Genomic DNA, 57,671 nt, shown 5'->3' with positions numbered 1-57,671 from the left:
CCCAAATCCAGCGCAGGTCGCCATCCGGTTGCCTGATCCGATATTCGAGATCGAAGGTATTAGAGGATTGGAGTACGGTGGTTACCCTGGGGCGATCGCTCGGATGAATGGACTCAATAAAGGATTTCGGCTGCTGATAGAGACTCTCTTGGGTGCGTCCCCAAATTTTTTCATAGGCGGGACTCACATAGAGCATTTGGTCTTGGTTGGCAGTCGTCATCCAGAACACATCCTCGATGTTTTCGGCCAGTTGGCGAAATTTCTCTTCACTCTCGGCATGGGCGTGATGGGTTCTCAGAGCCATCACCCCATAGGTGATATCGGCACTCAATTCAGACAAAAGCCGAATTTCAGAGTCATCAAAGGCATCTGGTTGACTGGAGTAGAGGTTAAGGACGGCAAATACCCCTTGGTCAGTTTTCAGGGGGAGGGCAATGGAGGAGCGATAACCCCGTTGTTCGGCTTGCCGTCGCCAAGGGGCATAGTTGGGGTGGGTAAGGATGTCTTGAAAGGCACAGGGTTGGCCTCTGCGAGCAGCGATTCCGGTGGGGCCTCGGCCGAGTTCTGTATCGGCCCAGGTGAGGTGTAGTCGTTCAAGATAGCCGTTTTCATACCCGGCTTTGGCGATGGGGGTAATGCTTTTCTGGGGGTCTTGTTCAACGTAGCCGATCCAAGCGAGGCGATAACCGCCTAGGTTGACGAGGATATCACAGATGTTATGGAGCAGGTCGATTTCGGAGGTGGAACGGACGATCGCCTGGTTGCAGTGGCTGAGGGTATGCAGGGCGCGGTTGAGGCGATGCAGTTCGGCTTCATGGAGAATGCGATCGCTGATATCGGTGTAGTGTTCAATGCGTCCACCCGCATATAAGCCGGATTGGATGGGTTGACTCAGGTGTTCTAACCATCGGTCTTGACGGGTTTGAGCGGGGAGAATATGGCATTCAAAGTGTTCGGTATAGGTGTTATGGTCGTAGGTGGCCAGCACCGTATCATGAAACTGTTGCGGATCGGCAAATAGGTATTGAATGCGATCGCGAATGAGCGATCGTTTATCGCGACCGATAATCTCTTCTCGCTTTACGCCAAAGAATTTCTCTAGGGTTTGATTCACCCACACGACCTTAAATTCGGCATCGAGGATAAAAATCCCGACGGCGGATTTATCCAGCACATCGTTGGTGAGAGAACTGTAGCGGGCTTCGCTCTCTCGCAGGGCAGCTTCGGCTTGTTTGCGATCGCTAATATCGGTGTGAGACCCCACCATCCTTAGCACATTTCCCCCATCATCCCAGAGGGCTTGTCCCCGGTCTAAAATCCATTTATAACTGCCATCTTTGCACCGTAATCGATGCTCATTAATATAAAAGGGAGTTTCCTGGTTAAAATGTTTGCGAATGGCTCGCATCGCCCAAGGTAAATCATCGGGATGGACTCGTTTTGTCCATTCTTCTATGGTATTGCTCAGTTCCTCATGGCTGTAGCCTAACATTTCTTTCCAGCGCGGAGAAAAAAATACCTCATTGGTTTGTACATTCCAATCCCAAATCCCATCATGATTGCCTTGAATCGCCAGTTGCCAACGTTCTTCACTCTGTTGAAGGGATTCTTCTACTTGTTTGCGATCGCTAATATCTATGACTTGGGAAATAATATGCAAGGGATGACCATCACGATCGTAAATTAAGGCAACCTTAAAGAGGGTATATACAATTTGTTTGCGTTTGTCGATCAAACGTTTTTCTATGGTATAATGATCGATATTGTGATTAACCAATTGCTGATAAAGGTCTCGATCAATATGCAGATCATCCGGATGAATAAAGTAGCGAGTGGGCAAGTCTTTCAACTCTTCAAAGCGATACCCTAACAAATTCAAATACGCTTGATTGAGTTGCACAATTGTGCCATCCAAATTATTTAAGCTCATGCCAATGGGAGACTGTTCAAAAGTGATGCGAAAATGGGCTTCACTTTGGCGCAGAGCCGTTTCAGCTTGGTGGCGATCGCTCACATCTTGAACGAGAGAAAGAATCGATAATACATTCCCTTCTTGATCCCGTAGAACTGAGTGATACCATTCACAATAAATCAGGTTGCCCGCTTGATTTAAATTGCGATAGCTACAAATTTGCCGATCCTGAGTGCCATCAATCAGGCTAAAAACAGATTCCTTGAATTCTTCTAAATCTGGCTCAAAAATAAAGGGAAATTGAGACCAATGTTTGCCTTCCACTTCGGCAAAACTCCACCCTAAGATATGCTCGGCTTGAGGAGACCATTGGCGAATCCGGAATTCCTGATTCCATTCAATCACAGCCAAGGGCGAATTTTCAAAATGAAAGGCAAGTTTCTGAGCAACGAGGCGCATTTGTTTCAGGATCGCAGATTGGGCAATGGCAATGCCCACTTGATTGCCCAATTGTTGCAGAAAATCAATTTCCCAAGATTTCCATTGTCGGGAATGAGAACATTGATGAACAATTAGAAACCCCCAGAGTTCCTCTTGACTAATTAGGGGAATAACTAAATTGGATTGAACTTGGAAATAGGTCAAAAATTCTCGATAGCAGGAATCTGTATTCAGGTCTTCGATGCGGTTGAGTTGACCCACACGACCTTGAAGATAGTAGGATTCATAGGCTTGGAAACAGGGGTCATAAATTTTATGTCCGAGTAAGGGAATCCATCCCGGAATAACTGATTCTTCAATCACCAGGGCCGAGCCATCTTTTTGCAGTTGTAAAATCAAGGCGCGGTCAGTTTGCAGTAAGCTACAAATTTCAGTGGTAGTAACTCTTAAAATCTTGTCTAAATCTAAAGATTGGCGAATTTTTAGAGTGATTTCGGCCAGCAGGGAAGGGATACTCTCAGGAGGAGAGAGGGAAATATGGGGAGTGGCAACCCAAAGAACTGTATTTTCGGCGTAAGGGTAAATTTGAGCTTGAAAAGAGCGCGTCCGTTGGTTAGCGTGGGTTAGCTGGTATTGAATAGATTGGGGGGTTTGAGTGGCGATCGCCTCCATCATGAGATCCCAGAAGCCATCTGTAGAGAACTCTTGTATCGTCAGTTGCACCCAATCCGCTTGTATATCGGTAGGAATGACCTTAATTTGATGGCGATCGAGATCAATAATCAGCATCAGGTGTTCCATCAAAGACAACGCGCGATGAATGTCGGTATGGGTTGCCAGTTCAGTGCTAAACTGCTGTGATGCTCGATCGCCCCAGTGAGGGTTACCGAGCAGTGTTGAGGCCTGCGAAGCAGGATCGCAGTTCTCCTCTTCTAAGGAACTGCATCGATCATTTTGAAACACCATATCCGATCGCATCATAGGGTAATCTAATCTCTGTTCGATTCCATCACTTGGGATGACTCTATTGTATCTGGAGGGCACTAGGGACTGACTCCCATCCATTATGTTTGCAAATACAGCGCTTCGCGCTGTTATGGTGTACAGCATTAAAGGCTCAAAGCCATGTACCACAACCCTATTCCCTAGCGCGAAGCGCTATATCGCTGCACTAGAGAAGGTTTGGAGCGACGCTCTAAACGGTTAAGAATGCGAGCAATTAATTCTGGTTCTACAATCGGTTTTTGGATATAATCATCAGCTCCAGCTAAAAAAACTTGCTGAATGGTTTGGGAATCCCGATGACTGGAGAGGAACAACACCGGCAGCCCCATCCATTGGGGGTCATTCCGCAGCACTTGACACAGTTCAATACCGGTTACTTCCGGCATTTCAATATCTAGCAGAACTAAATCCGGTTGGATCTCTTGTAGGGTTTGCCAAAACTCTTGGGGATGGTTGAGCAGGGTAATTGCAAATCCCCAAGGGGTAAGGATTTGTTTTAAGTAGGCTAAGAGTTGGCTGTCATCATCAACAATCAGCAGTTGGGGGGATTGGGTTTGATCCCCTTTGAGGAAGGGACGCAGGGAGGCGATCGCCTCTTGGGCCGAAATCGGTTTTTGCAAAAATCCTTGTCCTCCTGCTCTCGCCACAGCCAACCGATCCTCTAAGGTGTTTTGCTCGGCCAAAACCACCACCGGTATGGGGGGTTCGGCCGTGGCGATCGAGGCGATCCATTCTAAGATCTGAGTCTGGCCAGTTTTGGGAAGGGATAACTCTAGGACAATCAGATCCGGGGGGCACTTCTTCACCTTCTGCTTCCCCTCTGATAGGGTAGAAACTACCACCGGATTCAGATGAGCGCGGGTCGCTTGTTCTTGCAAGGAGTTGGCAAAAATGGGATCGGCTTCGATAATTAGAATCTGGGGTAAGACTATCGGTTGGGGAGGAAGAGGAGCCATCTTTTTAGTTGTATTCTGGGTTAGACCTTCATGTAATTGGTTGATTTGAGGGGCTAAGGTTTCTAAGAGTGTGGTTCGATCTTGGGGCGTTTTCAAGATCTGTTCAATCTCCCTAGCGACTTCAGAAAGATCCTTGAGGCCAAAGCTACCCAGGGAACCAGCCAGGGTATGGGCTTCACGAATGGCATCTTGGAGGGAGTCGGGATCGAGGAAATCGGTGGGGAGATGGTCGAGGGTGGTTTGGATGACTTTCAGGCGATCGCAATATTGATCCTGATAGCGTTCCCAAATGGATAAAAAGGCTGGAGGAATATTAGAATTGTGGCGGCTTGCGGTCTCTTGAAGCCCTCCATTGAGGCGATACCCTAAACCATAGACTGTCTCAATAAAACTGCTGGAGCTGCCTGCTTTTTTCAGTTTTTGACGCAAGCTTTTGATATGGGTGCGTACCGCATTTTCTGAAGGGGGGTCATCAAAAGACCATAAATGATCGAGAATGGCACTTTGACTAAAAATCCGTTGCGGATGACGCAGAAACAATTCCAGCAATTCGTATTCTTTGGCGGTGAGCTTGAGTAGGGTTTTTTCATAGGTGACTTGACATTGACTGGGATCGAGACGTAACTTCCCCCAAGTTAAGGTCGGCAGTCGGCTATCATTGCCTCGACGCAACAGAGCGCGAATTCTAGCCAGCAGTTCCGGTAAGTCAATGGGTTTGGTCAGGTAATCATCGGCTCCTGCATCTAACCCCGTCACCTTTTGGGTGCTAGAGTCTTGGGCAGTCATCAGCAGAATGGGGGTGCGATCGCCCTTTTTGCGTCGCTGCTGACAAAATTCAATCCCATTGAGTTGGGGTAATTCCACATCTAGCACAATTAAGTCGTAGATAATCCCTTCTGCCAGTTGCCATCCTAAATTGCCCTCAAACGCCACATCAACCAAATAATGGTGAGCGGTGAGTTCGTTTTTTAACAGTTCAGCTAAGGCGCGATCGTCTTCGACCAATAGAATTTTCATCGCCTCCGATTCCTGATGATCGTCTATTATGGCTGTTGTAACGTGCAAGCTGTTTCTTGGCAATAGGGATCGATACAAAAATCACCCTTGAATTGGGAATTAAAGATTAAATTTTGGAAGTCTTGAAGCCATGAATTAATATTAAGCCTTTATTCTATAAAAACTTAGGCGATCCAGATTCTTTAAGTATATGCCCATGAGTCCTGTTTTAAACCCTGAATTAAACATGTATCAAAAAAGACATTGGTGTTATCCATCTTTACAAACCATTTTTATTCTTCCCTTTCTACTCGAAATTTTGATCGCCGTTGGGTTAGTGAGTTATTTTTCTTTCCGCAATGGACGAAAATCAGTAGAAAAGATTGCTTATGAGTTACTCGATGAAACCAGCGATCGCGTCCAAGAGAAAATTACTCATTTTTTATCCATCCCCGAAAAGATCCTATACCATCATCAAGAGTTGGTGAATCAGAACTTTCTGGATTTGCAAAACCTAGATGCATGGGTTCCTTATTTGTGGAGTCAATCTCAATATTATCAATCTGAATTTATCAGTTCGATTCAGGTAACTAATCTAGACGGGGAATATCGAGCCGCAGGAGCCAGTCATGATGCTCAAGGCACAGTTCAGTCCGGGATTGCTGTTGTCAAAAAACAAAATAATTTTCAGATGAATATTTATTATGATTTAGACTCTTTCTTTTCTAGAAACAATCCAGATGAAGTCCGAGGCTATTTTGCAGTCAAGAATCGTCCTTGGTTTAAGGCAGCTATAGACAATCAAGGCATGGTGTGGACAGATGTTTATGCTCGCTTTATTCACAACCAAAACTTAACCATTAGTTTATCCAGTCTACTATTCAGACCCGGAACCGATCAAATTGAAGGCGTTACCTCAGTTTTAGTCGATATCCAGTATCTTAAAAACTTTTTGCAGTCTCTTAACCTGAGTCAAACCGGCCAAGCCTTTATTGTCGATCAATCTGGTCAACTGGTTGCCACCTCATTAGAGGAAACATTAGTTGTAGAAAACAATGGAGAAATTGCTCTAGTCAACGCCATCAATAGTCAAGATCCCATCACTCGAACTATTTCTAAATACATAGAAATACACAGTCATGATTTCACTAAATTCGAGCCATTAGAACTCTCTAGTCTCAAGATAAATCAACAAAAATATTTCATTAAAACCATATTATTTTCCAATAAAAAAATGAATTGGTGGATTGTTCTGGCCATTCCGGAATCCGATTTTATGGCAGAAATTAATCAGAATACTCGCAACACTATCAAACTCTGTATTTTAGCTTTATGTGGAACGATTGTGATTGGCATCTTGACTGCTCGTTGGGTGACCCAACCCCTGACTCATTTAAATCAGTATGCTCAAAAGGTAGCTCAAGGTGATTGGTCAAGTTCTCTAGAGTTGAATCGCCAAGATGAAATTGGAGAACTGGCCCACTCTTTCAATCATATGATTAAAGAATTGAAAACATCGTTCTCAACAATTCAAGACAATGAACAGCGCGTGCAGCAATTTTTGGAGTCAATTCCATTAGGCGTTGCGATTCATAACTTAGATGGAACAATTCATTATATTAATGAAAAAGGTCGTCAACTTTTGCAAATTAAGTCCGATAAATCCATGGAGTGTTCGCTTCTCGAAATGAATCAATACTACCAAATTTATAAAGCGGAAACGGATCGACTCTATCCCCCAGAAGAATTACCTGTCTCTAAGTCTCTTTTGGGAGAAAAAGTGTACTCAGATAACTTAATTTTTAAGCAAGAGAATCAGACGATCGAGGCCGAAGTATGGACGACTCCGATTTATAATCAGCAAGGAGAAATTATTTATGCGATCGCTGTTTTTCAGGATATTACCCAGCGCAAACAAACCGATCGCATTCTGCGGGACTATAATCACACTTTAGAAACCAAGGTTCAACAGAGAACGGAACAACTTTATTATGCCAAAGAAGTTGCTGAAGTTGCCAACAGAACAAAGAGTCTTTTTTTAGCGAATATGAGTCATGAATTGCGCTCTCCTCTGAATTCAATTTTAGGCTTTTCCCAGCTCATGGTGCGTTCAGAAAATCTGAGTACCGAACAAGAAGAGAATCTGCAAATTATTCATCAAAGTGGTACATATCTCCTCAGCCTGATTAATAATGTTCTCGATTTATCTAAGATAGAAGCGGGAAAAGTGAGCTTGAATTTGAATGATTTTAATTTGTATACTTTACTGAAAGAGATTGAACAAAGCTTTCAAGATAAAATCATTTGTAAACAATTACAATTTAAGATTCATTGTAACCCTGGAGTTTCTGAATATATTTGCACAGACAAAGTTAAATTACGTCAAATTTTAACGAATCTTCTGAGTAATGCTTTTAAGTTTACTGAAACGGGGAGTATAGAGGTAAGAGTCGAGCAATACACTTCTTCTGAATCAACCCAACTGGAGTTTACTGTATCGGATACTGGACAAGGGATTGCGGCTGAAGAATTCCCTAATTTGTTCCAACCCTTTGGGCAAACTCAATCGGGAAAAAATCATAAGGAAGGTACCGGTTTAGGACTATCAATTAGTCAAAAATTTATTCAATTGATGGGGGGAGACATTAGGGTAGAGAGTGAAGTGGGTCAGGGGACTAGGTTTGTCTTTATGATTAAAGTTACGCCCAGTTCTACTGATCAAATGATCGATTTGAAGGTGACACCAAGAGTGATTAAATTACAAGCAGGCCAACCCAATTATCAGATTTTAGTGGTTGACGATCAACCGAACAATTGTAAATTGTTAACTAAGTTTTTGCAACCGGTGGGATTTTATGTGAAAATGGCTCACACTGGGGAAGAGGCGATTAAAATTTGGCGGCAATGGCAACCGGATTTAATTTGGATGGATATGAGAATGCCGGTTATGGATGGCTACGAAGCGGTTCGTCAGATTCGAGCGCAAGAGGGGGAGCGAAAAACGATTATTATTGCTCTGACTGCAAGTATTGTGGAGGAGGAAAAAGCCTTAAGTTTATTGGCTGGATGTGATGATGTGGTGTCTAAGCCTTTTGAAGAAGATCTGATTTTCCAGATGATGGCACAATATTTGGGGGTACGTTATGTTTATGAGCAAGAGAGGCAGGATCGGCGATCGCCCAACTCCGATGTTGACCACCCACTCACCCCAGAGGATTTACAACGTCTGCCAGTACAATGGCGACAAGAAATGGCACAAGCCACCCTTGAACTGAACGATCGCCAGGTGCTGCACCTGGTTGAACAGATCCAATCCACCAATCCAGACCTTGCCGAAACCCTGATGCAGTTAATGAACGACTTTCGCTTCGATCAAATCAGTGAGTGGGTTTCAACTCATTCTTAATCATTAATTCTCTGATTGGGTGGGGGAGCCAGCACCGTTAAGCTCTTGGGAACACATTCGACTTCAATCGGAGTTGTACCAATAATTTCTCCATCTAAGACCACTTTTTGATCGGGATGAGTGGCAACTTTGACCTTGCGGGTGCGGACTCCCAGGGTATCTTCCCGTTGAATGGGGGTTTTTGTCAGTCCAGAACCGAATAAGTCAATCATGGCATTCACGGTGGCCAATTTGGTCTCAGCCGTAATAATCACTACTTCTAATAAGCCATCATCGGGAATCACTTGACCCATCCCTTGGGCCATCACGGAGGTGGGAGGAGCCGCATTAGCAATGGTGATCGCTCCCGCTTGGAAGGTTTTCAACACGCCATCGATTTCCATTTCCACCTCGAAGAGTTCATGCTCTCGCACTTGCTTCCATCCGGCCATGATATAGGCCAGGGGGCCCCAACGGGTTTTGGCTTCCCGGTCTGCTTTTTCAATCGCTCCAGCTTCATAACCGACACCGGCTAAGAGGATCATGGGTTTGCCGTTACATCGCCCCACATCAACGACGCGAGTCATCCCAGTCACAATCACATCGCAGGCGGTGCGAATGGGGGTTAAGTTAGAAATAATACCCAAAGCATTGGCAAAGGCGTTAGCGGTTCCTCTGGGAATCACGCCTAGGGGGATGTCTGTGCCCATTAAGGCTCCAGCGACGGCTGATACGGTTCCGTCCCCTCCAGAGGCAATAATCATATCGACTTTTTGGGCGATCGCCGTTTTTGCCAAGTCTTCTGGACTGCGATCGGGGGTTGTCATCGATACCGTAAGCTGGAAATAGGGTTCCAACAACTGCCGAATCAATAACAGGTCTTGTCGAGAGTTCCCTTGACCGGAAACCGGATTAAAAATTAAGTGAGCGGTACGGGTGCGTCGCAGACTGGTAATGACCGCTTCTGCTGTCGATAAGTTAGTCGCAAGCGCCACATTATGCACTTCACAAATCCGCAGCAGCGCATGAATATCCGGTTCGTGGGGTTGGGCGTAAAGGGGGTCAATCAGGAAAATCACCGCTCTTACTTCGCCTGTGGCCACTTGCGAGGCAATTTGGGCATCCCCCCCCAAGGGCCCGGATAACATCCGCTCTACGGTTAATCCGGTGGCGGAGGCGATACGTTCTCCGGTGGTTCCGGTGGCAATCAGGGGATAGCAAGAGAGCAACTTGGCGTGTTTTTGGGCAAACTCAACGATATCGTCTTTCTTGCTATCGTGGGCAATGAGGGCAATTTTTTGAGACATGGGGAATGGGTAATCGTAATCGGTAGGGGCAGGTTAGTTCAACTCTCTAAATTCTCACCCATAACTTCTGTAAACCTGCCCCCAATCGGGAGGAATCAGGTTAAGAAATTGGGGAGGTGGGATTAAGTTCTTGGTGGATATTTTGGATCAGAGGGTTCAGGGTTTGTCGATAGCCTAACCAAGCGGCGATCGCTTGGGCATCATTAGCAGCATTTTGCCGCAGCAGGGCAACTCCATCTTCAAATCTGAGAATACCATAACTGCGCTGTTGTACTAGAGTATCAATCAGGACTACATTATAGTAAAGTAAGTGTCGTTGTTGGGGAAAAGCCCCTTGATAGCGTTGCAGCCGCCACAGATCCGCCACTAAATACTCTACTGGTTGGCGATCGCCCGGTTCATAGCTAAAGTCAATCCCCGGTAGGCCAATAATCTCCTGCCTTGCCGAAAGATGGGGAAGAATTTCCTGGGTTGCTGACACACTCGCATCCAGTGGAATTTCATCAATAATCGAGCGAATCTTTCCCCCATGTTCCCATTGTTCGGGTAAAGAAACAAACACCCAGGGATCAATCGAATCGGGAATGAGAAAATAAAACGTCTGACTCGGATTAGCCGTAATCGTCAGCAGAATAGACACCACCATACAAGCTGACCAAATCTTCTGAAATCGAGGGGTTAACGGCTGAGGATAAAGCCGATGGCGATGGCGAGTCCCATGATTTAATCCTTGTCCAGCCCACCAGAGAATCGCCCCATAACATAAACCCGGAACCATCCCCATAGCAGAGGGCATCGTCATCCCTAGTACCGATAATTCTTGACTTAGGAGTAAGAGCAACACAGGAAACCCAGAAATACACCAAGCCGCCGGAGCAACAGCCGGAATAAATGCCAAGGGTAATCCCTGATGCAGTAAATAGATTAGGGTTTTTCCTGGAGGATAAATCACATCCCAAACCAATAACCATGGCTGGGAAATTATTCCCAAAATCACTTGTAAGACTGAGGTTTTAGGGGTATTGACATATTGCCCAAATTGATCGATCAGTGACTTCTGATTGAGATGATCAGAAATTTGAGGCATAATGAAATGAGTCACCGTTAAAATATAGGCAATACTGGCAACACATAATCCAATTCCTAAGCGAGGATAGCGTTGGCTAACTCTTAAATAAACGCCGACTCCAAACACAATCAAACCCGCATCTTCGCGCACCCCTAAGATCCACAAAACCAGAAGTACAAACAGCCACCACCACCGTTTTTCTAAGGCAAGTAAGGCACTAAAAACCAACAGGGGCAGTTGAGCGATCGGGTGAAAATTGCCTAGGGTTGGCCCCCATACAGCCGTGGCACTATAAAAACTACAGGCAATCATCCCAGAGACTGGAGGATTCAGGTACTCTCTAGCTAACGCATACAGGACTAACCCCGCCGCCGTCACCCAGGAAACTTGAATCACAATCAACGTCACGCCATGGGGAAAGAGAGCATACAGGGGCAACCAGAGGAGCGTTGCCGGTGTAAAGTGCTGCCCCAGATAGTTGTAGGTTACCGTAGGAACTCCGCCCCCATCGATCGCCTCTGCGGAGAGCATGGAAGCCAGAGAAGTCTGGAAAAACCGACCCTGGAGACTGTTCCAGAACATCTGATTGAATAATCCCTGATCGGTAGTGGAGTAAAAGGTGTAATGGCGGTTTAACGTCAGGGTGAGGCTAAACAGGAAAAAGGCGATCGCCATCCACAAAACCCGTCTCAGACTTGAAGACTTTGGTTTCAGCACTTCAGACATGGGGGGATTTGAGTTTAACTCCCTGACACGATACAAGAATAGACCCCATTGTATAGCACTGCCCCAAGAGATGAACGCGCTTTAGGCGATCGCCATGGGGATTATTAGGTTAATATAATAGCTAAAATTATAATTTAGCCAAAAGACCATAGACCCTAATGCCACTAAAGCTACACGGTTATCAAATCAAGGAAAAAATTTATCAAGGAGAGCGAACCTTAGTCTATCGGGGACTTCGGACTTCTGACTCCATGAGAGTAGCGATCAAATTTCTCCGCAATGAATACCCCGGCTTTAGCGAATTACTACAATTTCACAATCAATATACCATTGCTAAAAACCTGAACTCAAGTGCCATTGTCACCCCCTTAAGCCTAGAACGCTATGGCAATGGCTATGCCTTAGTCATGGAAGACTTGGGCGCTATTTCTCTCGACAAAGCCATACAAAACTATGGCTCATTCACTTTAGAAAACTGTTTACAGATTGCCATTCAACTCGCCGACATCTTACAAGAATTAGACCGCAACCGAGTCATTCACAAAGACATCAAACCTGCCAACATCCTCATTCAGCCCGAAACCCAAGAGGTTAAACTGATTGATTTTAGTATTGCCTCCCTACTGCCCAGGGAAGCCCAAGAAATTAAAAATTTTAACGTCTTAGAAGGAACCCTCGCCTACATTTCTCCCGAACAAACCGGGCGCATGAATCGAGGCATCGACTACCGCAGCGACTTCTATTCCCTAGGCGTAACCTTATATCAATTACTAACCGGAATTCTACCCTTTAGTAGCGATGACCCCATGGAATTAGTACATGGTCACATTTCCCAACAGCCCATACCTCCTGCTGAAATAAGAAACAAAAAGTCCAATATCGAAATCCCGCCCATCGTTTCCGATATCGTCATGAAACTGATGGCCAAAAATGCCGAAGACCGCTATCAGAGTGCCTTGGGATTAAAATTCGATCTTGAAGCTTGCTTGCAGCAATGGCAAGAAACCGGAACAATAGAACCCTTTGAGTTAGCCACACGGGACATTACCGGGCGCTTTCTGATTCCTGAAAAACTCTACGGCAGAGAAGCAGAAATCCAAACCTTACTCACCGCCTTCGAGCGAGTAGCAGAGGGCAACACCGAAATGATGCTAGTCGCCGGATTTTCCGGAATTGGCAAAACCGCCGTTATTAACGAAGTTCACAAGCCTATTGTGCGGCAGCGCGGCTATTTTATTAAAGGAAAATTTGACCAGTTTCAACGCAATATTCCCTTTAGCGCTTTCGTCATTGCCTTTCGGGATTTGATGCAACAGTTATTAGGAGAATCAGACGCTCAGTTAGACCAGTGGAAAGAGAAAATTCTGGCCGCCTTGGGGGAAAATGGGCAAGTGATTATTGATGTGATTCCAGAGTTAGAGTCCATTATTGGCCAACAGCCCCCAGTTCCCGAACTCTCTGGCAATGCAGCGCAAAATCGTTTTAACCTATTATTTCAGAAATTTATTCGAGTTTTTACTACTCCTGAGCATCCCCTTGTCATTTTTCTCGATGATCTACAATGGGCAGATTCAGCTTCTTTGAAGTTGATGCGACTGCTCATGAGTGAGAACAAGATGGGTTATTTACTTTTGCTAGGAGCCTATCGAGATAATGAGGTCTCTCCCGCTCACCCGTTCATGTTGAGTCTAGATGAGATGGGCAAATTGGGAGCGAAGATGAAGACCATAACACTTGCGCCCTTAAGTGAAACCGATCTAAATTTATGGGTCGCCGATACCCTCAGTTGCACCCCAGAACTGGCCTGGTCTTTAAGTGAATTAATTTATCAAAAAACTAAGGGAAATCCCTTTTTTACAACCCAATTTCTCAAGGGATTGCATCAAGAAGGTTCGATTGCCTTCGATCGCGATTTGGGCTATTGGCACTGCGACCTAACCACCGTGCAACAGTTGGCCTTAACGGACGATGTGGTGGAGTTTATGGCCACTCGGCTGCACAAGCTACCCAAAGACACCCAGGAGAGTTTGAAGTTAGCCGCTTGTATTGGCAATCAGTTTGACTTGCAGACGTTGGCGATTGTCAGCCAACGGCCTCAGACGGAAGTCGCTACAGCTTTGTGGAAGGCTCTGCAAGAGGGCTTAGTGTTGCCCCTGGGCCAGACCTATAAGTTTTTCCAAGATCCCCCTCAATCACCTTGGGAAGGGGGGACTAAGGGAACGGAAAAAGCTGATGATATCTCAGTAGGATATAAGTTTGTACACGATCGCGTCCAACAAGCCGCCTATGCTCTGATTCCCGAAGATCAACGGCAAGTTACCCATTACCACATCGGACAACTCCTACTGCAACAGATCCCCCCAGCAGTCAGGGAAGACCGTATTTTTGAATTAATTAATCAATTAAACTATGGGACGGCTTTAATTACCAAGCAACCCGAACGGGATGAACTCGCCCAACTCAATCTAGTTGCCTGTCGCAAAGCCAGAGCCGCAACTGCCTATCAAGCGGGTCAGGACTATGCCCGGACGGGATTATTTCTATTGGGAGAACACCCCTGGCAGGGGCAATATGAAATGAGTCTAGAGTTTCACGAACTCGCCGCCGAATTGGCCTCCCTATGCGGTGACTTTGAGGAAATGGAACAGTGGGTCGAGACGGTCATCAAACAGACCCGATCGCTACTGGAAAAGGTTAATGTTTACCGGATTAGAATTCAAGCCAAGATTTCCCAGAATCAACTGACCGAAGCTATTGCGATCGCCCTACAAGTGCTGCAACAGTTTGACACTCCCCTTCCGGCCAAACCGACGGATGATGATATTCAACAAGCCATTGCCGAGATCGGACAACTGCTGGGAGACCGGGAAATTGAAGACTTGATTCACTTACCAGAAATGAGAGATCGGGAAAAAATGGCGATCGTACAAATTGCCAACAGTATCATACCGGTCGCGTATATTGCTGCGCCTCCCTTCTTCCCCATCCTGATTTGCTTATCGGTGAAACTCTCCATCCAATACGGCAATACATTAGCGTCAGGCTTTGGTTATGTTTGCTATGGAACTATTGCTTGTAACCTGTTGAAAGATGTGAGCGCTGGAGTCAAATTTGGCCATTTAGCTCTAGAACTGGTGTCTCAACTCGATGCCAAAGCAATTAAACCAGAAGTGACCAACGCGGCCGGTTTGTTCCTCTTGCACCGTCAATCTCATCTTAAAAATGTGCTTGCACTGCTACAAGAGAGCTATAGAAGTGCCCTTGAAGTAGGTAATCAGGAGTTAGCCGGATATTGCGCCCAAAATGTATGTCTCAATTCCTTTTGGTGCAGCCAGTCCCTGGCCGATTTAGAACAGCAAACTCGTGTGTATTGCCAGGGTTTGATGCAATTAAATCAAGTGACAACAGCCAATTACTGTCGCATCTATTGGCAATCTATCTTAAATTTTCAGGGTCTAGAAGAGTATCCTAGTATTTTGTCTGGGCAAGTGTTGGTTGAAGCAGAATTTATGCCGGTGCTGACTGCTGCCCATGACTGGTTTGGGTTGTATTTATTTCATTTATATAAGTTGATGCTTTCCTATGTCTTTGGCCAAATAGAATCGGCTCAAGAACAGGCAGTTACGACCCGCCAATATTTAATCGCTGGCGTGGGGATGGTCAGCGAACCGGCATTTTATTTTTATGATGCTTTGACCGCTCTGGCCAATTGGACAGGGGAACCGGAGCCATTAGAGCGGGTGGAAGAAAACCAAACCCAACTGCAAGATCAATGGGCCCGTCATGCCCCCATGAATCACCAACATAAAGTGGATTTGATCGCAGCCGAAAAAGCGCGAGTTTTAGGCAATAGGGCAGAGGCGATCGAACTTTACGATCGCGCCATAGCCGGAGCCAAAGAAAACCAATTCTTACAAGAAGAGGCTCTAGCCAACGAACTAGCGGCTAAATTTTACCTCGATTGGGGTAAAGAAAAAGTCGCCCAAGTCTATATGACGGATGCCTACTATGCCTACGCTCGCTGGGGTGCGAAAGCCAAAACCGATCAACTCGAACAACAATATCCCCAACTGCTCTCTGCTATTGTGCAACCCCCCCGCTTACAACTGATGAAGGGTCAAACGGTTGCTTCTACCTTAACGCGAACCGCGAGTTCGAGTAGCAGCAGCACCGGTTTCATGCTGGACTGGGCAACAGCGATGAAAGCGGCTCAATCTTTATCGAGCGAAATCCACCTAGATAAACTGATTTCGAGCTTAATGAAAGCGGCGATGGAAAATGCGGGAGCCGATCGCGCCATTCTGCTTTTAAACCAACAAGACACTTGGCAAGTCGTCGCCCGATATACGCTCCAGATGAGCCAGTTGCATTCAATGCCAATAGAGGACGATATGGCCCTCCCAACGAGTGTGATGAATAAGGTCAAACGCACTCAAAAACCGACGATTGTTAACGATGTTTCTCGCGAACCTCAGTTGGCGGGCGACTCCTATTTGTTGCAAGACCCACCAAAAAGTCTCCTGTGCGCCCCGATCCTGAATCAAGGTAACGCGATCGGCATTCTCTATCTGGAAAATCATGTGGCGGTGGGAGCGTTTACCGGCGATCGCATCGAACTGCTGAATCTGCTCTGTTCCCAAGCAGCGATTTCCCTAGAAAATGCCCGTCTCTACGAACAGTCCCAAGACTATGCCCAGAAACTGGAAGAATCTTTAGCAGATCTGCAACAAGCCCAACTGCAACTGGTGCAAAGCGAGAAAATGTCGGCTTTGGGCAACTTGGTGGCTGGAGTTGCCCACGAAATCAATAATCCTGTGGCATTTATTGCGGGAAATATCAACCCAGCCCAAGAATATTTAGAAGACTTGTTCAGATTGATTGACCTGTATCAGGAAGAATATCCAGAGCCGAGCGAAGCCATAGAAGAAGAAATCGAAGCGATCGATTTAGAGTTTATCAGGGAAGACTTACCCCACCTGATTGCCTCCATGCGAGAAGGAACCAATCGCATCGGCCATATTAGCGATTCTCTACGGATATTTTCCCGTGTGGACAAAGATTATAAAGTCCCGTTTGACCTGCATGAAGGGATCGACAGTACATTGCTGATTCTCAAACATCGCCTGAAAGCCAATGAAGTGCGACCCGCGATTGAAATTGTCAGAGACTATGGAGAACTGCCAGAGGTGCAATGTTTTCCCGGACAGCTCAACCAGGTGTTTATGAATCTGATTGCTAATGCGATCGATGCCCTAGAAGAAACCAATCAGGGGCGCAGTTTTGACGAGATTGCCGCTAATCCCAATCAGATTACCCTTAAAACCTCAGCCACGGCCAAGGAGGTGACCGTCCGCATTACTGATAATGGGATCGGAATGCCTCCAGAGGTAAAAGAGCGCATCTTCGAGCAGGGGTTTACCACCAAAGCGGTGGGCAAAGGCACAGGGTTAGGCATGGCGATCGCCCGTCAAATTATCGTAGAAAAACATGGTGGTACAATTATCTGTAACTCTGAATTGGGCCAAGGCACGGAGTTTATAATTCACCTGCCTGTATAATATCAAATCTATTTATTTGCGCTACAGAGATCTGTAGGGGCGGGTTATACCCAAATCTTGTAGACTGACAACTATTTTTGTATTCATGTCTGCTTGCGGAAACCCGCCCTCCCCCACTGCTCTTAGAACAACGTATAGATAAACGGTGCAATCACCGAAGCTTGGCTAAGGATAATCAAAGCACCCACCATCACCAAACTAATAATCAACGGCAACAACCAATACTTTTTCCGCTCCCCTAAAAAAGCCCAAAGATCCTCAAAAAATTCCATATACAAAACTCCAATTGGTTTAACTTAAAACTTAACTAAAATGGATATTCTAGACTCTTCGCCGGTCTAGGATGGGACGGAATTCGATAACTTTCCACCGGTTTACGCCATTCCCGACGCATAGGGTCACCTCCAAACTTTTTCCGTAGAAACCCCATCGGCGCAATCATCCCATAAAAAATAATCCCCAAAATTACGCGGGTATTAATCCAACCCATCATCATCCCAAAGCGGGCAAAAACCTGATAAAACGGGTCGAGGGTTTTGGGGGCAATTAACGCCCAAGCCCAGAAAATACCCAGCACAATCCAGGGCCAGGTTGCACTACTATGACCGAGTATCAAGGGCCAGATAATACCGAAAACTAAACCCACCATTATCCCAAACAGGAGACCAAATTGGCGCAGTTCTTTTGTATTGAGTTTTTTGATTGGATGCATAGTGATTAATGATGATTTTTACTTGCTTTTCTGAGGGGTTAAGATCCCCCTACTTATTAAGGGGAGATATAGCTAGTCTAAATGAATTGTGCAACTGGAAATGCCCTCTCCCTATATCCCTCTCCCACGGGAGAGGGACTTCTGCTCCCCTTCTCCTGCGGGAGAAGGGGCCAGGGGATGAGGCGCAGTCGTTATATAACTCATTTAGGTTTGCTATAAACCCCTAATCTAACTCAAACTCCGTCTTCCAAGACTCATCTTTCTCCCAAGCGGGTTGGTCAGTCTTAGCCAACAAGAAGTTTTCCAGAACCAGATAATCCATCTCAGTCCGCATGAAGCAGCGATAAGCATCTTCTGGAGTACAAACAATGGGTTCTCCGCGCACATTAAACGACGTATTTACAATCAGACCGCAACCCGTAAGCTTATCAAAATGATTAATTAAGCTGTGATAGCGGGGGTTGGTTTCCTTGTGAACCGTTTGGATACGCGCCGAATAGTCTACGTGGGTAATGGCGGGAATTTCAGAGCGAGGAATATTGAGCTTTTCAATGCCAAACAGTTGCTTTTGCTCCTCTGTCATCGGAATACGCAACGATTCCTTCACTGGAGCCACCATCAGCATATAGGGACTGGGGCTATATTGCTCGAAATAGTCCGATACGCGCTCGGCCAACACGGAAGGAGCAAAGGGACGGAACGATTCCCGATACTTAATTTTCAGGTTCATCACCGATTGCATTTTCGGCGACCTGGGGTCACCAATAATGGAGCGTCCACCCAAGGCACGGGGGCCGAATTCCATCCGCCCTTGGAACCATCCCACCACATTGTCAGTAGCTAGAATTTCCGCTAACCGAGGCATGAGTTCGGCATCATCCAGGCGCACATAGGAGGCTTTCACCAAGTCCAGATAGTCCAGAATTTCCGCATCGGAGAATTTTGGCCCTAAGTACGACCCGCGCATCTGGTCTTGTACGGGAGCGGCTATTTTTTCTTGGCTCAAGGTTCCCACGGTGGCGGTGGCTGTTTCTTTAGCACTGCTGACCATCACCGGTACTTTCTCGGCTGTTACGGTGCGGGGCATACTGTGGTATTCATACCAAGCAGAAAGAGCCGCTCCCAAGGCTCCACCCGCATCGCCAGCGGCCGGTTGTACCCAAACTTCCTTAAAGCCACATTCGCGCAAAATGCGACCATTGGCCACACAGTTGAGAGCCACACCACCGGCTAAACAGAGGTTTTCGACTTGGAGTTCTGTTTTCACCGTATTGGCTAGACGGAGAACCACATCTTCGGTCACCCATTGGATGGAGCTGGCGATATCCATTTCGCGCTGACTGATGGGGGTTTCCGGTTTCCGAGGAGGGCCGCCAAATAGGTCATCAAACTTGCTGTTGGTCATGGTGAGACCGGTGGCATAGTTGAAGTAATCCATGTTTAACCGGAATGTGCCATCTTCTTTGACATCAATCAGGTTGCTGAGGATGGTGTCAATATATTTGGGTTCCCCATAGGGCGCGAGTCCCATGAGTTTGTATTCCCCAGAGTTGACTTTGAAGCCGGTGTAGTAGGTGAAGGCAGAATAGAGTAAACCCAAGGAGTGGGGGAAGTCGATTTGCCATTGGGGAATGAGCTGGTTTCCTTCTCCGAGCCAGGCGGTAGTGGTGGCCCATTCGCCGACCCCATCGAGACAGAGAACGGCAGCCCGTTCAAAGGGACTGGGGAAGAAGGCAGAGGCTGCGTGGGACTGGTGATGCTCGGTGAACATCAGTTTGGGCAGCTCGGTTTTCTTGCACTGGCCGATTTCTGAGAGTTCGGTTCTTAATACGGTTTTCAGATAGAGCTTTTCTTTTAACCAGACGGGCATGGCGGCCAGGAATGACCGGAACCCTCTGGGGGCATAGGCTAGGTAGGTTTCTAGGAGCCGCTCAAATTTGAGTAGGGGTTTGTCGTAGAAGACGATATGATCTAGGTCACAGATCGTGGTTTGGGCCATTTCCAGGCAATAGGCGATCGCATGTTTCGGAAACCGTGGATCGTGTTTTTTGCGCGAAAATCGCTCTTCTTGGGCTGCGGCTACGATTTCACCATCGCAGATGATCGCCGCCGCGCTATCGTGATAAAACGCTGAAATTCCTAGGATCTTCATATTAGTTCACCCCTACGCCAGTTAATTTAAGCCAATTTTGGGATTTTTTTGGGATCATGAATAGAGATTGTAACTTAGGGTTTACTCTATAAGCACTGCGATCGCTTGTTTCTGGGAAGACGAACATGGGTTCGCTCCTATCTTGTCTGGGACTACCTTAATGATTACGATCGCTGGGCAGACCCTTCAGGTGTGTTTATTTTGTAAACTTTCTTAATGATTAAACCCACAAAACCTCTCAAAGTCAATAAAATCTCTCAAATTGCCCTCCTCTTGCTCTGCTGGATTGGCATTCCCTGGATTACCGTTGAGATAGCCATGATCCTACTCGATCCCGTTCTCTTCAAGGGTTTCTACCAGTATGACCCGGATATGGGATTTCGGGTGAGACCCAATATGTTAGGCTCCAACCGGTTTGGATTTAACGACCAAGACTATCCCCTCGAACGTATCCCTGGCACAGCCAGAATGGTCATTGTTGGCGATTCCTTCAACTGGGCGGGGGGTTTAGAGGGGAACTATACTGCTTTACTCGAAAATCAGTTCGCTCAAACCCCAGATTTACCCCCCGTAGAAGTCATTAACGCGGGTTATCCCATGACCCATGCCGGGGAACAGTTAATCATGTTGCAAAAGTTCGGTTTGCAATATCAGCCCGATTTGGTGGTTTTGGGTGTCTTTGTCGGCAATGATTTCATTGATGCTGACCCCTACCGCAAGCGAATTGTGGTTAATGATACGCAAATTGACATTGATAAGCGTAAGGAAATCCAGATCTTAGGCTATCCGATTATTTTCAAGTCTCGCCTCTGGATGTTTATTGAGCAAAAATATAAGGTTTTTCGAGAAACAGCCACCCTTGAACAGCCAGCATGGGCTAACCCACCAGAGGAGCAGGGAACATTTACAGAAGAAACCTTCTTAAAAATTCAACGCGCTCGATTAGAGTTTTGTAACCTCAAGGCCCACGCAGAAGGGAAATATGATGATAGAATCGAATATCTGTTTGAGAGCATTGCCCAAATCAAGCAACTTTTGGCCGAGCGCCAAATCGATTTTAAGGTAGCGATTTATCCCGATGAATTTCAAGTCAATCAAGCCTTAGCCGATCAACTCTTTGAAACCTATGGACTCAATCGCGAAGAGTACGACCTAGAGTTGATGCAAAAGTTGCTGATTGACTTTCTGGATAGAGAAGGAATCCCCTATATTGATATGCTCGATCGCTTCCGTCAAGTTGGAGAAACCGAAACCTTATATTTGCTCAGAGATACCCATTGGAATCTCGCCGGTAATCAATTGGCATCAGATATTTTATATCAAAATCTATTAGACTATGTTAAAAATTAATAAAAAAGACCATAAAATCAAAGGGTCATCAAAACTCAATATTCGTAAATTCATCAATTGGGGATTTTTAGGGCTTCTGTGCATCGGTGTGCCTTTGCTAACGGCAGAATTGTTTATGATTGTAGCAGAACCCTATCTGTTTAAGGGCTTTTTTCAGTACGATCCAGACCTGGGATTTCGAGTGAATCCAGATACTCCTGGAACCAACGAATATGGGTTTAACGATCGCGACTACCCCCTAGAGAAAGCACCGGGGAATTACCGCATTGTGGTGATTGGAGATTCCTATAGCTGGGCAGGGAATTTAGACGGAAACTATACGGCAATCCTCGAAAAACAGTTTGAAGACTATTATGGAGCGCCTAAAGTCGAGGTGATTAATGTGGGATTTCCCATGGCTGATCCACCCATGTATTTAGGGATGCTGAAAAAATATGGGCTAAAGTTTAGTCCCGATTTAGTCGTGTTGGGCTTTTTTGTGGGCAATGATTTACATACCCCGGTGAATCAAAAACGGATTGTTCTTAATGATACGTTTATTGATATCGATCGCACCAAAGAAGTGAAGCTCTTCGGATATCCCTTAATCGGCAAATCGAGAGTTGGATTATTTTTACAGCAGCGCTACCGTATATTTCAGGAGCAACTGAAACTGCAACAAGCACAACAGCAAACTCAAGGGAAGTTTGAACTGATAGAAAGCGCGATCGCCCAAGACACTCCCGATCCTAATCCTAGTCCAGACCCTCCAGCTCTGTACTCAGAACAAACATTTTTAGAGATTGAACGGTGGAAACTAGAAATAAATAACATTCCTGACTATGAAGCGGGAAAATTTACCCCTCAGTTTGAATATTCCTTGCAAGCCGTGGTAGAAATGGCAGAAATCTTAAAAGCAAAAAATATTCCTTTTTTGGTCGCGATTTATCCTTCAGAATACCAAATCGATCAAACGTTGGCGAATAAAATTTTTACTGAGTATGAACTCAATCCTGAAGATTATGATTTAGAGCTGCCGCAAAAAGTAGTGATTGAGACTTTGGAAGCTCATGGTATTGACTATTTGGATATGTTAGAGCCATTTCAAGAAGCGGGAAAAGAACAAGTTTTGTATATTTTGCGCGATACCCATTGGAATTTAACGGGCAATCAATTGGCGGCGAATCTGTTATTTCAGAGGTTACAGCCAGAAGTGACAATTAACAATTAACAGTTTTTCTGGGAAGGTGCTTGGCAAAGGAGTGATACCCCTCTTCTGTCACTCTTGGAAATTCTGACGAATTTCCGTCATTACAGCCCGCGATCGCGAAGCGAAACGGAGTTTTATCTCTAAAGAATGAATTTCCTGCTTCGTGGTGGGAAGCAGCCCAACGACATCAGTTGTTATATTCGGACAGTTTCAGAAATTTGCAATACTAAACGAGACAATCTTTAATCGTTCCATGGGGTAAATATGCGCTTTGCTGTTTGTGTGGTTGTCGCGATCGCGATCTCCGTTGCCACCGTCCTGCTGCTCGTCCATCCTGCCGCTGCCAATGGCTTTCCGCCGATGGCCTTATTGTTCCCATTGCCGCTCTTTGCCTCGTTGGTGAGCTTTGGGGCAGGGTTTCTCCTCATCCTCGTTTGCGAAGCCTTGACTTTGCATAAGCGAGAAACAATTGTTGCTTGGTATGCCTTTCGTTTGGTGACAGAAGCCAATTTGTTGTCAACCCTAGCAGGCGCTGCCGTGTTATTTTTCTTTTTCATCGGATTCTTTGATATTTCTATATCTTTATGGACTAACCCGATCTTGTTCCTGAGCATTGGCTTCAGCACTGCTTGCTTTCTCAAACGCTTTACCTACCTGAAACACAGATCTCCTCTCTTCTGGAGTGGAGTTTGGATAGTCTTGCTGTACGTTGATGGGCTGTTGCTGGTGGTGTTGGGTGTTAATACCGAGGGACTGTTCCTTACCTTATTGAAATTCTTAGGTGTCGCGGTCTACTTTGCCATTGGTTTCTTCCTCAGCTTGATCGTCGAAGGTGCATGGTTAGGGTGGCGTTTGCCGCCAGGGAAAACTTTAGGCAAAACCCTGCTGATTATGAACCTCCGCTCCTACGCCTACATTGTGATCCCCATTACAGTGGTCATGCTAATCATGTAGAGGTAAATCACATTCAGCAGTTGGTCAGTAGCTAGATTATCCTTCTTAACCTGGTTCACAAATTTTTCGATACTCTCTGTTACTTCTGCTTGCGCTGCCTCCCAATTGTTTGGGCGATCTTGCTGAAAATGAGCCTCAACAATCTGCTTAAGCGATTCTTTGGTCAGAACGGGCATTCGCAAGCGCAAACACCGCCGCAAAAAGGCTGGAGGAAAATCGCGCTCGCCATTACTGGTCATCACGACTAAGGGAAATTCATAGCATTGAACTTTACCATTGATAATGCCTGCCTTAATTCCCTCATCATTATATCTGGGCATTGGCACGGTTATTGTCTTACAGATCATGATTGTAGGCGCTGCTATTCGCTCTCGCAAACGTCATTAGGGAAATTAGCTTTAATTGATATCAAATCCCCCGATCTTACTGGAGTGGGAGCATCTTGCTCCCTAAATTTTTAATTTCGGATTGCGTCCAACCTGAAGATCGTTAATTGAGATCGCGTCAGTAACAATTATTCATTTTTGTCCGGTCTAGAATCCAGTAAAATGAAGCCAGTCCATTCGGATTACATCAATATTATTGCCATCTAAGATTCAAGGTGAGTATGGCCCATGAAGTTGGAATCCCACCCGTTTATTAGTTATTTTGAACCCGATCAAGTGGCTCAACTGTGCGATCTAGCCAATATCATCGAGTTTGACCGACCGACTGTCATCTTTGAAGAAGGTGAAATTCCAGATGGACTCTATCTGGTTTTAGCCGGTCAAGTAGAATTTAGCAAGATGATCGATACCGAGAAACACCAAACGATCGCCTTGGCTAAGGAAAATGATTTTTTTGGAGAATTTGGAGTCTTAGATGGCAAACCGAGGAGCGCCAGAGCAATGGCCGCTGAAGAAACAATATTAGCGAAAATTCCCCAAGATAAGCTGATGGAAATTTTACAAAATAGTAAAGGGGAAGTGGTTTTAGCTGTCTTCCGGCATATTATTCACCATATTCGCATCACTACGACCCAATATGTGAATCAAATTGTCCATAAACAAAAAATGGTGTTGGTGGGAGAAATGGTGAATACTATTATTCATGATTTCAAAAGTCCTTTCAATGGGATTCAGCTCTCCAGCTCCATGCTCAAAGAAATGCACGACGATGAAGACACCCAAGAATGGTGCGATCTGATTCAAGCGCAAATTACTCGCATGTTGGGGATGGCCGAAGAGGTTCTAGAGTTTTCTAAGGGTCATTCGACTCTCTATCGGCAACCGATGCAAGTCTCGGAGTTATTTAAGCAGTTTGAAAAGCTCAATCGAGTTTACTTGCAGTCGGCTAATGTGGAGTGGGTGACGGAGATTGAGCCAGTGGAAATTTATGCCGATCTCAATAAGCTGTTGCGGGTGCTGCAAAATATCGTGACCAATGCGATAGAAGCGTTTGAAGGCAAGGGGGGACGCATTGAAGTGACGGCGAAAAGCCAGGCGGAATGGGCGGTGATCCAGATTCGGGATAATGGCCCAGGAATTCCCAAATCGATTCAAGAACACTTCTTTGAGGCTTTTGTCACCCATGGGAAACGGGGGGGAACTGGGTTAGGAACGGCGATCGCCAAATCTATTATCGATGCACACCAGGGCGAGATTAGCTTTGAATCTCAAGATGGACAAGGCACAACCTTCACCATTCGTCTCCCTCGATAATCCACCAAGTCAGCTTCTCATAATGGTTCTAGTCGTTTCCATAAAAAATTCTGATGAAAAAATATAGGGGTGGGGGGTGACACCCCTCATTTGTGTGTTATATTGAATTTGATGCACCCTGATGGACGCCCACTCGTGGGGCGTTTTTTTATTTTAAAAGCGCTACGAGCTACGCGCTGGTGATAGATAGAGCGCGTAGGACTAGGGAAAAGTTTGTTCTTACAGCACTTTCCGCTATCGCGGACATGAATGCGCCCTCTGTGGAGAATGGGGGAATGGGGGAATGGGGGAATGGAGAATCTAAAACCTAGCAATCTTTTCTAGATTTGATGTAATACAGAACTTTGCGTGCAAAGTTACGGTTTAAATAAGTTAACCATAGTACCGTAATTTCGAGATATATTTGAAAAATACACAAAAAATCAAGATTTATCCTCGATTTATATCAACCCATTCATGTGGAGGGGGGACATCCGTGGTAGCACAAGTCGAAAAACCAACCTACGAGAGCCAAACCCAGGCGATCGCCAAAGAACTGCTCGCAGCGCAAGGGGAAAAGCGCTCCATCTTTGCCCAGATGCGCGATCAAATGCGGTGGGACGATAAGCTCTTAGACTGGGCGATGAATAACCCAGGGTTGCGGGTGCAGTTGTTTCACTTCATTGATTGTTTGCCTGCTCTGCGCTCTAAGGCGGAAGTCGCCCGGCATTTGCAAGAATATATGACAACTGAGGCGGTAGAATTACCCAGTGCCTTGAAGGGGATTCTTAATTTTACCCAAGCTGACTCCATGCCTGGACAAGTCGCAGCAACGACGGTTTCTACAGCAGTGGAAACTTTGGCACGGAAATACATTGCTGGGGAAACCGTGCAGCAAGTGCTGAAAACTGTGGAAAATCTCCGCAAGGAGCAAATGGCGTTTACCCTGGATTTACTGGGGGAAGCGGTGATTACGGAAACGGAAGCAAAAGCTTATCTACAAGGCTATATTGACTTAATCGATCGCCTCACGGAAGCCGCGAAACAGTGGAAAACCATCCCCGAAATCGATCAAGCCGATGGCGAACCCTTGCCCAAGGTGCAAGTTTCCGTTAAGCTGACAGCCTTTTATTCCCAGTTCGATCCCCTGGATGCTGAGGGATCGAAGCAACGGGTGATCGAGCGCCTTCGCACCCTCCTGCGCCATGCCAAGGAAAAGGGCGCTGCCATCCATTTTGACATGGAGCAGTATGTCTATAAAGATATTACGTTTGCCATTCTCAAAGAATTGTTACTCGAAGACGAGTTTAAAACCCGTACTGATATTGGGGTGACGCTGCAAGCTTATCTGCGCGACTCCGAAGCAGACTTAAAAGATCTGATTGCTTGGGCAAAAGAGCGGGGAAATCCGATTACCATTCGCTTAGTCAAAGGAGCCTATTGGGATCAGGAAACGATTAAAGCGGTGCAACACAACTGGCCGCAACCGGTGTTTGATGATAAAGTTGCCACGGATGCCAACTTTGAACTGCTGACCCAGTTATTGCTGGAAAACCACGAAGTTCTGAATGCTGCCATTGGTTCCCATAATGTGCGATCGCAGGCTAAGGCGATCGCGATCGCCGAAGCCCTGAACATTCCCCGCCGTCATATTGAATACCAAGTGCTGTATGGTATGGGCGATCGCCTCGCCAAAGCCATGGTAAACCGAGGGTTGCGGGTGCGGATGTATGCTCCCTACGGCAGTCTCCTCCCCGGTATGGCGTACTTGATTCGCCGTTTGCTGGAAAATACTGCGAACAGTTCCTTCTTGCGCCAAAGCCAAGAAAATCGCCCCATTGAAGAATTAATCGCCCCTCCTGTGGTGAAAACAACGGGATCGCGCCCCCAGAAAACCACCGCCTTTAAAAATGCCTCTGATACGGACTACGCCCAAGTCGCTAACCGGGAACGGGCGCAAGCGGCATTAAATACAGTCCGTCCCCAACTGGGCAAAACCATTCTGCCTTACATTAATGGCGAGTTTGTGGACACCGCAGAGAGTATCAATTCTGTCAATCCCTCTGACCCGACGGAATTAGTGGCTAAGATTGGCATGGCTTCTGTTGAACAAGCAGAAACCGCCCTGAATGCCGCCAAAGCAGCGTTTCCCAGTTGGAAAGCCACCCCCGCAGCAGAGCGGGCGCGAATTCTGCGAAAAGCCGCCGATCTGATGGAAGAGCGCCGAGCAGAGCTGTCCGTTTGGGTGATGTTGGAAGTGGGGAAAGTGCTGCAACAGGTGGATGCAGAGGTTTCCGAGGCGATCGATTTTTGTCGCTATTATGCCGATGAAATGGAACGGCTCGATCGCGGCCATAATTATGATATTGCTGGGGAAAATAACCGCCTGACGTATCAACCGCGAGGCATTGCCCTGGTGATTTCTCCCTGGAATTTTCCCATCGCCATTACTACGGGGATGACGGTAGCAGCTCTGGTAACCGGTAACTGCGTGATTCTCAAGCCTGCGGAGGTGAGTACGGCGATCGCCGCCCAATTGATGGAAGTGCTGATTGAGGCAGGAATCCCTAAAGGAGTATTTCAATTTTTACCCGCAAAAGGATCGACCGTGGGGGCCCATTTGGTCAAACACAAGGATGTGCATATGATTGCCTTCACCGGTTCCCAGGAAGTGGGCTGTCAAATCTATGCCAATGCTGCCCTGCTGCAACCGGGACAGAAACACATGAAGCGCGTCATTGCTGAGATGGGTGGTAAGAATGCGGTGATTGTGGATGAGAGTTCGGATTTAGACCAAGCCGTGCAAGGGGTGGTGGATTCTGCCTTTGGCTATAGCGGTCAAAAATGTTCCGCTTGTTCGCGGGCGATCGTCCTGGAACCGGTGTATGATGCTTTCTTGGAGCGGTTTGTAGAAGCGACTAAATCCTTGAATGTGGGGCCCGCAGACCATCCTTGTACCAAGGTGGGGCCGGTCGTGGATGAGACCTCCATGAAACGCATTCAGGGCTATATTGCCACCGGTAAACAGGAGGCTAAAGTAGCTCTAGAAATGTTGGCTCCCAATGTTTCTGGCTCGAAAGAGGGCTATTATGTGGGCCCCACGATCTTCCAGGATGTTGCACCGACGGCTACCATTGCCCAAGAAGAGATTTTTGGCCCGGTGGTTGCGGTGATTAAGGCTAAGACGTTCCAGGAAGCGTTGGACATTGCCAATAATACCAATTTTGCCCTGACTGGCGGTCTCTATTCCCGGACTCCGAGCCATATCGACCAAGCGATGGCCGAGTTTGAGGTGGGCAATTTGTATATTAACCGCAATACGACGGGGGCGATCGTTTCTCGGCAACCCTTTGGTGGCTTCAAGCTCTCCGGAGTTGGTTCTAAAGCGGGTGGCCCAGATTACTTGATCCAGTTCCTCGAACCGCGCACCATTACGGAAAACGTGCAGCGTCAAGGGTTCGCTCCCATTGAAGGCAACGAGTAGCTTGAGTGATATCATGTCCGCTAAATCAGCTATAACAAGTCATTGCGAATGGAACGGAGTGAAATGAAGCAATCTCGATCATCTCGATAATTGTAGCGATTGCTTCCCTGCGGTCGCAATGACATCTATTTAACCGGACATCATATGAGGAATAAGAAACTGGGTTTCCGATCTGCCAGAGGTGGACAGAAACCCGGTTTCTTTGTTTTTTTCAATTATTCATCAGCGAGTTCAAGGGCTTTATCAATAATTGCATCTGAAATCCTAAAATTAGCTTCTGCTAAGGATTCAAGGATAGGTTTAATAGCAGGGATAATGTTTTTCTGTTTGGCCTGGATGAGCATTCCTACCGTTCCCATGACTTTCAGTTGTAGTTGCTGGGCAATTCTACGGGCACTCAAATCATCCAGAATAATGATAACATTTTTCAATTCGAGGGCGAGGGCGATCGCTTCAGCTTCTCCGTCATCAACTTGAGTTTTGAGTGTTTGAACAGTGGATAAGTTTTCCGGAGCTTGAACCGTTAACCAAGAAGTAGAAATTCCCACTTCTGTTTGTACTGCGGGTGGAATAGTAATCGGTGTAAAAACTTGAGGTAGAATATCAAGTCTCCCAATTCGTTCTAGTCCGATTAAGCAGGTACTATTGGTAACCCCAGGATTCATAACCGGATCTCTTGCTCTAATTCAACCGCAGGGTAATTTATAACCGGAATACCCATCTTGCCGATCATTTCGATAAAAGTTCCCTTAGAGTAGCCTGCTAGTTTTGCCGCTTGACCGATGGAGAGTTTCCCGACTTCAAACAGTTTGGCCGCTAGAAGGAGCTTGGCTTCATCTTCAGAGATAGTAGAAGGGAGGTCTATGGTGAATTGACCCATGATTTAATTAAAAATAGCCAAAACATAAGTCTATCACATTTCTCAATGTCAAGGATTCGCCCCCATTGAAGGTAACGAGTAAGTTGAGATAGGGGCAAGCAATCTGGTGTCTGATCTGCCAGAGGTGGAAAGAAACCGGATTTCTATTCTTGTTGGATACTTGAGGCACAGTTGGACAGATACTTTTTTTTATCCCTTCGCGGAAAATCCCCCTTTGACTCGGCTCAAGACAAGCCTAAAAAAGGGGGATTTTTACTACCCCTGTTTTTTAAGGGGGAGTTGGGGGGATTGAGATGTATCGCCATAGTAGCGAAAACAACTGTATTGTTAACGTAAGAAACTACTGACTAACCACAAGACAAAGAATGCAACCACGGCTGCAAACTGATCGCTATTCACTTGACTGATATTGGCTAAACTTGCCCCCAAGAGGCCACCGAGTAACAATCCAGCGATCAGTCCACCAACAGTGAGTAAAACTGAGCGACCGAATTTCCGTTCCTTGCGGTTTAAGAAGTAAATGCTGGCTACCACTCCCGCTAGAAGGGTCACCTGGAGAGGCGACTGGCTACCCTGGGTAGGGTTTAGGAGGGCGACACAGCTCATTAACACTAAATAGACTCCCATGGGTAGAAGAATATCCGCTTGACTGGGAGTATCTAGATAGGATTGCAACCAGTTGGGCATGGACTTCCCAGGTGTTGGGGGAGCTTTCGGCTCAGTCACCGTCGCTTTTTCCGGAAATCGTATTCGATCGGGAACTTTGAGTTTGCCCTGTTGCCGCATTCGTAGACGATCCATGAGGACTGCATCATAGGCAGTCTCAATGGTTTCCACTTGTCGGCGATCGCCACTGTGTTGATCCGTGAGGCGTTGACGGGCCTGTTGAATTTCCTCAAACGAGGCATCTTCCGTTAACCCCAAGGTTTCATAAGGACTTTTGTCACTCATCTTTTGTTCATTCCCTCACAATCATTCAGCGCTCTGATCGAGGAGCCGTAGGAGCCTAGACTTCCAGCTTACACAAGCCTGGTTGCTCAACTCAAGGGTTGACTCCGTTACCAGTGCTTACCAAATTAGCCTAAACTTTTTTCACTATTTTATTAGTGCCACTTTAACATAATTCTTAATAGAGTTGGCTACCCAAGCAATCACCCCCGATAATAGATAATCTAAGCTCATCCATGGCTGATCCTCCCATTTTTGGCATGAGGAATAACCAGCCCTAAGCTTAGGCTGCCGTTATTCTAACGGAAAACCTGTACCACAGAGCCACCATGGCCAGATACACTTAGATGACGAAACTGCCAGTCTTGGGTCTGTTTGTCAACTCGCAAGCATATATCACAAGGTTATTCATATGGCTTCAGCCAAGATTCTTGTCGTAGATGATGATCCTGCAATTCGTAATTTAGTCTTTCGCTATTTGGGCAAACATGGCTATGAACTCGAAGATGCTGCTGACGGGAAAACCGGCATGGCAAAGTTCAAGCAGTTTCGCCCCGATTTGGTAATTTTAGATGTGAATTTACCGGATGCCCTAGGTTACAATCTTTGCCAGGAAATGCAAACTTTAACGGATGTTTTTGTGTTGATGCTCACTAGCCGCACGGATACATCGGATAAAATCATTGGTTTTGAAAAGGGAGCAGATGATTACCTCACTAAGCCCTTTAGTGTGGAAGAACTCAAATATCGTGTCGAAGCTCTGCTCAAGCGTCAGCGAACCGTCACCACTCCTGAGCGTCAATTGATTACCCATGGTCAGTTATTGATCGATCCCGAACGGCGAGAAGTGATGTTGCAAGGAGAACCCGTTGTGCTGACGGCTTTGGAGTTTGATTTACTGCATGTTCTTGCCAGCAACCCAACGAAAGTGCTGCGGCGTTCAGAGTTAATCAGTCAAGTCTGGGACTATGAACACCAGGGGGATCAACGGGTTGTGGATGTGCATATCGGCCAAATTCGTAAGAAACTCGAAGCAGAGGGGGTACATCGCTTTATTAAAACGGTGCGCGGGGTGGGATATAAATTTGTCCCTCCCGATACTCTAGAAGATTAAACTCATTCGGGATCATTCTGGGGAAACTCAGGGGTTGAGATTGGATGTGCATCTACCCAGTGTTTGCAATAAGCGCCTCACTTTCTCTAGATCTTTGTCCCCAGGTTGTAACTCAACCCCACTGGATAAATCGATACCTTGGGGAGAGAGGGACTGTAGGGCTTGTTCAATATTGTCGGGTGTTAATCCTCCAGCTAAGAACCAGGGTAAGGGAGGAGTAAAGCTTTTTAGATGTTTCCAGTCTAAAGTTTGACCGGTTCCTCCGAATTGATGGGGATGATAGGCATCTAAAAGCAAGGTATCGACACAGGTTTGATAGGTGGGAATTTGAGTTAAGGTTTCCGGGGTGCGGACTCGAAAGGCTTTGATCAGTTCGATTTGGGGTAACTTTTGCCGTAGAATTTGGCAAAATGAGGGATCTTCATCTCCATGGAGTTGAATTCCGGTGAGATGGCCGAGGGTGACGGTGTGACAGATTTGCTCTAGGGTGGCGTTGACAAATACGCCGATGCGGTCAACAGATGGGGGGAGTTGAGTACAGATGTGTTGGATCTGTTGGGGTTTGATGTAGCGGGGTGAGCTGGAAACACAGATAAATCCTAGGGCTGTTGCTCCTAAATCGGCGATCGCCACGGCTTGCTGGGCTTGGGTCAGTCCACAAATTTTAACGCGCATATTCGCTCCTTGTTCGAGGAATTTTGTATCAAAATTTTAATAAACTTTAAGGAATGACACAAAAATAAAGTTTTGTCAGCAGGCTTCTTATAATGGTGAGGACTTTTTACCGGGATTAAGGAGCAAAAGACCTATGACCTCAGAATGGTCTCTCAATATCGGACTGATCATGATTGCTTGCAATATTCTAGCGATCGCCATTGGTAAATTCACCATTCAACAAAAAGGTGTTGGCCCTGGCCTACCTGCTGGCCCCTTCTTCGGTGGCATGGGAATGGCTGAATTACTGGCGACCACCAGCTTAGGTCATATCCTAGGTGCTGGCGTAATCCTAGGACTTAGTGGTACTGGAGCGATTTAATCTCCCGCACAAGTGAGCCAATGGGGGGAGTCGGACAGGAGGAAAGCGTGGTTTTCCTCATTTTTCCTCTCTCCCCTACCTGCTGCCATCCATGGTTAATTGCTCCGGTGATTATTATCTAACTCAATCCTTGTACCCGCCCATTGCAGCTTATTACGGAGGGTGCGATAGTAGGAATGATTTTCTTCAAGGATAATAAACTTGGCTTGATAATCGGCCATCCGCACATCGACCCGATGACCGGGCCAAATGGCTGTACCCATAACTCCATCTGTCCAGAGTTTAGTGCTTAAATCGTAGTCTGCTAGGGGCCAAACGCTGACAATACAGCCGGAAGGAATAACAATGGGGCGACTCGACAAACTTAAAGGACAAATGGGAGTCACAGCCATTGCTTCCATGCCCTCATGAATGATCGGCCCATTGGCAGAAAGGTTGTAACAAGTTGAACCGGTGGGAGTCGAGACCAATAAACCATCTCCTTGATATTGATCGACGACTTCCCCATCGATCTCAATTTCTAGCTTGGAGGTAATCATGCGATCGTGGGATGCCGGTTTAATACAGATTTCATTCAACGCCAAAAAGCGATCGCTCACCGGAGGTACAAAACGCCGGTTACTCTCATAAACTGCCGCTTCCAGCATCATCCTACGCTGCACCGCATAGCGATCGCTTTGCAACCGTTCCCAAACCCGTTGCGTATCATAAAAATTATCCGCCGACTCCGTTAAAAACCCCAAATGTCCGCCAATATTCACCGACAAAATGGGGATACCTTCAGCAGCCAACTGTCGAGCAGCAGCCAAGGCTGTTCCATCCCCCCCCAAAACCACCGCCAGATCGATCGGTTGAGGGGCTGAAGCCAAAAACACGGGATAAGGATTATCCTTAGCACCCGATGGCCCCATCAGCACTCGACAACCCAGAGCATCCAACTCTTTCGCAGATCGTTCCGCCCATTTGCGACTATCTACATCTCCGGCTTTATGGGAAATAATGACCTGTTTGAGTTCCACAATTCAATTAAAAATTAAAAATTAATAATTAATAATAAATAATAAATATTTTTTTACTCCTTACTCAATAACTATAGCTAGTCTATATGAGTTGTGCAACAGGAAATGCCCTCTCCCTATATCCCTCTCCCACGGGAGAGGGACTTTTCCCCTTCTCCCTTCGACTTCGCTCCCTTCGGCTACGCTCAGGGCAAGCAGGACAGCGCCTGCGGGAGAAGGGGGTAGGGGGATGAGGGGCAGTTATTACATAACTCATTTAGGTTTGCTATAAGGGGTTAGTTAACCCAACCCCTTAGATTTTCCTTACCATTTGAGTAAGTTAAACTGCTCCATATCCACCGTATTGCGGTTACGGTAAATTGATAGCACGATCGCCAAACCAACGGCGGCTTCGGCTGCGGCTACGGTAATCACAAACACCGTAAACACTTGGCCGCGAATGCCTTGCGGATCTAAAAAGTTAGAAAACGCCATCAAATTTAAGTTCACCGCATTGAGCAATAACTCAATCGACATGAGAACTCGTACCGCATTACGGCTCGTAATCAAGCCATAAATGCCGATACAAAATAGGGCCGCTGCAATGAGCAAAAAATATTCAAGTTGTAAAACCATCGTGTTTCCATTTCTCCCAATCAATTAACCAGCTCTCTTAGCCTTTAAGATTCATTCTTTTTACCCGATGAGACCAATTCCCTGGGTCGTTCCGGTAATTGTAAGCTATCGGGAATCCCTTGGCCTTGGGGACGTTGATCGGGAATTTCTTCCCGACGGGCAAGAATAATTGCCCCCACCAAAGCCATTAATAGAAGGACAGAAGCCAACTCAAAAGGCAGGAGAAAGTCACTAAAGAAATGCAACCCGATTAGCGTCGTTGCGCTATCCCCGGCGATCGCCTCGGTGGAGAGTTGCCAGGGAGTTTGCACAACCATTGTCCCTAACAGGGCAAACAACCCCCCACAGACGACTGCTGTTGCACCCTTACGAATCCAACCCCGAACCAGGGGTTGATAGTCTTCCTGTTTATTCACCAACATGATGGCAAACAGGATGAGGACATTAATGGCCCCCACATAGATCAGGGTTTGAGCGGCTGCCACAAACCCCGCATTCAGCAACAGATACAGCCCAGCCATACTGATCAACACCCCGGCCAACAAAAAGGCAGAGTGGACAATATTCTTCAGTAAGACTACGCCGAGGGCGGCGGCGATCGCCATGATCGCCAACAGCCCAAATGATACCAATTGAACCCCTTCAGCTAAATTCACGTTACTTAATCCTTGTTTGGTGTTTCCGATTGTTCCAGAATTTCCTCTGGCCGCAGTCCAGCCCGTCGTTCCGTATGGGATACGGTATGAGGGTCAACGACTCCCTTGGGTAGATAAGCAAATTCACGCATCGGTTGAACCATGGGGTCATTGGTGACTTTATAGGGAATGCGACCTAGGGCCACATTATCATAGTTCAACTCGTGGCGATCGTAAGCCGCCAACTCATACTCTTCCGTCGCGGACAAACAATTCGTCGGACAATATTCAATGCAATTGGCGCAGAAAATACAGACTCCGAAATCAATACTGTAGTGCTTCAGTTGTTTTTTCTTCGACTCCTTATTCATCTCCCAATCGACCACCGGAAGATTAATCGGACAAACTCGCACGCAAACTTCGCAAGAAATACACTTATCAAACTCAAAGTGAATGCGTCCCCGATACCGTTCCGAAGGAATCAGCTTTTCATAGGGATATTGCACGGTAATGGGACGGCGTTGCATATGGTCGAAGGTCACTGACAGACCTTGACCAATATATTTCGCTGCTTCTACCGTCCCTTTCGCGTAATCACCGACTTGTTTTAAGAACTTCAACATGATGGATTAACCACTCGTAACTACACAAAACGGATAACGTTCCAAGCTCAACTATCCGCCAAAGGCAAAGGGAAAGACTAACTTCAGAGCTGCGGTCAATAGAAGATTGACTAAAGAAACCGGTAAGAGGAATTTCCATCCTAAATCTAACAGTTGGTCAATCCGCACGCGGGGCAGCGTCCACCGACAGAGAACAGCAATAAAGACCAGTAAATAGGTTTTGAAAATTACCATAGTAATTCCCAAACTTGCCATCAGCACTTGTAACCAGGCGGTGGTTTCGGGTATGCCTAACCACTGGGCAACTTGCTCAATGGGGATAATAAATTCCCATCCTCCTAAGTATAGGACGGCCACCAGAAGACCGGAGAGTACGAGGTTCACATAGGAACCGAGATAAAACAGGGCGAATTTCATCCCTGCGTATTCGGTTTGATATCCAGCCACTAATTCTTCTTCAGCTTCGGGTAAATCGAAGGGTAGACGCTCGCATTCAGCCAAAGCAGCAATCCAGAAAATGATAAATCCTACCGGTTGCCGCCAGATATTCCAGCCGAGGATGCCATAACCGGATTGTTGATCGACAATATCGATGGTACTGAGGCTATTGGACATCATGACGATCGCCAGGACGCAAAACGCTAACGGAATCTCATAGCTAATCGATTGGGCAGCGGCCCGCAGTCCTCCCAACAGGGAATACTTGTTATTGGAGGCATAGCCTGACATGAGTAAGCCAATGGGGGCCACACTGGAAAGGGCAATCCACAAAAAGATACCAATGGCCACATTGGAGATCATCAAGTTTTCTCCGAAGGGCACAATCAGAAAGGACAAAAAGACCGGAATCACCACCAGGGCTGGCCCTAGGGTAAATAAAATCGGATCGGCTTTGTCGGGGATGATATCTTGTTTGAGCAGGAGTTTCAGACCATCAGCAACGGGGACTAAGACCCCATAAGGGCCCATATATTCGGGGCCGATGCGCTGTTGCACGGCAGCCGATACTTTTCGCTCTAGCCAGGTGGTGACCAATACGCCCACCGTTGCGCCCACTAGAACCACTAACATGGGTAGGGGAATCCACAATGCTTTTGCTGCTCCCTGGGGAAGACCGAAGTGGGTCAGCAATTCGATAAAACTTCTTTGTAAGTCAATTCCTAAATTCATCTTTCCTCGCGATTCCAGTCAAAGGAAGCTAGGCTTCCCTTATGGATTTTAAAGTTTATTGAGGGTTTTTTGGGTCTGATTTGCTAATTAGACCTATCAACATGCTTCCCATTTGACCATAAATCGTCCCATGGCCGATAGCAGGGCTGTTGATTCTTCCCTGAAAATGGCAGTGGGGGGATGGGGAGAATCAAGTCTTGTCTATTTCTCCAGAGAGTGCCAGAGATGGTTAATACTAACGAGCTTATAGTCTTGTTCTAAGAGGATGGGTAGGATCTGCTTGATGGTTTCTGCGACGCTCTGACCGCCATAGATGCCGTCATGGAGAACAATGAGTGAACCGGGACAAACGGTTTCTATGACGCGCTTAACTACGGTGGAAACGCCTGGATTAACCCAATCTTCGGGAACGACTGTCCACATCACTGGGCGATAGTTCCATTGTTGCAACAGTTTGAGGGTTTGGGGGGTGAAAAGACCATTGGGAGGCCGCACATCCCGAAAGTGCGATCGCTCTTCCGGGTTCAGATCGCAGGCCTGAAGAATGGCGGTTTGGGTTTGGTATAAGTCTTGGTAGAGTTGTTCTGGGGTCAGTTGGGGAAAGTTGCGATGGGTATAGCCATGTAAACCGATCCAATGGCCTCGATTGTAAACGGCTTTGGCGATTTCGGGATACTGTTCGACCCAGTATCCGAGCCAAAAAAAGTTGGCTTTGACGTTGTAGGTTTCTAATACGTTTAACAGCTCTGGGGTGTATTGGGGATGGGGGCCATCATCAAAGGTGAGGGCGATCGCCTTTTGATCGGGATTTCCCTGCCATAAACATTGGGGAAATAAGGGTTTTAAGCCTTGATAGAGGATGGGATAGAGAGGATATAGCTGGAGTGACATGGTTCTGGGGAGTTTTCTATCCCCAACTTAGGTTAATAACCGATACCGTTCTAGCAGGGTTTCCAGGGTTGGGGGCAGTAGGTCTTTTAAGTCTTCCATCGATTGAAAGGAGAGACGGTTTTGGGGAGAGACATCAAAGGGAAATTGCCCTGGAAAGTCCGATCGCTCCATTTGTGCGAGTAAGAGTTGTTCGGGTCGTTTAATAGAGAGAGCATATCCCATTTCCACACAGACATAAGGACTCGGTATGAGATGGGTTGTGTCTTCGGTGTCTACTTGAGTGACGGGAGTCCCATCGGCAATGAAGAGTAAACTTTTGCGAATGCGACGCATGAGGGGATTATTGAGACGAATGGGGGCTTGATTGGGACGGTGAGATGATTCTAGGGTTAGGGTAAGGCGCGATCGCCGATTCAGATCCGTAATAGTTTCTTCTAATACTTCCTGTAAGATCTGACTCGATTCTCCATACTCCTGCTGATAGCAGAAGAAGATCATCGGATCGAGATGGGCCATCACTTCCTGTTTGGTAAAGTAAATCTCATGGCTAGTCAGGTCAATATTGGAGATGGCATAACCTCCACTGCCTTCGATATAAAATTCTATGGTTTCCCCTTGTAAATATCGCTGAAACCAAATCGATTGCTTGACTTCTTCGCTATCTTCGAGGAAATCAGCACGCAAAGCAGATTTGAGCAAACTTTGCTTACTCAAGCGCATATCTGGGGGGCGTTTTTCTAGTTCGGGAATCGGCTCATATTCTTGGAGATACCAAGCCTTCAGAGCAATAATGGCCATAAGCTTCCGTGAGGGAGAATTCTACTTATCGATTGTAGCGGATTAAGGAATTCGCCTGCTGATTTTCTGGGTTCATTACGCTTCATTGCTTTTAAAAGCACAACTGCACCCGAATAGTTCCCTGAAATCTTCCTTGCTTAGGTTAAGTCTATTTGGAGGGAAATGGGCTTATTTAATCCCCTTTCTTACTCCCAGTTTACCCAGTTTTAAGGAAAGACCAGCCACCGATTGGGTGCAGTTTGTACTTGGAGAGACAGATGATAGTGAAACAGTGTTTTACCTCTCAAAACTAATGGTTAGAAATGGACTGTTTGATCTGCCAATGAAGCTTTTTTGTTAGCTCCATATTTTTAATATAGGAGATAGTTTAATCCCAATCAAGCAATTGAGATTAAACTTAACAATCGATGATTTAGCTCCTCTCATTTCAAGTCCAGTAGGGCTGGCAGTGCCCACCCTACTGCCATGACACAGCTAAAAACGTGCATTAGCGTAGGGTGGGTTAGGCGGCTAAAACCTAGACGGTAATAGCAATCTCTCAATCCGCCGTAACCCACCATTTTAGGGTTGTCACGGCACTACGGGTTTAGTTTGTGGGGTTTAGCCCCATGAGTCTAGATCTAGGGCTTGGGAGCCACCTTGTTGGAGTTGGATCAGCACTTGACCAAGTTGATACCAAACCAAGCCACTGACAAACAGGGTAACGGGGAGGGAAATTAAATAGGCGATCGCCGTGGGAAAGCCGAATACCGCCAACCCCGACGACAAGAATACACAAGCACCGGCAAAAATGCCTGTAAATGGAAACAGCAGTTTTGGCCCCTGAAGGCTGGTGATCTCATAATTACTAGATTTAGATGACCAGATTTTGGCGGCTTCAGTCAATGTGGCATAAAAGGCTGCTCCTGATGTCAAGCTGACGAGCAAACCAATCAGTAATAAGGCGTAAGGAGGTTGGGCGGTATAGTACACGAATACTACTCCTGGATGGAATTGAGATAACAGAGTGTCCCTAGGGAGTATATCGGACTCCCTAGACTTTTGATAGAGTTGTGGGCGTTATCGGGTGAAAGCCGCGACGGAAGGCAGGAGCAGAGCTGCTCGCTCTTTGGAAAAATCGGCGATCGCTTCCCACGCAGCATCGAGCAAGCGAGTGGGATGGATATCATCCTCAATTAAATGCCACAGTCGCTGCACTTCTTCGGTGTGTAGGCGGTCATTCTCCGTCAGAGCTAAGACAATTTGATGGCGCAAATATTGCCCTTCTTCCGAGAGCAGATATTGTAAGCCTAACTGAGCTGTGGGCATGATATCAAAGCCGCTATCGGAGCGGGCGATCGCCAGCATATTCTCTAGGCGATCCCAACGGAACTTCCCATCCTTAATCAGCACCTCTAACAACCGCCGCCTTAGACTTGGCGTTTCCCCAGTCAGCAACCGTTGAGCCACATAGGGATAGGCAATTTCCACAATTCTAAAATCGGGATTAATACTCAGTGCTAATCCTTCTTGAGTGACCAGCGATCGAATAATTAAAGCAAACTTCGCCGGCACTCGGAACGGATACTCGTACATAATTTCCGAGAACTTATCCGTAATCGTCTTAAAATTAAAGTCCCGAACACTTTCACCGATAATATCCCCAAACACCGCTTCTAGGGCAGGGATAATGGGTTGAATATCAGTTTCTGGAGTCAGAAAACCCAGTTTTACAAAATCTTCTGCTAATTCCGTATAATCCTTATTAATCAGATGAACAACTGCATCGACTAAGGTTTCTTTAGCCGTCTGATCCAACTGATCCATCATGCCAAAATCAATATAGCCCATTTGGTCCCCAATTCCTGAAGGGCCCGATAGAGCAAATAGATTGCCTGGATGGGGGTCAGCATGGAAAAACCCAAACTCTAGCAACTGTTGCAGCCCCGTGTTTACACCAATGCGGATAATTTTATCAGCATCTAAACCGGCTTCTTGAATGGCATCGGTACTGGTGAGTTTATAGCCATTAATCCATTCTAGAGTGAGAACTTTCTTTGAGCAGTAATCCCAATAAATCTGGGGGACTTTAACTTGGGTATTGTAGCGAAAATTTTCGGCGAACTTCTCGGCATTTTTTCCTTCGTTAATATAGTCAATTTCTTCAAACAGTTTGATCCCAAATTCTTCTACAATCAGAGTCAGGTCATGACCCAAATTTAGGGGCAAAATGGGAGAGAGCCAACGGGCTGCCCATCGCATCAGGTATAAATCGAGGGTGAGAATGGGGAGTAGGTTGGGCCGTTGAACTTTAATGGCCACTTCTTCCCCACTATGGAGTCTTCCTCTATAGACCTGGCCTAAACTGGCAGCAGCGACGGGATGGGGGGATATATCCAGGTACATTTGAGAGATCGAATATCCCAGTTCTCTCTCGATGATGTCAAAGGCGGTTGGGTTGGCAAAGGGAGGCAGGCGATCTTGAAGTTTAGTTAACTCTTCAAGAAAGTCTTTGCGAATCAGATCGGGACGGGTGGAGAGGGCTTGACCGACTTTGATATAGGTTGGCCCGAGGTGAGTGAGTAATTCCCGCAATTGGGTGGCGCGTTTGGGGCGATTTTGTTCGGTTTGGTTACTGAGTTGATCCCATTGGAGGGAGAAGATAAATCCTAAAAAAGCCCCGACTACAGTCACAATTCGATACAGACTTTGCCAAGGGCGGAATCTATAGTAGCTGGCGATCGCCTGGGGGTCGTATCTCCTGAGCTGCTCAAGTGGATGTTGCTTCACGCTCACTGATGCCTCTTGATAATCACAATTTTGACCATGCAAATTTTAGAGTTCTATCTACAATCGATAGAGTTTATTAAATGTCCACCATTGACCCATTGGAATTTGGGGATTTGGCAAAGACTCTTTACCCTTTCCTTGATTCTATGTTGGTCGGGTGGATGATATTTTTTATCTTTTTCTTAACTATAGTACAAAAAACTTCAAATTTTCTCAGGTTTCTGTAAAGGAATGTGAAGCCTTTGTCCTAGCTCTTACGGATGAATGATTACCCGTGGGTCGCGCGAGACAAGCTATTTTTGAGGCAATCCACGACTTGTGCTTGTTGCTGGGGGGTCAACTCAGGGAACATGGGCAAAGAGAGAACTTCTTGGCTCAGTTGCTCGGCGATCGCCAACTGCTGGGGCTGATAGCCTAAATCTTCATAAACCGGTTGCAGATGTAAAGGGAGAGGATAATAGACCGACGCAATCACCCCTTGCTCCCGGAGACCCAATTGAACTCGATCTCGATACTCTTGATCTGGCCCCTGTTGCCCCTTAATGCGAATAGTGTATTGATTCCAAACTGACTCTCCTCCCTCAATGTCTTGGGGTAGCACAATACCAGGAACCGAAGCCAAAAGCTGATCATAGCGAGCGGCAACTTCTCGCCGTTGCTGATTCCATTGGGCTAAATACTTGAGCTTAATGCTTAAGATAGCTGCTTGTAGAGCGTCTAAACGGGAATTAACCCCCGTCGCTTCATACAGATAACCCCTGCGTCGCCCATGATCGCGCAACAGACGAACTCGATCGCCGATCGCCCCATCCCCCGTGGTGAGTGCCCCCCCATCCCCACAGGCGGCTAGATTTTTCGTTGGGTAAAAACTAAAACAGCCCACATCTCCCCAACTGCCCACGGGAGAACCGGCCCAAGTCGCCCCCGCAGCTTGGGCACAATCTTCAATCACTTTTAAATTATGGGATTGAGCGATCGCCATTAACCGGGTCATATCCACCGGTCGGCCAAACAAATGTACCGGAATAATCGCCTTCGTCTTCTCAGTAATAGCTGCTTCTACCTGGGACAGATCCAGATTAAACGATTCCTCCTCCACATCCACAAACACCGGAGTTGCTCCTGCCATGGCGATTGTCTCGGCTGTGGCAATAAACGTAAATGGGGTGGTAATCACCTCATCCCCTGGGCCCACTTCCACCGCTCGCAGAGCCAAATATAAAGCATCCGTCCCCGAATTACAGGCCACACAGTGATTGACACCCACCGCTTGAGCCAACTGTTCTTCAAAAGACTCCACCACCGGGCCGCCAATGTAGCGACCCGAAGCCAAAAGTTTCAGTACCGCAGTTTCCACCTCCGAGGCGATCGCTTGGTATTGCTGGGTTAAATCAACAGGGGGAATGTTGTTCACTGGCTTACACCACAGTTTGTAATCTTTACTTTGAAATTGACTCAATTCTATGTCGGTCTATCCTACCAGCAAATCTCTAGGGAATAAGGACAAGCGATTGCCAAGTTCATAGGTAAAACAGTATCCTGCTTATGGAGTCTCTGCTTGAGCCAGGACATTTGTGATCTGGGATTGTGGATTGAACTGAGGAATTATGCCAACTTTGTGGAAATTTATTGGTGTGAGTGTGAGCGCTGCGTTCGCCGTGATAAATCCTAGCGTCAATGCTGTGGTTTTTGCGAGCGATCTGCTCTTAGAAACGAGCCAACCTGAACCATCATTTGAACCCCAGACCTCTCTGGAGAACCCAAAACCGGTCTCATCGCAACCTCCCCTAGAGGTAGAGGAAACATCTACAGAGTCCAATCCAACAGATTCTAATCTAGTAGATTGGGTAGGAGGAGAGGCTACCCCCTTAACCCTATCAGAACCTGGACAAGCTTTGGAGTTGGGCCCTTTAAAACCTTCAATCAGGGGGGAGAATGGAACCCATCCCTGGCGCGATCGCCAGACGGTGGAGAATTCTCAACCGGAGGAAACCCTAAACACCCTAGCAACTCAACATTCTCAACAGCTCTCAGCAGAAGATAGTGCTTGGGTGAGTCGTCTACAAGGGGCCTTAACGTCCGATCCGACTCAAAATCCACTCCCAGAAACCTTGGTGTCTCCCTATGTTGCCCAAAGTCCTTCGGATGAACTCGCTCCCCTATATCTCGATCCGAGTCCAAACCCTCTGTTATTTCCCACCGATCCCTCAGAAGTGGCGATTGAAGGGACTCAACCCTTAACCCTGAAACAGGCGATCGATTTAGCCCGGCGCAATAATATTGAGTTGCAACGCTCTAAACTCCAGTTAGAGCGATCGCAAGCCCAACTCAGGCAAGCCTTAGCCGCTAAGTTACCCACCCTGAACTTCCAATCGGATCTACAACGCTCCCAAAGTGCCAGTAGCGAAATTAGCGCCCGCAATGCGGATACCTCCTTGGGCGATCCCGATTCTCCCAGAAATGCTTTAACGGGGACGGTTGAACTGCGCTATGACCTGATCACATCCGGCTTACGCTCGGCCAACATTACAGCCGCAGAAAAGCAGGTTCAGATTAATGCCCTTCAGGTGGAAGTGATTGAGGAACAGATTCGCCTTGATGTAGCCGAGCAGTATTATCGGTTGCAAGCGGCAGCAGAACAATTACGTATTCGTCAACAAGCTCTGAGACAAGCCGAGCGCAGTTTACGGGATGCCCAGGCTTTAGAAGTAGCGGGTGTGGGAACTCGGTTCGCTGTGTTGCAAGCGCAAGTACAGGTAGCGAATGAACAGCAACGACTGACCGAGGCGATCGCCGATTTGAGAACCGCTCGCCGCACCCTCGCCCAAATCTTGAATCTGCCCCAAACCCTCGATGTATCCGCCGCCGACCCAGTAGAAATCGTCGGTCGTTGGCAACTGTCCCTCGACGACAGCGTTATTCTCGCCTACAAAAATCGGGCTGAACTCGAACAACGTTTAATCGAACGAGAACTCAATGAAGCCCAGCGTGATGCCCGGTTAGCCGGATTAAAGCCCCAAGTGAGCTTATTTGCCAATTACAACGCCCTCAAATTATGGTTCGATGACCCCTTGCTTTCCCAAGGCGCTGGGGATGGCTATACCCTAGGAGCGCAACTCAACTGGACGCTCTACGATGGGGGACGCATACGGGCCCAAGCTGATGTGGAAGAAACGGAAATTGAACTGGCTCAACAACAATTTGCGGATAACCGTAACCGCATTCGCTTAGAAGTTGAAGATGCCTATTTTCAACTCGTCTCTACGTTTGACAATATTCAAACCTCTATTGTGGGTCTAGCTCAAGCGGAAGAAGCTCTGCGACTAGCTCGACTGCGTTTTCAAGCCGGGGTTGGCACTCAGACGGATGTGATTAATTCGGAAACTGACCTCACCCAAGCCCAATTTAACCAAGTGCAAGCGATTTTAGGCTATAACGTGGCCGTTGCTCGTCTGCAACGAGCGATTAGTAATTTACCGGCTGCTCCCACACGATAGCAGCACGAGGGCTTGGTAGCCCCCCGTCTTTAGACAGAGACGGAGAAGCGGCGCGGCGACTTTAGTCGCCGTGATAAAGTAATTTTCGCCCTCTCAGAAAATGGCACGAGTAAATCAAGGTCACTATCGGGATGAAAGTCATCGCGTTGCACAACTCATTTAGACTACCTATATATCCGCAACCTCATTTTTAATTATCTTGACTGTCAAACCCACCGACTCCAACCGATTTTTACGCCTCATGCCGATTATTGTCGGCGTAATGGGGGGAACTCTATTGATGGTGAATCGGCTATTTACCCCAGAGTTAACCCCTTCCCAAGGCCGTTCTGATGTTTTAGGGGTGATGATTAGCGCCCTGTTAATTTTAACTGGGTTACTCTGGCAACAGATTCAACCTGTCCCCCCTGAGCGTGTTCAATTAATTGGAGAAGAAGGCTTTGAATTGTCTGATGAGCTACCCGATGTGGTCAAAACTGAGTTAGCTTGGGCTTCTCAATTATTGCTTACCAATACAGTGACGCGATCGCTGATTATTTATGATCGAGGTCATGTGATTTTGCGCCGAGGCATTTTAGGCCCAAAGTCCGAGGTTACCCCCGGCCCCATTGTGCAACGGGTTCTCGATCGAGGTAAACCGGTTTATTTAGTTAATCTCAATATTTATCCGGGCAAAATTGAATTTGATTATTTACCTGAGAACACTCAAGGGGTGATTTGTCAACCCTTGGGAGAACATGGGGTGATGATTTTAGGGGCAAATGCACCACGCAGTTATACCCAGCAAGATGAAGCTTGGATTGCCGGAATTGCGGATAAAATTGGCATTTCCTTAGAACAGGTGGAGTGGTAGCTTGACTGTTAATTGAATCAACTATATATCAGAATTCATCAATGTTTCTTTTATCTCTTCAGTCCCACCACTAGCGGCAACCATTTCATTAGAAATAATTAAACTCATACTGTTATGTATTGTTTAGAATCGAGTACCAATTTAGTACCTTAATCCTCTATAGGTTGCTACGGTTAATCCTAGCAAGAGGGCTGTCCATACCCATCCAGGAATATCTTCAAGGAGGAAAAAAAGCGCAGTTAAGGCCATACCCATTAACCCTAGAAGATAGGCTAGGGCAAAGGTGGCAATGGAAAAGATGACGATCGCAATGATTTCTAACATCTACACAACACTCCCATACTCTCTCTTATTGTAGCCAAAGGGAGCAATTTTGACTGATGATTAGGGTGCTTTGCCATAATGGGCGATCGCCTCCGGTTGATGCCAACTGCCTTCCTGTACCTTAAGCCACACCCAGAGTTGATCCCCATAGGAAAAATGCCACCATTCACGGGGATGACGCTTAAACCCGGCAAACTCCATAATCCGATCTAGAAGTTGACGGTGTTTATGATAACTCTGCTCCTGGGCAGTTTTCCCTTGGGCATAATGATCGGGGAAGGAACGGGGAGAAATTTCATCGATGGGCGATCCCATATCTAGTGCCGTTCCTGCCCGATCCACTAAAGTCACATCTACGGCTGCTCCCGTACTATGGGGGGGAGGAGTTGCCGGATCGGGGGAAGGAGCTGCCCAAAAATGATACACTTCTTCTAGAAGAGTTTGCCGTTGCTCCTCCGTCAGGGTTTCCGGATTGAGACCTTGAGTTTCGGCTAACTCGATGAAGCTATATTCGACCATAAACTCCTGAACGGCGATCGGTCGATAGGCATCAAAAATCTGGATTTTCCAGCCCGGATGATGGGTTTGCAGTTGCTTTTGAGCCATCAACAGGCGATCGCAAACCGTCTTCCGTAACCAATAGGGCGACTTATCCCCATAGGGAGCGCCCAACTTCTCATAAGGATGGGGCACAACCACCGCAAAAGAGTCCAAAGGAATGGGAACCAGAGGCTCCTGATGATCTTCAATTGGAATCTGTTGATAAGGTTTTAATCTCATAGGCCCAATGATCTTATCGCTCACGTTTTCTAATTCTGGAACTGGATCGTAACCTCCGGGATGAAACGGATTACACCTTAAAACCCGCGCTCCTGCCAATTGTAAACCCTGCATCACCCCAAACCGTTCCACCGCCGTCAACGCATACTGGGAACAGGACGGATAAAATCGGCAACTGGGGGGAAACAGGGGCGAAATTCCGCGCCGATAGGCTTGGATAGCCCGAATGAGTAGGACTTTGAGCAGTTGAGTTTCCCAGAGTTTCAGTTTGAGTCTCATGTTCAGCAAAAGATATATCTAAGGTTATACTCCTATCGAACCGGTCTTTGATACAATCAATCCGTTTAGTCATTCAATGAGGGAGAGAAACCCGTTATGACACTGTTGGGTAACCTGATCTGGTTGATTTTTGGTGGCTTAATCTCTGGATTGGGCTATATTATCGGTGGCATCGTCATGTGTATGACCATTATCGGTATTCCCTTTGGCATACAAACCATGAAAATTGGTTTTGCCACCTTTACCCCCTTTGGTAAAGAAGTTGAGGTTAGCCCCACTTCCTCTGGCGTGATTCCCATGATCTTGAATATCATTTGGGTGATCTTCTTCGGTTGGGAAATTGCCCTTTCTCACCTCCTCCACGGGGCAATCTTGTTTATTACCATTATCGGTATCCCCTTTGCCCAACAGCACTTTAAGTTAATTCCTTTGGCTCTGTTTCCCTTCGGACGGGAACTTCGTTAAGGGGAGCGCTTCTAAGAAAATACCGAAGCTAACTCTCTGGCTATCCCTAAGTGGACGGTTACAATTGTGGAACACCCTACTAGAGGTTTTGCTTGTTTCTTTTCCAAAATTGGATTATAACAGCTAACAGACAATCGATAAGTCCGAGTAATCACAGATTTATCTAGGAGATGGTTAGCTAAAGCAGCAAACGGAGATTTGACCCAATGAATGTAAGTTTCGTTCTTTTGACCTTTTCAACCCTAATGGCTGCCCTATTTAATCCTCTCGTGTCCGATCGCGTACTATCTGAGCAGTCGAAAATGTCTGTATTGGAGCAGCTCGATCGAGATCAAGTGCAGTGTAATGTGTTTGTGGTTGAAGGCGATCGCCTACAAAGGGTCTGTCAGATCCGTTAAGGATGATGACTGAGGGAGTTAATCAATTGAGTTAATCGCGGATATTCACTAACGGGTAATGCTGGAGAAATAGGTAAATATAGCAGATTGTGCAGCAGTGTTTGAGAGTTGGGTAAGGGTTGGCCTTCAGGAGTCGGAATGGGGATTAAGCTGGTATTGCCTTGGGTGGCATCAAAGCCAGAATTGCGTAGTTTGTCCATCCAGAGTTTAGGGGATGGGGTTTGAATGGGAACCACCCAAAAGGAGTGTTGAGCTGCATCCGATCCTGGCCAGGTGATAGAGCGATCAAGTTGAGTTAAGATGCTTTTTGCCCGGTTTATGCGCTCTTGATAGTTGGGACAAGTTTTGAGCCGGTGAGCGAGGACTTTTAAGAGCAGTTGAGGGGGTTTGTGTCTCAGTTGGGGGATGAGTTCTCCGGATCTAAATCCTCTGGCACTCGATCCGATCGCCCCATCCACATCTTTACCCAGACCTCGGATCAGTTGCACCAGAGCATGATACAGATAGGGGTTAGAGATGGCTTTGAGGGCGCAATATTTGATCAGGCGTTGTCTGTACCAGCGATCGCCCTTTACGGGATAGCGATCGCCAATTTCCCTCATTTTCCCTGCCAGAGTCTCATCACCCACGATCGCCACACCACCCCCCAAAGCCGTACAAGTCTTAATCGGGCCGAAACTAAATAAACTCACATCAGCCTGTTCATCCCCTAAATAATACGACCCAGCAAAGGCTTGGGCACAATCTTCCACCAAGGGGATCTGATGTTGGCGACAGAGGGCAATATAGGGCGCTAAAGGAATAATTGATCCAAACAGGTGGGCAATCACAAATAGACGGGTCTGAGGCGAAATGAGGCGGCGCAAATGGTCTAAATTCGGAGTTAAGGTATCAAGGTCTAAATCGACGGGTACGGGAACCAAGCCATGACATTGCACAATCTCCACCATGTGGCGTACATTCACCCCACTCATCAACACTTGAGTTCCTGGGGGAAACGCCAGTGCTTGCAGCAGTAAATCAAAAGCCGTTCTCACCGATAGAGTCACCTGAAGCGAACGGGAAGTGGGCCAATAAGAAGCGATCGCCCCTTCTAAGTCTAATTCTGACTCGGAACCTGCCACAAATCCACCGAGCAGATCCGGCCATTGCACATCCAAGGCTAAACGGGGATAGGTCTTCAATGGCCTGTTCCGATCAACCAATAGGTGGTCATCATCCCTTTTCCCTTCACCTGAATCTCACCCCGTTTTTCAAACAAATAGCGATGTTTAAGCTTTTTATAAGTGGCTTCCGTAACCTGAATTTTACCCGGAATACCCATAGATTCCATGCGAGAAGCCACATTCACCGCATCTCCCCATAAATCATAAATAAACTTGGCCATCCCAATCACCCCAGCCACCACCGGCCCCGTACTCATACCAATTCGCAATTGTAGGGGTTGACCATTGGGTTGTTGAAACTTGGGAATGGCTCGTTGCATATCCAAGGCCATTTGGGCGATCGCCTCTGCATGATCCGCACGGGGTTTAGGAATGCCACTGACCACCATATAAGAATCGCCGATCGTTTTAATCTTTTCTACCCCATGAACTTGGGCCAATTCGTCAAACTCAGAAAAAATCTCATTGAGCAAATTCACCAAGTCAGTTGCCGAAATTCCCGAAGACATGCGAGTGAAGCCCACAATATCAGCAAACAAAATCGTCACCTGATCGAAGCGATCGGCGATCAAATTTCTTTCTTCCTGTTTCAGCCGTTGGGCGATCGCCCCCGGTAGAACATTCAACAACAAATTTTCCGACTTCTCCTGCTCTGCTCTTAACGCTGCTTCTGCCTCCTTCCGCTTGGTAATATCCTCCACTGTTCCCTCACAGAACAACAAATTGCCTTGCTCATCCCGAACCGCCCTCGCATTCTCAGAAGTCCAAATAATGCTGCGATCCTGGCGATACACCTGAGAATCAAAATTAGACACCGCATTTTCCCGCTCAATCAGCCTCATAAACTCTTCCCGACGGCCCGGATCGACATACAAATTCGTCCCCACATTGTGCAACCGCTCCATCAACTCCTCTGGAGAACCATAACCGTACATGCGAGCCAAAGCCGGATTCGCGCTCAAATAGCGTCCATCGGGAGTCAGTTGAAAAATTCCTTCTGCGGCATTCTCAAAAATACTGCGATACTTTTCTTCTGCTGCTCGCATCGCATCCACCACCCGCTTACGCTCCGTAATATTGCGAGCCACCCAAATCACACAATTATCCGGCATCGGGGAAACACTCGCCGCAAACCAGACTTCATTTTCCCTCGTATCCTGAGACCAAAATCCTTGATTTTCATCCACCATGCCTGACGTAATCGAAACCGGTAAAGAATACTCTAAATTCATGGTTTGCCCCGTTTCCACCACCTGTTGAATTTGCTGGGCAAAAATTGCTGCTTGTTCCGGGGGAAAAATATCATATACCGTTTTTCCCATGCGATCGGCCGTCGGACTAAACAGCGTCTCCGAATTCGTCGAAACCACCCGAATAAAGCGACCTTCAGCATCAAACACCGTAATAATATCCGTCATCGCCGCAAACAGCGCCCGCAGTTCCGCCTCCGACACCCGCAGCGCCGCTTCCACCCGTTCCCGTTCCGCCACCTCCACCGTTAGCTGATCCACCGCCTGCTTTAACTCAACCGTTCTCTCCTCAACTCGCTGTTCCAACTCCTCATTCAGCCGCCAGAGTTGTTCCTCTGCCTCTTTACGCTCGGTAATATCCTCAACCGTCCCCTCGTAATAGAGTAATGTTCCCGCTTCATCCCGTACCGCTCGCCCATTCTCAGAAATCCAAGTTAACTGTCCATCGAGCCGACGAATCTGGGACTCAAACCCAACCACCGAATCATACTGTTGCAGTAAATGAATAAATTCTTGGCGTTGCCGAGGGTCAAGATAAAGCTGATCCTGAACATTAATTAAGGTATTTTTCAGCTCCTCTGGTGAAGCATACCCATAAATGCGAGCCAAAGCCGGATTTGCGCTCAAATAGCGCCCATCTGGAGTCATCTGAAAAATGCCCTCTACCGCATTCTCAAAAATCGTCCGATACTTATTTTCCGCTTCTCGTAGGGCTTCTTCCGCTTGTTTGCGCTCGGTGATATCAATTCCCACCGTAAAGGCAGCCTGGTTATTATCATACTTTTGGGCCACAATCAGGAAGATACGATGTTCTCCCTTAATTCGCATCGCCACTTCCCGGAACGCTTCCTGAGCATCACTGGCGAAAAAATCTTGTACAAACCCATCAAACCCATCACTACTGCCCAAAAATCCCAACGGTTTGCCCGCAAATTCTTCTGGAGGTAGATTAAATACTTCCGCTAAATGTCGATTGACTCCCAGGTAGCGTAGATCGTGACTAATCCAAGAAACTGTTCCCGGTACAGCCTCTAAAATCGCTTCTAGTTGCTCTTTGGCAGTACGCAAAGCATGGAGGGTTTGATAGCGTTCGGCAATTTCGGCCACAAACTGATCATTAGACTCTTTCAGGGCTGCCGTGCGAGCCTCGACCTCAGCTTTAAGTTCACCTTCTGTCTTTTCCCATCGTGTTTCCCAGTCTGCCTGAGTAGACCGCAGTTGATCTTGCAAGTTCACTACTTGCTGGCGCAGGCTAACTAATTCCTGTACCAATTCTTCTTTGCTTTTTTCATGGTCTCTCATCGGCTCTAATTTCGGACTGAGTCCGACATGAACAGGTACCTGTAAGGAACGGTGCATCATGTTGTTATGGTGGGTATGGTTGGAATCAGCATATCGGCTTGCTGCTTATCGCACCCTGTCACATCTGGTGTTTTAGCCACCTACCGAATGGCTAGATGGACAAACAAACTTACTTAGCAAGGGAGTACAGTTACATCCGCTCAGGTCGGGACTAAGATATCCTCTAATATTGAGCTATGATAATAGATTTTATGATGGCTTAGGGTCATAGATGTCTGAGTCCATTTAAGTTTTAGTCAAAGATAAAAGGGTGTTATTATCCTCTCTCCGAGGAGATTATCTAACCAACCGGATAATCTGTAAGCCGTCCTTACCGGTTTTGGAAAGCCAAGGATCGTGGTAGGATCGGCTTCCGATCGCCTAGCTGTTCTATTGTGTCTTTTCAGAGGACTCAACGCCAAGGGTTGATCTGCCAATTGTGCTTGTTTATTTTACGATTCAGGAGTGGATGATGAGCGATCGACTGATTCCCGTAATTGTTAATGGTGCGGCTGGGAAAATGGGCCGAGAGGTGGTTAAGGCGGTTTCCCAAGCTGAGGATATGAAGTTGATTGGGGGGGTGGATCTCAATCCGGATCATAATGGTAAGGATGTGGGGGAGGTAGCTGGGTGTGGCCCCTTGGAGGTTCCTATTCTAAATCAGTTGGAGTCGATGCTCGCTTATGCGACTCAGGAGAGTCAGTTGGGGGTGATGGTAGATTTTACCCATCCGGATTCGGTTTATGATAATGTTCGCAGTGCGATCGCTTACGGAATTCGTCCGGTAGTCGGGACAACAGGTCTGAGTCCCCAGCAGTTGCAAGAGTTGGCGGAGTTTGCCGATAAAGCGAGTACGGGATGTTTGGTGATTCCCAATTTCTCCATTGGTATGGTTCTCTTACAACAGGCGGCTATCCAAGCGTCGAAGTATTTCGATCATGTGGAAATTATAGAACTCCATCACGACCAGAAGGCGGATGCTCCCAGTGGAACGGCGATTAAAACGGCTCAATTGTTGGGTGAGTTGGGCAAGTCCTATAACCCTCCCAAGGTGAAGGAGAAGGAAAATTTAGCGGGAGCTAGGGGAGGTGCAGCCGATGAAGGGATTCGCATTCATAGCGTGCGCCTTCCGGGGTTAATTGCCCATCAGGAGGTCTTGTTTGGTTCTCCTGGAGAATTATATACTTTGCGCCATGATACCAGCGATCGCCTCTGCTATATGCCTGGCGTACTGTTAGCCATCCGCAAAGTCTTAGAACTAAAAACCCTGGTTTATGGTCTAGAAAAAATCCTTTAGTGGGGAATGGATGGGGAATAGGGAATAGGGAATGGGGAATAGGGAATAGGGAATGGGGAATAGATGGGGAATAGGCAATAGGGAATGGGGAATAGGCAATAGGCAATAGGCAATAGGCAATAGGCAATAGGCAATAGGCAATTACCCATTACCCATTACCCGTAAGTGATGGCTTCAAGCACCGCCGCCACCACCGCCTCCTCCTCCATCTCCAGCGCCGCCACTGTCACTGCCTCCTCCAAAGCTGCCGCCTCCTCGAAAGCCGTCGCTAGAGCTATCATGACCATGACCTCTACGTTTTCTAGTGTTTCGTTTGGCTTCAGAGTAAGCCAAACTGAGCCAGATGCTCAAGTGTTGACTGATGTTATAGCGCTACGCGCTTAGATTTAACATAAAAGGTTACGGCCGGAAAGCCCTTACCAACCTCAAGTTGTTTTAACTTGAATGCGTAGCGCTATAGCAATCGGGTTTATAGAGGCTCTGTAGAGAGCAAGCCAGAGAAACAGTATACTGTAATACAAAAATCAACGGTTTTTCCTACGGAGACTTGATAAAAACTAAGTAAACCGAGGTAGAAATATGTGGATTGGGTAAAGATTAAAGAATTGATAAAGACAAATAAAGAAGGCGTAAATTAGAATCTCAACAAGTGTAGGTAAAGGGTAGAGCCATAAAAGGGCCCGCTAAACAACCAAAAACTTGCTCACACATGATTGATGTCGGGAGAGAAACGGAGATGGTGTGCAATGAAGGACATAGAGAATTGAAACCCAGCGATCGCCAATCCTGGGAAATGAAAGGGATTTTTGCCATTTCTCCCCAGAAAAAAAGTGCATTGATCCTTTGTAATGATTATTATGCCGAGTTTTTAGGGCCAGGGGCGGCGATTACATCCCACGAACAAGGCCGACAATTAGTGTTTATTGGTTCCCCAGAATTGTTGCCGATTACCAATCGTCAAGACTACCACCAAGCCTATAGTATGCGCCTGCAATGGATGCGCTGGTTACATAAACTCACTCGGTTTTCTCCTAACCCTTTCTGTCGGACGGAAAAACTGCTATCGAGTCTAGAAGCCTTCTTTGGCCAGGAAACGGTGGAAGGACTGAATCCTCACGTGCTGGCCCAACTGATTGGCGTATTACCGCAAACGGTGACTCAAGTTCGGAACAGCCGTTATTTTACGTCAGCAACTTACCTCAAAGGGGTATCCTATTGGCAACCGATCAATTTTCATCGTGCCCTAGAAATCCATACCCTCAAACCTCCATCTAAGAAAGAACTTTCAATTCAAAATTAATTTTGAATTTTGAATTTTTAATCATTTAAGATAGGATAGGAAAGTTCGCAAAACCTCACATTGGATGGGTAATGTCTAGTTCTGTCCCTGAAGAAGTTAGTTATCCCCGAAGACAACGACAGTTGCAAAGTGTCATTCTTAAACTGGGGTTACCGGAAACCTCCCCGGTGGAATGGTGTTTACTTGATAAAGCGCTGACCCATCCGAGTATGTCATCGACAGAAAACTATGAGCAATTAGAGTTTATTGGTGATGCCGTGGTTCGGATTGCTGCTTCAGAATTGTTGATGGAATTGTATCCGGATGCGTCGGTGGGAGAGTTTTCGGCTATTCGGAAAATTCTGGTGAGCGATCGCACTTTAGCCCAATTAGCAGACAGTTATAATTTAGAGCAAGATTTGCTGATGGATCGGGGAACGGCCAGTGATAAACTCGGCCGCGCGTCCCGTCTAGCAGATGCCTTTGAAGCGGTTTTAGGGGCACTGTACTTGAGCACCCATACCCTAGAGTTGATCCGACCTTGGCTCGATAGCCATTTTACCACCCTGTCTACGGAGATTCGTAAAGATCCAGCGCGGCGAGATTATAAATCAGCTCTGCAAGAATGGACTCAAGCGGTTCATAAGGTTTTGCCGGAATATAAACTGATTACGGTAGAATCGCAAAAACATACCGCAGAACCCTTTACGGCTCAGGTTTGGGTACAGGGAGAACTTTATGGTAAAGGAAAAGGGCGATCGCGCAAAGCCGCCGAACAAGCAGCCGCTAAAGATGCCTTATCAAAAATAAAGCTTACTGAAGAGGGGTGAAACAAGGATAGCGTGGATAAACCATTTAAGATTGCCATTTTAGGTGCGGGTCGATGGGGAACTCATTTAATCCGTAATTTCCTGGAGAATCCCCAGACGGAAGTCGTGGCGGTGGTAGACCCGAACCCCGATCGACTAGAGGCGATGAAAACTCGGTATCAGTTGCCAGACTCGGTGCAGTTAACTGAAGATTGGCAGGGAGTTTTAGGGGGGGAAGAGGTGGAATTAGCGGCGATCGCCACCCCCGCCTCCACCCACTATGAGATCATTAACTACGCCCTCCGTCAGAATTGTCACGTATTAGCCGAAAAACCCCTCACCCTCGATGCCGAAGAATGTCTAGAGCTGTGTCGTCTAGCAGAACAACAACAGTGCCAGCTCATGGTCGATCATACCTATCTGTTCCATCCCGTAGTGCAACGAGGTAAAGAAATCCTCTCTTCTGGAGCAGTGGGAGAGCTACGCTATGGATATGCCACCCGCACCCATTTAGGCCCGGTGCGCCAAGATGTCAACGCACTTTGGGACTTAGCTATTCATGACCTGGCCATCTTTAATCACTGGTTAGGGGAAACCCCCGTAGAAGTCGAAGCGATCGGCGATACCTGGTTACAACCGGGTTTACCCGATGTGGTTTGGGTCAAACTCATCTATCCGAGCGGCTTTAAGGCGACCCTCCACCTCTGTTGGCTCAACCCCGATAAACAAAGACGTTTAGCCGTTGTCGGGTCTCAAGGAACCCTGATTTTTGATGAACTCAGCTCCGATCCTCTGGTGGTGCAACAGGGACACTTTGAGGTTGAAGACGGAAACTTTACCCCCGTGGGGGTGAACCGGGAAGTTATCGCCACACCGCCAGGAGAACCCTTAAAAGCCGTCTGCGATCGCTTCATCGAGTCTGTAGAACAGAGCCAACCCTATTCTCAGTCTTCTGGATGGGTAGGAGCCGACTTAGTTCGCACCCTGCAACAGATTCAATCAAAAATTAAAAATGTGGGTAATGGGGAATTATTCTCATGACTTGAAATTATCGAGACCTATCCGCTAGAAGAGATTAATATAGCATTGGATCGAGTGCGATCGAATCAGGTGCGATATCGAGCGGTACTCATCATGGATTAAACTTGAACAGTCTAGATCCTTTCTTGCTGTTCCTCTGTACCTCCGAACTCATTGCTCAGGGTTCTCACTATGTCTCAGACCGCAACTAATCAAATTAATCGGGAAACCAATGTCGAGTTAGATGTTGAGCTTCGCAAAGTCTTTAAGGTGTTTGGCTCAGAAACGGCTGTCCGAGGCGTAAACTTGAACATTCACCGAGGTGAATTTTTTAGCATCCTTGGGCCCTCTGGGTGTGGAAAAACGACGACGTTAAGACTGATTGCTGGCTTTGAAGTCCCCTCGGCTGGGGAATTGTTGCTTCAAGGGCAGTCGGTGAATCATGTGCCCCCTTACCGTCGCCCGGTGAATACGGTCTTCCAAAGTTATGCCCTGTTTGGACATATGAATGTTTGGGAGAACATTGCCTTTGGACTGCGGTTAAAAAAGCTGACGAAAGCCCAAATTGAAGACCGGGTGAAAGAGGCCTTACGCCTGGTCAAAATGGAGGCATTTGCCCATCGCTTGCCCAAGCAAATGTCAGGGGGACAACAACAACGGGTGGCTCTAGCCAGAGCATTGGTGAACCGACCGGCGGTGTTGTTATTAGATGAACCCTTGGGGGCGTTAGATCTGAAATTACGCAAAGAGATGCAGGTGGAATTGTCTAATTTGCATCAGGAGTTAGGGCTAACGTTTGTGATGGTCACCCACGATCAAGAAGAGGCCCTTTCCCTTTCCGATCGCATTGCGATCATGCGTGATGGCAAAATTGAACAAATTGGCTCTCCCAGTGAAATTTATAATCGCCCGGCGACTCCGTTTGTGGCTGATTTTATTGGGGATACCAATTTGTTTAAGGGTCGCAGCGCTGCCCTAGATTCGGGAGCGGTTGAGGTACAAACGGATAAGGGCTTGAAGATTTGGGCCGCTTCTGACCTCAATGGTAGCACCGGAGGGGGCGATCGCCTGGTAGTCAGTGTGCGACCCGAAAAAATTCATCTCAGTTTGACTCCTCCAGAAACAGACCATAACTGTTTTGAAGGCCGGATTAAGCATACGATGTTTATGGGAACCCATATTCAATGTGTGGTGGAATTGGTTTCTGGAGACCAAATTACCGTATCCCAACCGGTTCGCGAAGGGAGTTCCTATGCTCAAGCCCTATCTAATCCGGAAACTGCCTTCTATGTCCATTGGCAGCCGACCGATTGTTTGGCTCTGCATGAATAAAACGATCTCAATTTTAGAAGTTATATCGCATTTTTAAATGAGTTATCAACGGTTGCCCTCATCCCCCAACCCCCTTCTCCCACAGGAGAAGGGGGAAAAGTCCCTCTCCCAGTGGGAGAGAGGGATTTAGGGAGAGGGGATATGAGCCGAAACGTTGCCCTCATCCCCCAACCCCCTTCTCCCACAGGAGAAGGGGGAAAAGTCCCTC

At 46.9% G+C, this 57,671-nt stretch carries 46 protein-coding genes (1 of these 46 running past the window's edge); 19 read left to right on the top strand and 27 right to left on the bottom strand.

Features of this window, described 5'->3' with window-relative positions; translation table 11 throughout:
• On the bottom strand, nucleotides 1-3,334 hold the 5' portion of the coding sequence (locus PMG25_RS17690; RefSeq protein WP_283768215.1) for a PAS domain S-box protein. Its footprint begins 1,325 nt before the window's first position; 3,334 of the gene's 4,659 nt are visible here — the first part of the coding sequence; the start codon lies at nucleotides 3,332-3,334; its stop codon lies beyond the left edge, outside the window.
• A gap of 164 nt (nucleotides 3,335-3,498) precedes the next feature.
• Nucleotides 3,499-5,331 carry a response regulator gene (locus PMG25_RS17685; protein ID WP_283768214.1) on the bottom strand — a complete coding sequence of 611 codons (1,833 nt, stop codon included), beginning with the start codon at nucleotides 5,329-5,331 and terminating at the stop codon, nucleotides 3,499-3,501.
• Nucleotides 5,332-5,557: 226 nt separating this feature from the next.
• On the opposite strand from PMG25_RS17685, the gene PMG25_RS17680 reads away from it, so the two are divergent.
• The gene (locus PMG25_RS17680) at nucleotides 5,558-8,716 is read left to right on the top strand and encodes an ATP-binding protein (protein ID WP_283768213.1); all 3,159 of its coding nucleotides are present in this window, start codon (nucleotides 5,558-5,560) and stop codon (nucleotides 8,714-8,716) included.
• Here the strand turns inward: PMG25_RS17680 and mgsA are convergent.
• Both mgsA and PMG25_RS17670 read right to left on the bottom strand, forming a co-directional pair.
• Nucleotides 8,713-10,002: a methylglyoxal synthase gene (gene mgsA / locus PMG25_RS17675; RefSeq protein WP_283768212.1), complete on the bottom strand. Its 1,290-nt coding sequence runs from the start codon at nucleotides 10,000-10,002 to the stop codon at nucleotides 8,713-8,715. The two genes, PMG25_RS17680 and mgsA, sit on opposite strands and share 4 nt — an antisense overlap.
• 100 nt (nucleotides 10,003-10,102) lie before the next feature.
• Complete coding sequence (locus tag PMG25_RS17670) at nucleotides 10,103-11,797, bottom strand: DUF2079 domain-containing protein (protein WP_283768211.1); 1,695 nt, start codon at nucleotides 11,795-11,797, stop codon at nucleotides 10,103-10,105.
• A 158-nt stretch (nucleotides 11,798-11,955) separates the two neighbouring features.
• On the opposite strand from PMG25_RS17670, the gene PMG25_RS17665 reads away from it, so the two are divergent.
• Nucleotides 11,956-17,355: a trifunctional serine/threonine-protein kinase/ATP-binding protein/sensor histidine kinase gene (locus PMG25_RS17665; RefSeq protein WP_283768210.1), complete on the top strand. Its 5,400-nt coding sequence runs from the start codon at nucleotides 11,956-11,958 to the stop codon at nucleotides 17,353-17,355.
• A gap of 122 nt (nucleotides 17,356-17,477) precedes the next feature.
• Here the strand turns inward: PMG25_RS17665 and PMG25_RS17660 are convergent, their stop codons facing one another.
• The 3 genes from PMG25_RS17660 to PMG25_RS17650 form a co-directional block, all read right to left on the bottom strand.
• Complete coding sequence (locus tag PMG25_RS17660) at nucleotides 17,478-17,627, bottom strand: DUF5989 family protein (RefSeq protein WP_271942356.1); 150 nt, start codon at nucleotides 17,625-17,627, stop codon at nucleotides 17,478-17,480.
• A gap of 35 nt (nucleotides 17,628-17,662) precedes the next feature.
• Nucleotides 17,663-18,067: an SxtJ family membrane protein gene (locus PMG25_RS17655; protein WP_283768209.1), complete on the bottom strand. Its 405-nt coding sequence runs from the start codon at nucleotides 18,065-18,067 to the stop codon at nucleotides 17,663-17,665.
• Nucleotides 18,068-18,290: 223 nt separating this feature from the next.
• The gene (locus PMG25_RS17650) at nucleotides 18,291-20,219 is read right to left on the bottom strand and encodes a carbamoyltransferase family protein (RefSeq protein WP_283768208.1); all 1,929 of its coding nucleotides are present in this window, start codon (nucleotides 20,217-20,219) and stop codon (nucleotides 18,291-18,293) included.
• 216 nt (nucleotides 20,220-20,435) lie between these two features.
• On the opposite strand from PMG25_RS17650, the gene PMG25_RS17645 reads away from it, so the two are divergent.
• From PMG25_RS17645 to PMG25_RS17635, 3 genes are all read left to right on the top strand, one after another.
• A complete protein-coding gene (locus PMG25_RS17645; protein WP_283768207.1) occupies nucleotides 20,436-21,569 on the top strand; it encodes an alginate O-acetyltransferase AlgX-related protein in 1,134 nt (377 codons plus the stop codon).
• Nucleotides 21,556-22,779: an alginate O-acetyltransferase AlgX-related protein gene (locus PMG25_RS17640; RefSeq protein ID WP_283768206.1), complete on the top strand. Its 1,224-nt coding sequence runs from the start codon at nucleotides 21,556-21,558 to the stop codon at nucleotides 22,777-22,779. The genes PMG25_RS17645 and PMG25_RS17640 overlap by 14 nt, the downstream gene beginning before the upstream one ends.
• A 243-nt stretch (nucleotides 22,780-23,022) precedes the next feature.
• Nucleotides 23,023-23,712 carry a hypothetical protein gene (locus PMG25_RS17635; protein ID WP_283768205.1) on the top strand — a complete coding sequence of 230 codons (690 nt, stop codon included), beginning with the start codon at nucleotides 23,023-23,025 and terminating at the stop codon, nucleotides 23,710-23,712.
• On the opposite strand, the gene PMG25_RS17630 is transcribed toward PMG25_RS17635, so the two are convergent.
• Nucleotides 23,670-24,038: a MoxR family ATPase gene (locus tag PMG25_RS17630; RefSeq protein ID WP_283768204.1), complete on the bottom strand. Its 369-nt coding sequence runs from the start codon at nucleotides 24,036-24,038 to the stop codon at nucleotides 23,670-23,672. The genes PMG25_RS17635 and PMG25_RS17630 overlap by 43 nt on opposite strands.
• A 288-nt stretch (nucleotides 24,039-24,326) precedes the next feature.
• Here PMG25_RS17630 and PMG25_RS17625 point away from each other — a divergent pair, with 288 nt between their 5' ends.
• Nucleotides 24,327-25,412, top strand: a complete 1,086-nt coding sequence (locus PMG25_RS17625; RefSeq protein WP_283768203.1) for an ATP-binding protein — start codon at nucleotides 24,327-24,329, stop codon at nucleotides 25,410-25,412.
• Nucleotides 25,413-25,887: 475 nt separating this feature from the next.
• Nucleotides 25,888-28,875, top strand: coding sequence for an L-glutamate gamma-semialdehyde dehydrogenase (gene pruA, locus PMG25_RS17620; protein ID WP_283768202.1), 2,988 nt, complete (start codon nucleotides 25,888-25,890; stop codon nucleotides 28,873-28,875).
• Between the two features lie 215 nt (nucleotides 28,876-29,090).
• Here pruA and PMG25_RS17615 read toward each other — a convergent pair whose 3' ends face one another.
• The 3 genes from PMG25_RS17615 to PMG25_RS17605 all read right to left on the bottom strand — a co-directional run bounded on the left by PMG25_RS17615 (nucleotide 29,091) and on the right by PMG25_RS17605 (nucleotide 30,706).
• A complete protein-coding gene (locus PMG25_RS17615) occupies nucleotides 29,091-29,540 on the bottom strand; it encodes a PIN domain-containing protein (RefSeq protein WP_283768201.1) in 450 nt (149 codons plus the stop codon).
• The gene (locus tag PMG25_RS17610; RefSeq protein WP_283768200.1) at nucleotides 29,537-29,755 is read right to left on the bottom strand and encodes a UPF0175 family protein; all 219 of its coding nucleotides are present in this window, start codon (nucleotides 29,753-29,755) and stop codon (nucleotides 29,537-29,539) included. Before PMG25_RS17610 ends, PMG25_RS17615 begins: the two co-directional genes overlap by 4 nt.
• A gap of 327 nt (nucleotides 29,756-30,082) precedes the next feature.
• On the bottom strand, nucleotides 30,083-30,706 hold the full coding sequence (locus tag PMG25_RS17605) for a CPP1-like family protein (RefSeq protein ID WP_283768199.1): 624 nt from the start codon (nucleotides 30,704-30,706) through the stop codon (nucleotides 30,083-30,085).
• 409 nt (nucleotides 30,707-31,115) lie between these two features.
• Between PMG25_RS17605 and PMG25_RS17600 the strand changes: the two genes are divergently transcribed.
• Nucleotides 31,116-31,817 (top strand): response regulator transcription factor, encoded by a 702-nt coding sequence (locus PMG25_RS17600; protein WP_283761237.1) that lies wholly within the window; start codon nucleotides 31,116-31,118, stop codon nucleotides 31,815-31,817.
• Nucleotides 31,818-31,844: 27 nt separating this feature from the next.
• Here the strand turns inward: PMG25_RS17600 and PMG25_RS17595 are convergent, their stop codons facing one another.
• Nucleotides 31,845-32,492: a phosphoribosylanthranilate isomerase gene (locus PMG25_RS17595; protein ID WP_283768198.1), complete on the bottom strand. Its 648-nt coding sequence runs from the start codon at nucleotides 32,490-32,492 to the stop codon at nucleotides 31,845-31,847.
• A 133-nt stretch (nucleotides 32,493-32,625) separates the two neighbouring features.
• On the opposite strand from PMG25_RS17595, the gene psaK reads away from it, so the two are divergent.
• Nucleotides 32,626-32,853, top strand: a complete 228-nt coding sequence (gene psaK / locus PMG25_RS17590) for a photosystem I reaction center subunit PsaK (protein WP_283753965.1) — start codon at nucleotides 32,626-32,628, stop codon at nucleotides 32,851-32,853.
• A 95-nt stretch (nucleotides 32,854-32,948) separates the two neighbouring features.
• Here psaK and PMG25_RS17585 read toward each other — a convergent pair whose 3' ends face one another.
• The 10 genes from PMG25_RS17585 to PMG25_RS17540 all read right to left on the bottom strand — a co-directional run bounded on the left by PMG25_RS17585 (nucleotide 32,949) and on the right by PMG25_RS17540 (nucleotide 42,787).
• Nucleotides 32,949-33,872, bottom strand: coding sequence for an NAD(+) kinase (locus PMG25_RS17585; protein WP_283768197.1), 924 nt, complete (start codon nucleotides 33,870-33,872; stop codon nucleotides 32,949-32,951).
• A 303-nt stretch (nucleotides 33,873-34,175) separates the two neighbouring features.
• Nucleotides 34,176-34,487, bottom strand: a complete 312-nt coding sequence (gene nuoK, locus PMG25_RS17580; protein ID WP_271936106.1) for an NADH-quinone oxidoreductase subunit NuoK — start codon at nucleotides 34,485-34,487, stop codon at nucleotides 34,176-34,178.
• Between the two features lie 44 nt (nucleotides 34,488-34,531).
• Nucleotides 34,532-35,143, bottom strand: a complete 612-nt coding sequence (locus PMG25_RS17575) for an NADH-quinone oxidoreductase subunit J (protein ID WP_283768196.1) — start codon at nucleotides 35,141-35,143, stop codon at nucleotides 34,532-34,534.
• Between the two features lie 5 nt (nucleotides 35,144-35,148).
• Entirely contained in the window at nucleotides 35,149-35,742 is a 594-nt protein-coding gene (gene ndhI / locus PMG25_RS17570) for an NAD(P)H-quinone oxidoreductase subunit I (protein WP_283768281.1), read from the bottom strand.
• A 54-nt stretch (nucleotides 35,743-35,796) separates the two neighbouring features.
• Complete coding sequence (gene nuoH / locus PMG25_RS17565) at nucleotides 35,797-36,915, bottom strand: NADH-quinone oxidoreductase subunit NuoH (RefSeq protein ID WP_283768195.1); 1,119 nt, start codon at nucleotides 36,913-36,915, stop codon at nucleotides 35,797-35,799.
• A gap of 201 nt (nucleotides 36,916-37,116) precedes the next feature.
• Nucleotides 37,117-37,806 (bottom strand): polysaccharide deacetylase family protein, encoded by a 690-nt coding sequence (locus tag PMG25_RS17560; protein WP_283768194.1) that lies wholly within the window; start codon nucleotides 37,804-37,806, stop codon nucleotides 37,117-37,119.
• Nucleotides 37,807-37,833: 27 nt separating this feature from the next.
• A complete protein-coding gene (locus PMG25_RS17555) occupies nucleotides 37,834-38,604 on the bottom strand; it encodes a hypothetical protein (protein ID WP_283768193.1) in 771 nt (256 codons plus the stop codon).
• Between the two features lie 600 nt (nucleotides 38,605-39,204).
• A complete protein-coding gene (locus PMG25_RS17550; RefSeq protein ID WP_283768192.1) occupies nucleotides 39,205-39,576 on the bottom strand; it encodes a hypothetical protein in 372 nt (123 codons plus the stop codon).
• Between the two features lie 87 nt (nucleotides 39,577-39,663).
• A complete protein-coding gene (locus PMG25_RS17545; RefSeq protein WP_283768191.1) occupies nucleotides 39,664-41,373 on the bottom strand; it encodes an ABC1 kinase family protein in 1,710 nt (569 codons plus the stop codon).
• A gap of 268 nt (nucleotides 41,374-41,641) precedes the next feature.
• On the bottom strand, nucleotides 41,642-42,787 hold the full coding sequence (locus PMG25_RS17540; RefSeq protein ID WP_283768190.1) for a DegT/DnrJ/EryC1/StrS family aminotransferase: 1,146 nt from the start codon (nucleotides 42,785-42,787) through the stop codon (nucleotides 41,642-41,644).
• A 193-nt stretch (nucleotides 42,788-42,980) separates the two neighbouring features.
• On the opposite strand from PMG25_RS17540, the gene PMG25_RS17535 reads away from it, so the two are divergent.
• Nucleotides 42,981-44,870 carry a TolC family protein gene (locus PMG25_RS17535; RefSeq protein ID WP_283768189.1) on the top strand — a complete coding sequence of 630 codons (1,890 nt, stop codon included), beginning with the start codon at nucleotides 42,981-42,983 and terminating at the stop codon, nucleotides 44,868-44,870.
• A 241-nt stretch (nucleotides 44,871-45,111) separates the two neighbouring features.
• The gene (locus PMG25_RS17530) at nucleotides 45,112-45,723 is read left to right on the top strand and encodes a cofactor assembly of complex C subunit B (protein WP_347178871.1); all 612 of its coding nucleotides are present in this window, start codon (nucleotides 45,112-45,114) and stop codon (nucleotides 45,721-45,723) included.
• 141 nt (nucleotides 45,724-45,864) lie between these two features.
• Here the strand turns inward: PMG25_RS17530 and PMG25_RS17525 are convergent, their stop codons facing one another.
• Nucleotides 45,865-46,047, bottom strand: coding sequence for a hypothetical protein (locus PMG25_RS17525; protein ID WP_283753647.1), 183 nt, complete (start codon nucleotides 46,045-46,047; stop codon nucleotides 45,865-45,867).
• A gap of 60 nt (nucleotides 46,048-46,107) precedes the next feature.
• Nucleotides 46,108-47,106, bottom strand: coding sequence for a membrane protein insertion efficiency factor YidD (gene yidD, locus PMG25_RS17520; protein ID WP_283768187.1), 999 nt, complete (start codon nucleotides 47,104-47,106; stop codon nucleotides 46,108-46,110).
• Nucleotides 47,107-47,202: 96 nt separating this feature from the next.
• Between yidD and PMG25_RS17515 the strand changes: the two genes are divergently transcribed.
• The gene (locus PMG25_RS17515; protein ID WP_283768186.1) at nucleotides 47,203-47,571 is read left to right on the top strand and encodes a YccF domain-containing protein; all 369 of its coding nucleotides are present in this window, start codon (nucleotides 47,203-47,205) and stop codon (nucleotides 47,569-47,571) included.
• Between the two features lie 206 nt (nucleotides 47,572-47,777).
• Nucleotides 47,778-47,969, top strand: coding sequence for a hypothetical protein (locus tag PMG25_RS17510; RefSeq protein ID WP_283768185.1), 192 nt, complete (start codon nucleotides 47,778-47,780; stop codon nucleotides 47,967-47,969).
• Here the strand turns inward: PMG25_RS17510 and PMG25_RS17505 are convergent.
• Together PMG25_RS17505 and PMG25_RS17500 are read right to left on the bottom strand one after the other, a co-directional pair.
• A complete protein-coding gene (locus tag PMG25_RS17505) occupies nucleotides 47,966-49,153 on the bottom strand; it encodes a DegT/DnrJ/EryC1/StrS family aminotransferase (RefSeq protein WP_283768184.1) in 1,188 nt (395 codons plus the stop codon). The genes PMG25_RS17510 and PMG25_RS17505 overlap by 4 nt on opposite strands.
• A complete protein-coding gene (locus PMG25_RS17500) occupies nucleotides 49,150-51,747 on the bottom strand; it encodes an adenylate/guanylate cyclase domain-containing protein (protein WP_283768183.1) in 2,598 nt (865 codons plus the stop codon). Before PMG25_RS17500 ends, PMG25_RS17505 begins: the two co-directional genes overlap by 4 nt.
• A gap of 448 nt (nucleotides 51,748-52,195) precedes the next feature.
• Here PMG25_RS17500 and dapB point away from each other — a divergent pair, with 448 nt between their 5' ends.
• The gene (dapB, locus tag PMG25_RS17495; protein ID WP_347178870.1) at nucleotides 52,196-53,023 is read left to right on the top strand and encodes a 4-hydroxy-tetrahydrodipicolinate reductase; all 828 of its coding nucleotides are present in this window, start codon (nucleotides 52,196-52,198) and stop codon (nucleotides 53,021-53,023) included.
• Here the strand turns inward: dapB and PMG25_RS17490 are convergent.
• Entirely contained in the window at nucleotides 53,020-53,172 is a 153-nt protein-coding gene (locus PMG25_RS17490; protein WP_283768181.1) for a hypothetical protein, read from the bottom strand. The two genes, dapB and PMG25_RS17490, sit on opposite strands and share 4 nt — an antisense overlap.
• A 19-nt stretch (nucleotides 53,173-53,191) precedes the next feature.
• Between PMG25_RS17490 and PMG25_RS17485 the strand changes: the two genes are divergently transcribed.
• The 5 genes from PMG25_RS17485 to PMG25_RS17465 all read left to right on the top strand — a co-directional run bounded on the left by PMG25_RS17485 (nucleotide 53,192) and on the right by PMG25_RS17465 (nucleotide 57,463).
• On the top strand, nucleotides 53,192-53,407 hold the full coding sequence (locus tag PMG25_RS17485) for a hypothetical protein (protein ID WP_283768180.1): 216 nt from the start codon (nucleotides 53,192-53,194) through the stop codon (nucleotides 53,405-53,407).
• A gap of 352 nt (nucleotides 53,408-53,759) precedes the next feature.
• Nucleotides 53,760-54,323: a hypothetical protein gene (locus PMG25_RS17480; RefSeq protein WP_283768179.1), complete on the top strand. Its 564-nt coding sequence runs from the start codon at nucleotides 53,760-53,762 to the stop codon at nucleotides 54,321-54,323.
• Between the two features lie 71 nt (nucleotides 54,324-54,394).
• Complete coding sequence (gene rnc / locus PMG25_RS17475; protein WP_283768178.1) at nucleotides 54,395-55,132, top strand: ribonuclease III; 738 nt, start codon at nucleotides 54,395-54,397, stop codon at nucleotides 55,130-55,132.
• A gap of 12 nt (nucleotides 55,133-55,144) precedes the next feature.
• Complete coding sequence (locus PMG25_RS17470; RefSeq protein WP_283768177.1) at nucleotides 55,145-56,152, top strand: Gfo/Idh/MocA family protein; 1,008 nt, start codon at nucleotides 55,145-55,147, stop codon at nucleotides 56,150-56,152.
• Nucleotides 56,153-56,323: 171 nt separating this feature from the next.
• Nucleotides 56,324-57,463, top strand: coding sequence for an ABC transporter ATP-binding protein (locus tag PMG25_RS17465; RefSeq protein WP_283768176.1), 1,140 nt, complete (start codon nucleotides 56,324-56,326; stop codon nucleotides 57,461-57,463).
• Nucleotides 57,464-57,671: the final 208 nt, after the last annotated feature.

The sequence above is a fragment of the Roseofilum capinflatum BLCC-M114 genome (assembly GCF_030068505.1).
GTDB lineage: Bacteria > Cyanobacteriota > Cyanobacteriia > Cyanobacteriales > Desertifilaceae > Roseofilum > Roseofilum capinflatum.
The sequence above is the reverse complement of the archived record's forward strand: the minus strand, read 5'-3'. Positions and strand labels throughout refer to the sequence as shown.

Bases quoted from the DNA above. Each gene is read 5' to 3' on its own strand.
- yidD (WP_283768187.1), bottom strand. From the start codon at position 47,106: ATGAGACTCAAACTGAAACTCTGGGAAACTCAACTGCTCAAAGTCCTA.
- PMG25_RS17685 (WP_283768214.1), bottom strand. From the start codon at position 5,331: ATGAAAATTCTATTGGTCGAAGACGATCGCGCCTTAGCTGAACTGTTA.
- PMG25_RS17535 (WP_283768189.1), top strand. From the start codon at position 42,981: ATGCCAACTTTGTGGAAATTTATTGGTGTGAGTGTGAGCGCTGCGTTC.
- PMG25_RS17555 (WP_283768193.1), bottom strand. From the start codon at position 38,604: ATGGCCATTATTGCTCTGAAGGCTTGGTATCTCCAAGAATATGAGCCG.
- PMG25_RS17595 (WP_283768198.1), bottom strand. From the start codon at position 32,492: ATGCGCGTTAAAATTTGTGGACTGACCCAAGCCCAGCAAGCCGTGGCG.
- PMG25_RS17600 (WP_283761237.1), top strand. From the start codon at position 31,116: ATGGCTTCAGCCAAGATTCTTGTCGTAGATGATGATCCTGCAATTCGT.
- PMG25_RS17640 (WP_283768206.1), top strand. From the start codon at position 21,556: ATGTTAAAAATTAATAAAAAAGACCATAAAATCAAAGGGTCATCAAAA.
- dapB (WP_347178870.1), top strand. From the start codon at position 52,196: ATGATGAGCGATCGACTGATTCCCGTAATTGTTAATGGTGCGGCTGGG.
- PMG25_RS17650 (WP_283768208.1), bottom strand. From the start codon at position 20,219: ATGAAGATCCTAGGAATTTCAGCGTTTTATCACGATAGCGCGGCGGCG.
- PMG25_RS17560 (WP_283768194.1), bottom strand. From the start codon at position 37,806: ATGTCACTCCAGCTATATCCTCTCTATCCCATCCTCTATCAAGGCTTA.
- PMG25_RS17605 (WP_283768199.1), bottom strand. From the start codon at position 30,706: ATGAGTGACAAAAGTCCTTATGAAACCTTGGGGTTAACGGAAGATGCC.
- PMG25_RS17680 (WP_283768213.1), top strand. From the start codon at position 5,558: ATGTATCAAAAAAGACATTGGTGTTATCCATCTTTACAAACCATTTTT.
- PMG25_RS17530 (WP_347178871.1), top strand. From the start codon at position 45,112: ATGCCGATTATTGTCGGCGTAATGGGGGGAACTCTATTGATGGTGAAT.
- PMG25_RS17615 (WP_283768201.1), bottom strand. From the start codon at position 29,540: ATGAATCCTGGGGTTACCAATAGTACCTGCTTAATCGGACTAGAACGA.
- nuoH (WP_283768195.1), bottom strand. From the start codon at position 36,915: ATGAATTTAGGAATTGACTTACAAAGAAGTTTTATCGAATTGCTGACC.
- PMG25_RS17480 (WP_283768179.1), top strand. From the start codon at position 53,760: ATGGTGTGCAATGAAGGACATAGAGAATTGAAACCCAGCGATCGCCAA.
- PMG25_RS17670 (WP_283768211.1), bottom strand. From the start codon at position 11,797: ATGTCTGAAGTGCTGAAACCAAAGTCTTCAAGTCTGAGACGGGTTTTG.
- PMG25_RS17655 (WP_283768209.1), bottom strand. From the start codon at position 18,067: ATGCATCCAATCAAAAAACTCAATACAAAAGAACTGCGCCAATTTGGT.
- mgsA (WP_283768212.1), bottom strand. From the start codon at position 10,002: ATGTCTCAAAAAATTGCCCTCATTGCCCACGATAGCAAGAAAGACGAT.
- PMG25_RS17525 (WP_283753647.1), bottom strand. From the start codon at position 46,047: ATGTTAGAAATCATTGCGATCGTCATCTTTTCCATTGCCACCTTTGCC.
- rnc (WP_283768178.1), top strand. From the start codon at position 54,395: ATGTCTAGTTCTGTCCCTGAAGAAGTTAGTTATCCCCGAAGACAACGA.
- PMG25_RS17625 (WP_283768203.1), top strand. From the start codon at position 24,327: ATGAAGTTGGAATCCCACCCGTTTATTAGTTATTTTGAACCCGATCAA.
- PMG25_RS17665 (WP_283768210.1), top strand. From the start codon at position 11,956: ATGCCACTAAAGCTACACGGTTATCAAATCAAGGAAAAAATTTATCAA.
- PMG25_RS17515 (WP_283768186.1), top strand. From the start codon at position 47,203: ATGACACTGTTGGGTAACCTGATCTGGTTGATTTTTGGTGGCTTAATC.
- PMG25_RS17500 (WP_283768183.1), bottom strand. From the start codon at position 51,747: ATGATGCACCGTTCCTTACAGGTACCTGTTCATGTCGGACTCAGTCCG.
- psaK (WP_283753965.1), top strand. From the start codon at position 32,626: ATGACCTCAGAATGGTCTCTCAATATCGGACTGATCATGATTGCTTGC.
- PMG25_RS17660 (WP_271942356.1), bottom strand. From the start codon at position 17,627: ATGGAATTTTTTGAGGATCTTTGGGCTTTTTTAGGGGAGCGGAAAAAG.
- PMG25_RS17610 (WP_283768200.1), bottom strand. From the start codon at position 29,755: ATGGGTCAATTCACCATAGACCTCCCTTCTACTATCTCTGAAGATGAA.
- PMG25_RS17635 (WP_283768205.1), top strand. From the start codon at position 23,023: ATGCGCTTTGCTGTTTGTGTGGTTGTCGCGATCGCGATCTCCGTTGCC.
- PMG25_RS17465 (WP_283768176.1), top strand. From the start codon at position 56,324: ATGTCTCAGACCGCAACTAATCAAATTAATCGGGAAACCAATGTCGAG.
- PMG25_RS17485 (WP_283768180.1), top strand. From the start codon at position 53,192: ATGGCTTCAAGCACCGCCGCCACCACCGCCTCCTCCTCCATCTCCAGC.
- PMG25_RS17510 (WP_283768185.1), top strand. From the start codon at position 47,778: ATGAATGTAAGTTTCGTTCTTTTGACCTTTTCAACCCTAATGGCTGCC.
- nuoK (WP_271936106.1), bottom strand. From the start codon at position 34,487: ATGGTTTTACAACTTGAATATTTTTTGCTCATTGCAGCGGCCCTATTT.
- PMG25_RS17645 (WP_283768207.1), top strand. From the start codon at position 20,436: ATGATTAAACCCACAAAACCTCTCAAAGTCAATAAAATCTCTCAAATT.
- PMG25_RS17490 (WP_283768181.1), bottom strand. From the start codon at position 53,172: ATGGGTAATTGCCTATTGCCTATTGCCTATTGCCTATTGCCTATTGCC.